This window comes from Streptomyces odonnellii (genome assembly GCF_000981895.1).
Lineage (GTDB): Bacteria > Actinomycetota > Actinomycetes > Streptomycetales > Streptomycetaceae > Streptomyces > Streptomyces odonnellii.
The window spans coordinates 1-43492 of the sequence record NZ_LATD01000188.1 but is presented as its reverse complement, the minus strand read 5'-3'; the positions used below and the strand labels follow the sequence as shown (position 1 = coordinate 43492).

At 70.8% G+C, this 43492-nt stretch carries 31 protein-coding genes, 3 pseudogenes and 2 riboswitches; of the genes and pseudogenes, 15 read left to right on the top strand and 19 right to left on the bottom strand.

Going from position 1 to position 43492, the window contains the following annotated elements:
- From WH07_RS38920 to WH07_RS18480, 8 genes and pseudogenes are all read right to left on the bottom strand, one after another.
- Positions 1-113: pseudogene (locus WH07_RS38920) on the bottom strand (oxidoreductase); the annotation flags it as partial.
- Positions 114-313: 200 nt separating this feature from the next.
- Entirely contained in the window at positions 314-508 is a 195-nt protein-coding gene (locus WH07_RS18510; protein WP_046501181.1) for a ferredoxin, read from the bottom strand.
- Positions 509-599: 91 nt separating this feature from the next.
- A complete protein-coding gene (locus WH07_RS18505) occupies positions 600-1835 on the bottom strand; it encodes a cytochrome P450 (protein ID WP_046501179.1) in 1236 nt (411 codons plus the stop codon).
- A gap of 180 nt (positions 1836-2015) precedes the next feature.
- Positions 2016-3212, bottom strand: coding sequence for an NAD(P)/FAD-dependent oxidoreductase (locus WH07_RS18500; protein WP_046501177.1), 1197 nt, complete (start codon positions 3210-3212; stop codon positions 2016-2018).
- Entirely contained in the window at positions 3209-3409 is a 201-nt protein-coding gene (locus WH07_RS18495; RefSeq protein WP_046501173.1) for a ferredoxin, read from the bottom strand. Before WH07_RS18495 ends, WH07_RS18500 begins: the two co-directional genes overlap by 4 nt.
- 50 nt (positions 3410-3459) lie before the next feature.
- Positions 3460-4107, bottom strand: coding sequence for a TetR/AcrR family transcriptional regulator (locus WH07_RS18490; RefSeq protein WP_046501172.1), 648 nt, complete (start codon positions 4105-4107; stop codon positions 3460-3462).
- A 2-nt stretch (positions 4108-4109) separates the two neighbouring features.
- Positions 4110-5330, bottom strand: coding sequence for a cytochrome P450 (locus WH07_RS18485; protein WP_046501171.1), 1221 nt, complete (start codon positions 5328-5330; stop codon positions 4110-4112).
- A gap of 149 nt (positions 5331-5479) precedes the next feature.
- Positions 5480-6958, bottom strand: a complete 1479-nt coding sequence (locus WH07_RS18480; protein WP_408645866.1) for an MFS transporter — start codon at positions 6956-6958, stop codon at positions 5480-5482.
- Positions 6959-7137: 179 nt separating this feature from the next.
- Between WH07_RS18480 and WH07_RS18475 the strand changes: the two genes are divergently transcribed.
- The 3 genes from WH07_RS18475 (at position 7138) to WH07_RS18465 (ending at position 9680) form a co-directional block, all read left to right on the top strand.
- Positions 7138-7599, top strand: a complete 462-nt coding sequence (locus WH07_RS18475; RefSeq protein WP_046501191.1) for a MarR family winged helix-turn-helix transcriptional regulator — start codon at positions 7138-7140, stop codon at positions 7597-7599.
- 265 nt (positions 7600-7864) lie between these two features.
- Positions 7865-8902, top strand: coding sequence for a sporulation protein (locus WH07_RS18470; protein ID WP_046501169.1), 1038 nt, complete (start codon positions 7865-7867; stop codon positions 8900-8902).
- Positions 8903-9104: 202 nt separating this feature from the next.
- A complete protein-coding gene (locus tag WH07_RS18465; RefSeq protein ID WP_046501168.1) occupies positions 9105-9680 on the top strand; it encodes a TerD family protein in 576 nt (191 codons plus the stop codon).
- A gap of 79 nt (positions 9681-9759) precedes the next feature.
- Here the strand turns inward: WH07_RS18465 and WH07_RS18460 are convergent, their stop codons facing one another.
- The 3 genes from WH07_RS18460 to WH07_RS18450 form a co-directional block, all read right to left on the bottom strand.
- Positions 9760-10521: an SDR family NAD(P)-dependent oxidoreductase gene (locus WH07_RS18460; RefSeq protein WP_046501167.1), complete on the bottom strand. Its 762-nt coding sequence runs from the start codon at positions 10519-10521 to the stop codon at positions 9760-9762.
- Positions 10522-10603: 82 nt separating this feature from the next.
- A complete protein-coding gene (locus WH07_RS18455; protein WP_046501166.1) occupies positions 10604-11572 on the bottom strand; it encodes an alpha/beta hydrolase in 969 nt (322 codons plus the stop codon).
- Positions 11573-11659: 87 nt separating this feature from the next.
- A complete protein-coding gene (locus tag WH07_RS18450) occupies positions 11660-11977 on the bottom strand; it encodes a putative quinol monooxygenase (protein ID WP_046501165.1) in 318 nt (105 codons plus the stop codon).
- Positions 11978-12145: 168 nt separating this feature from the next.
- On the opposite strand from WH07_RS18450, the gene WH07_RS18445 reads away from it, so the two are divergent.
- Positions 12146-13051 (top strand): AraC family transcriptional regulator, encoded by a 906-nt coding sequence (locus WH07_RS18445; RefSeq protein ID WP_046501164.1) that lies wholly within the window; start codon positions 12146-12148, stop codon positions 13049-13051.
- A 22-nt stretch (positions 13052-13073) separates the two neighbouring features.
- Here WH07_RS18445 and WH07_RS18440 read toward each other — a convergent pair whose 3' ends face one another.
- Positions 13074-13673, bottom strand: coding sequence for a TetR/AcrR family transcriptional regulator (locus WH07_RS18440; protein WP_046501162.1), 600 nt, complete (start codon positions 13671-13673; stop codon positions 13074-13076).
- A 201-nt stretch (positions 13674-13874) separates the two neighbouring features.
- Here WH07_RS18440 and WH07_RS18435 point away from each other — a divergent pair, with 201 nt between their 5' ends.
- The 3 genes and pseudogenes from WH07_RS18435 to WH07_RS37720 all read left to right on the top strand — a co-directional run.
- Entirely contained in the window at positions 13875-15311 is a 1437-nt protein-coding gene (locus WH07_RS18435; RefSeq protein WP_046501161.1) for an aldehyde dehydrogenase, read from the top strand.
- Positions 15312-15399: 88 nt separating this feature from the next.
- Entirely contained in the window at positions 15400-15723 is a 324-nt protein-coding gene (locus WH07_RS41240; protein ID WP_052744465.1) for an NAD(P)-binding protein, read from the top strand.
- Positions 15720-16706, top strand: a pseudogene (locus WH07_RS37720) (GMC family oxidoreductase); the annotation flags it as partial. The gene WH07_RS41240 and the pseudogene WH07_RS37720, both read left to right, overlap by 4 nt.
- Positions 16707-16750: 44 nt before the next feature.
- On the opposite strand, the gene WH07_RS18425 reads toward WH07_RS37720, so the two are convergent.
- Complete coding sequence (locus WH07_RS18425; RefSeq protein ID WP_198533836.1) at positions 16751-17974, bottom strand: glycosyltransferase; 1224 nt, start codon at positions 17972-17974, stop codon at positions 16751-16753.
- Between the two features lie 261 nt (positions 17975-18235).
- Between WH07_RS18425 and WH07_RS18420 the strand changes: the two genes are divergently transcribed.
- Positions 18236-19774, top strand: coding sequence for a GMC family oxidoreductase (locus WH07_RS18420; protein ID WP_046501157.1), 1539 nt, complete (start codon positions 18236-18238; stop codon positions 19772-19774).
- A gap of 163 nt (positions 19775-19937) precedes the next feature.
- On the opposite strand, the gene WH07_RS18415 is transcribed toward WH07_RS18420, so the two are convergent.
- Positions 19938-22481 (bottom strand): ATP-binding protein, encoded by a 2544-nt coding sequence (locus tag WH07_RS18415; protein WP_046501154.1) that lies wholly within the window; start codon positions 22479-22481, stop codon positions 19938-19940.
- Between the two features lie 348 nt (positions 22482-22829).
- On the opposite strand from WH07_RS18415, the gene WH07_RS18410 reads away from it, so the two are divergent.
- On the top strand, positions 22830-23411 hold the full coding sequence (locus WH07_RS18410) for a hypothetical protein (protein WP_046501153.1): 582 nt from the start codon (positions 22830-22832) through the stop codon (positions 23409-23411).
- Between the two features lie 42 nt (positions 23412-23453).
- On the opposite strand, the gene WH07_RS18405 is transcribed toward WH07_RS18410, so the two are convergent.
- Both WH07_RS18405 and WH07_RS42185 read right to left on the bottom strand, forming a co-directional pair.
- Positions 23454-24485, bottom strand: coding sequence for a potassium-transporting ATPase subunit KdpA (locus tag WH07_RS18405; protein ID WP_079023337.1), 1032 nt, complete (start codon positions 24483-24485; stop codon positions 23454-23456).
- 302 nt (positions 24486-24787) lie between these two features.
- Positions 24788-24991: pseudogene (locus WH07_RS42185) on the bottom strand (hypothetical protein); the annotation flags it as partial.
- Between the two features lie 494 nt (positions 24992-25485).
- Between WH07_RS42185 and WH07_RS18400 the strand changes: the two are divergent.
- Positions 25486-32853 carry a hypothetical protein gene (locus WH07_RS18400; RefSeq protein ID WP_232788956.1) on the top strand — a complete coding sequence of 2456 codons (7368 nt, stop codon included), beginning with the start codon at positions 25486-25488 and terminating at the stop codon, positions 32851-32853.
- Between the two features lie 90 nt (positions 32854-32943).
- Positions 32944-33333 (top strand): hypothetical protein, encoded by a 390-nt coding sequence (locus WH07_RS18395; protein ID WP_046501152.1) that lies wholly within the window; start codon positions 32944-32946, stop codon positions 33331-33333.
- A gap of 66 nt (positions 33334-33399) precedes the next feature.
- Here WH07_RS18395 and WH07_RS18390 read toward each other — a convergent pair whose 3' ends face one another.
- The gene (locus WH07_RS18390; RefSeq protein ID WP_046501151.1) at positions 33400-34131 is read right to left on the bottom strand and encodes a hypothetical protein; all 732 of its coding nucleotides are present in this window, start codon (positions 34129-34131) and stop codon (positions 33400-33402) included.
- Positions 34132-34493: 362 nt separating this feature from the next.
- Here WH07_RS18390 and WH07_RS36305 point away from each other — a divergent pair, with 362 nt between their 5' ends.
- Complete coding sequence (locus WH07_RS36305) at positions 34494-35267, top strand: hypothetical protein (protein ID WP_052744460.1); 774 nt, start codon at positions 34494-34496, stop codon at positions 35265-35267.
- Positions 35268-35410: 143 nt separating this feature from the next.
- On the opposite strand, the gene WH07_RS18380 is transcribed toward WH07_RS36305, so the two are convergent.
- Both WH07_RS18380 and WH07_RS18375 read right to left on the bottom strand, forming a co-directional pair.
- Positions 35411-36349, bottom strand: coding sequence for a cobalamin-binding protein (locus WH07_RS18380; protein ID WP_046501149.1), 939 nt, complete (start codon positions 36347-36349; stop codon positions 35411-35413).
- Between the two features lie 191 nt (positions 36350-36540).
- Positions 36541-37950 (bottom strand): prenyltransferase/squalene oxidase repeat-containing protein, encoded by a 1410-nt coding sequence (locus WH07_RS18375; RefSeq protein ID WP_046501148.1) that lies wholly within the window; start codon positions 37948-37950, stop codon positions 36541-36543.
- Between the two features lie 125 nt (positions 37951-38075).
- Positions 38076-38148: riboswitch (cobalamin riboswitch) on the bottom strand.
- A gap of 96 nt (positions 38149-38244) precedes the next feature.
- Positions 38245-38383, top strand: a riboswitch (cobalamin riboswitch).
- 126 nt (positions 38384-38509) lie between these two features.
- Here WH07_RS18375 and WH07_RS18370 point away from each other — a divergent pair.
- From WH07_RS18370 to WH07_RS18360, 3 genes are read left to right on the top strand one after another with little or no spacing between them, the layout of a single operon-like run.
- A complete protein-coding gene (locus tag WH07_RS18370; RefSeq protein WP_079023335.1) occupies positions 38510-41269 on the top strand; it encodes a prenyltransferase/squalene oxidase repeat-containing protein in 2760 nt (919 codons plus the stop codon).
- Complete coding sequence (locus WH07_RS18365) at positions 41266-42231, top strand: hypothetical protein (protein WP_106409612.1); 966 nt, start codon at positions 41266-41268, stop codon at positions 42229-42231. The genes WH07_RS18370 and WH07_RS18365 overlap by 4 nt, the downstream gene beginning before the upstream one ends.
- Positions 42228-43403, top strand: coding sequence for an energy-coupling factor transporter transmembrane component T (locus tag WH07_RS18360; RefSeq protein ID WP_046501147.1), 1176 nt, complete (start codon positions 42228-42230; stop codon positions 43401-43403). Before WH07_RS18365 ends, WH07_RS18360 begins: the two co-directional genes overlap by 4 nt.
- Positions 43404-43492: the final 89 nt, after the last annotated feature.

Genomic DNA, 43492 nt, shown 5'->3' with positions numbered 1-43492 from the left:
CCGTTGACACCGACACGCGCGCCCGCCCGGGCGAGCCCCGCCGCGATCGCGGCGCCGATGCCCTGTGTCGATCCGGTGACAAGGGCGGTACGGCCCTCGAGGTTCAGCTCCATCAGCGTGCTCCCAGTCCGGCCGGCCGTCTCCCCCTCCAGTCCGATCATGAATGAGCCGCGCCGCGACCGCAGCGGGTGAGGGGCCGACCGGACCCGGCGGAAACCGCGAGCCGTGCGCGACGACCGCTCCGGCGGAGTCCCGCGGCGGGCGTGATCCGCCGCGGGACTCCGGCCGGTACGGGCATGGCGCCGGAGCGGGGTTATTCCTGGATCTGGATGGCCAGGGCCGGGCAGACCGCCGCCGCGTGGCGGGTGTCGTCGGCCTGGTCCGGGGTCGGGTCGGAGGTGAGGAGGACCGCGATGCCGTCCTCGTCACGCTGGTCGAACACATCCGCGGCGGCGACCACGCACTGTCCGGATGCCACGCACTTGTCCTGGTCGAGAATGACCTTCACGATATCTCCTTTGAGGGCGCTGTTCGTCGGGCTGAGAAGTTGTGGGGCTGGGGGTTACGGGCCCGGAGCCGGGCCCGGCCAGTCACCGGGATCACCAGGTGACGGGCAGCTCGTAGACCCCGTACACGACGCCGTCGTGCTTGAACGGGATCTGTTCGAGGCCGGCCGCCAGTCGCAGGCCGGGGATGCGCTTGTACAGGGTGCTGTAGACGACCTGGAGTTCCAGCCGGGCCAGCGGCTGGCCCAGGCACTGGTGCACTCCGAATCCGAAGGCCACGTGGTGGCGGGCGTCGCGCCGGATGTCGAGGCGGTCGGGGTCCGGGAATGCCTCGGGGTCGCGGTTGGCGATGTCGGTGGCGAAGACCAGCCCGTCGCCGGCGTGGATGCGCCGGCCCGCGATGTCGATGTCTTCGAGGGCGACCCGGCGCCGGCCGTTGTGCACGATGTTGAGGTAGCGCAGCAGTTCTTCCACGGCCGAGGCGACCAGCTTGGGATCGTCCGTGTCACGCAGGATCGCGAGCTGGTCCGGGTGTTCGAGCAGGGCGAGCGTACCGAGCGCGATCATGTTCGCGGTGGTCTCGTGCCCGGCGATCAGCAGCAGCACGCCCATCTGGGCCGCTTCCTGGCGGGTCAGCTCTCCGGCCTTCACCCGCCCGGCCAGCCCGGACAGCAGGTCGTCGGCGGGCGCGGCGAGTTTCTCGCCCATGAGGTCGTCCAGATAGCCGCTCAGCGCGGCCATGGCGGCGTTCCGCTCCTCGGGTTCGGCGTCGCGCTTGATGACGACCTTGCTGTTGTCCTGGAAGAAGTCGTGGTCGCTGTAGGGGACTCCGAGCAGTTCGCAGATCACCAGCGAGGGCACCGGCAGGGCGAACGCGTCGACCAGGTCGACCGGTTTCGGGCCGGCCAGCATGCCGTCGATCAGGTCGTCGACGATCTTCTGGATGGCCGGCCGCAGTGCCGCCACCCGTTTGATGGCGAAGGGCGCCGTCACCATGCGCCGCATCCGGGCGTGTTCGGGGTCATCCATCAGGATGAAACTGCCGGTCCCGGAGCGACTGCCGGGGGCGACCGCCGTCTGGAGCGGGTAGCCGGGCCGGGTGATGTCCGCACTGACCCGCGGGTCGGCGAGCAGAGCCCGCTGCTCGGCGTACCGCGTCACCATCCACGGTGTGCTGCCGTCCCACAGACGGATTTTGGCGAGCGGGGCCTCCTGCTGCTTGGCCATCGCGGTCGGAGGCGGGTCGAAGGGGCAGCCCGCCGCCCTGGTCATGGGGAAATCGGGGATGTCGGCCGGGAGTTCGCCGGCCGTGGGGACCGTGCTGGTCATCCTGTACTCCAAGGGGGGTGTGTTGTGTCGCGTTGTTGTGTCGCGTGTTGCGTTGTTGTCGCGGTCGGAAAGTGGTGTGGGGGTACGCCCGGCCGGGCCCGGGTCAGTGGGCCCGGGTCACCGGACCCGAGCGGGCAGCCGCGCCGCGGGGAGGGCCTGCGCGGCGCGGACGGCAGGGAGTCAGTGCGCCGCGGACGCGGAGTCGGACGCGGCGAGCGCGTCCGCGACCTCTTGGCGGCGCATGCGCGCCTGCTTGGGCATGTTCCAGCCGAGTACGCCGGTGACCTCGCCGTCGCGTCTGTAGCGCGCGACGAATCGCCCGGTCTCCGGGTCGCCGTCGACCACGGTCACTTCGGCGTCGGCGGGGAGCACGCCGTACACCTGGATCCTGGTGCCGAACTGGTCGGTCCAGAAGTACGGCACGGGGGTGTACGGCCGGTCGCCGCCGAGGATGTCGGCCGCGACGGCGACAGCCTGTTCGGTGGCGTTGGTACGGTTCTCAAGCCGCAGCAGCGTGCCGAGCTGGTCGTGGTGCCACCGTGCGACGTCCCCGACGGCGTAGATCCCGTCGGCAGCCCGGCAGCGTGAGTCGCACACCAGGCCGTTGTCCACCGGCAGACCGCTGTCGTGGAGCCATCCGGTGACCGGGTCGCCTCCGATCGCCACTACGACCAGGTCGGCCGGCAGCACCTCGCCGGTGTCCAGGCTCACCCCGGTGACCGTGCCCCGGGCGCCGGTCAGTCCGCGTACGCCCGTTCCCATACGGAGGCGTACCCCGCGCTCGGTGTGGAGTTCGGCGAGCCGGTGGGCGACCGGCCGGCCGAGCTGGCTCGCCATGGGGGCCCGCTGAGGACCAGCGAGGGTGACGTCCAGGCCCATGGTCCGGGCGGTGGCGGCGACTTCGGCGCCGAGCACTCCGTCCCCGACGACCACCAGCCGCGCGCACCGCAGCAGACCGGCGCGCAGCGCCAGCGCGTCGTCGAGGGTGCGCAGGACATGGACCCCGGCCAGACCTGCCTGCCCGGGAAGGGTTCTGGGGCTCGTGCCGGTGGCTACGACAATGGTGTCGGCGCGCAGTGTCCGTCCGGACGCGGTGCGCACGGAACGTGCCGGTGCGTCCATGCCGACGGCCGGGTCGCCGAGGACGAACTCGGCGTCCAGTGCCGCCAGTACGTCTCGCGGTCGCAGCAGAGCCCGGTCCGGCTGCCAGGCGCCGGAGAGCACCTGCTTGGACAACGGCGGCCGGTCGTACGGCAGATGGGGCTCCGCGCCCAGTACGGTCACCGCGCCCGGGTAGCCGCCCCGCCGCAGGGCTTCCACCGTGGCGAGGCCGGCGGCGGACGCGCCGACCACAAGGACGCCGGCGGGGGCGGTCACGCCCCCTCGCCCAGCGAGATCGCGGCGGCCGGACACACACTGGCGGCCTCCCGGACGACGGCGTGCAGCGGCTCGGGCGGGGCCGCGTCGAGCAGCACCACCACGCCGTCCTCGTCACGCTGGTCGAACACGTCCGGGGCGAGCAGCACACACTGGCCCGCGCCGCAGCACATGGCCTCGTCCACCGTTACCTTCATCGTCGGCACTCCTGCGGTTCGCGTAATTGCATGGGGGGGTCGTTCCTTCCTCAGGCGTGTGAGACGGGTGCCAGCAGCAACGCGACGATCGCGTCGACCAGGCCCGTACCGGCGTCGCGCCAACTGGATCGTGGGGTGGGGGTGCCCTGGGCGAGCGCGCGCTCCCGCTCGGCGCACATGTGCACCATGAGCTGTCGGGCCATGTCATTGCGCTCGGCCCGCACATCGGCGGGCAGGCCGGCGAGGCACCGGTCGAGTCCGTCCGCGATCCGGTGCAGCGACGGCGAGCTGAGCGATTCCTGGACCATGATGTCGCGCAGGGCCGGGTCGGTCATGACCTGCGCGCCGAACCTGGCGTACCAGGTGGGGCTGCCCAGCGCGTCGAGATATTCGGTGACCGGGCGCACCAGACAGGCGACCCAGTCCCGGGTGTCGGTGGAGCCGTCGGCCTCGGTGACCATCCGCAGGCGCAGCCGCTCTATCCCCTCGTTGTGTCTGTGCGCGATCGCCCGTACGAGATCCGCCTTGGTACCGAAGTGGTAGCCGACCGCCGCATTGTTGCCCTGCCCCGCGGCTTCGCTCACTTGGCGATTGGAAATTGCGAATACGCCGTGTTCCGCGAACAGCCGCTCCGCCGCGGTGAGGATCAGCTCCCGTGTCGCGTCGGCCCGGGCCGTACGGACGGCCTTGCCCGTCATGGTCACCACCGCACCGGCAGTTCGCGGAGTCCGCCGACGACAAGGCCCTCCACCCGGCGCAGCTCCCGCGCCGGTACGGCCAGTTCCAGCGAGGGAAGCCGGCGCAGCAGCACCGAGAGGACCGCCTGGAGTTCGGTACGGGCCAGAGCCTGTCCGAGGCAGGAGTGCGGGCCGACGCCGAAGGCGAGATGCGGATTCGGGCTCCGGCCCAGATCCATCTCCCCGGCGCCGTCGAACGCGTACTCGTCGCGGTTGGCCGCGGCCATGCTGCACACCACGGTCGTGCCCGGCGGCAGCACGGCTCCGCCGACCTCGACCTCCTGGTCGAGATACCGCGGCATGCCGAACCCGGGGTTCGCGTCGTACCGCAGCGCCTCCTCCACCGCGGAGCGCACCAGCGAGCGGTCCGCGACCAGCCGTTCCCAGAGCCGCCGGTCGGCCAGCAGCATGCCGGCCATCTTCCCGATCATGTTCGCCGTCGTCTCGTGCCCGGCGACCAGCAGCCCCTGGCCGGTGCCCACCAGCTCCGCGTCGGTCAGACCGCCGCCGTCGGCATCCGTACCGGCGATCAGCTCGCTGAGCAGGTCTTCGCCCGGCTCGGCCCGCCTGGCCGCGACCTGGCCGGCCATGTACGAGGCGAATTCCCGCTGTGCCGCGTCGATCTCGGCCTGGGTGTAGCGGGTCAGATTGAGCAGGGTGTCGGACCAGTGGGCGAACTTGTCGCGGTCCGAGTCGGGGACACCGAGCAGATCGCAGATCACCCACACCGGCAGCGGGAAGCCGAGGCTCGCCTTCAGGTCCGCCGGATGGCCGCGCTCCACCATCTCGTCGACGAGCCGGTCGGCCATCTCCTCGATGCCGGGCCGCAGCGCCGCCATCCGCTTGGCGGTGAACCACCGGCCGACCATCCGGCGCCACCGCTGATGTCCCTCGCCGCCCTGGGGAAGCGTGTTCGCCATGGAGCCGTTGAACACCCCGCCCGACCCGTCGGCCGAAACGCGTGCGGCGCCGACGGCGCTGAGCCGCCGGGTGAACCGCGGGTCGGACAGCACCTGTTTCACATCGTCGTAGCGGGTCAGCAGCGAGGCCTCGTCACCACTGGGCAGCTTCACCCGGGCGACCGGGCACTGGTCCCGCAGCCGCTCCCACTCCGCCGGGGGCTCCAGCGCGGCCGCGCTGGAGATCGGATAGCTCAGCACCTGATCGCTCTCACTGTGGCTCATCGCATGTCTCCTCGAAGCCGGCTCTGCGTCGAAGCTGGATTTGCGCTTGTGATCAGTTAACTGTGGCCCTGGGGGTAATGCAAGCGACTGACTTAATTTCGCCCCCCAGGCATCCGCGCCCCGGACGAAGGCGGTCCCGCCGGAGGAACTCAGCTCCGGGCGAGGTCCGAGGCCTCCTGCGGGACAGCGGATACGGCCGTACGCTCCCCCAGGGCCGCCTTGCGGCCGGGGATGGCGAGGGTGATGGCGGCCGCGACCAGCGCGACGCCTCCGCCGATGAGCATGCCCGTACGGAACCCGTTCTCCGAGGCGATCTCGTACCCGCCCATCCGGACGGTCATCTGCGCCAGGACGACACCGACGACGGCGGCCGAGACAGAGGTGCCCACGGAGCGCATGAGCGCGTTGAAGCCGTTGGCGGCCGCCGTCTCGGACTGGGGTACGGCGGACATGATGAGCGCGGGCATGGCACCGTACGCCAGGGCGACGCCCGTACTGCCGATGCAGACGACGATCATCAGGCCCCAGGCCTCGCCCATCAGGAACAGGGACGAGATGTAGCCGGCGGCGATGACCAGGGACCCGACGAACAGGGTGACCTTGGGGCCGCGGGCCGCGGAGAGCTTCGCGCCCACCGGGGAGAGGGCCATCATGAACAGGCCTCCGGGCATCATCCACAGACCCGCGGCGAGCATCGACTGTCCGAGACCGTAGCCGGTGGCCTCGGGGAGCTGGAGCAACTGCGGCACGATGAGCGACTGCGCGTACATCGAGAAGCCGACGACGACCGAGGCGAGGTTCGTCAGCAGGACCTGGCGCCTGGCCGTGACCCGCAGGTCGACGAGCGGGTCGGTGACGCGCAGCTCCCAGCGGCCCCAGAGCAGCAGCAGCACGACGCCCGTGGCGGACAGGCCGAGTGTGGTGCCGCTCGTCCAGCCCCAGTCGGCGCCCTTGGAGACCGTCAGCAGCAGGCACAGCAGTCCGGAGCCCAGCCCGGCGGCGCCCACGTAGTCGAAGCCGCCGCGCCCGGTGGGCTCGATGCGCGGTACGACCCGCCAGATCAGCACACCGATCACGGCGCCGAGGCCGGCCGAGCCCCAGAACAGGACGCGCCAGCTCATGTTCTCGGCCACGGCGGCGGCGATCGGCAGGCCGAGTGCCCCGCCGATCCCCAGGGAGGCGCTGATGAGGGCGATGGAGGAGCCCACCCGCTCGGCCGGTACGACATCGCGTACGGCGCTGATGCCCAGCGGGACGATGCCCATGCCCATGCCCTGGAGGGCCCGTCCGATCACCATGGGAGCGAGCGAGTCGGCCAGGGCGCAGGTCACCGAGCCCGCCACCAGCGGCAGTATCGAGACGAGCAGCATGCGCCGCTTGCCGAACATGTCGCCGAGCCGGCCCATGACCGGAGTGCAGATCGCCCCCGCCAGCAGGGTGGCGATCACCGCCCAGGACGCGTTGGAGGCGGTGGTGTGCAGGATCTGCGGCAGCTCGCCGACGAGCGGCACCACCAGGGTCTGCATCAGGGCGGCGACGATTCCGGCGCACGCCAGCACGATCACGGTCCCCCCGGAATGCGGACCGGGGCCGGCGTGCACGCTGGGGCCGGACTGTTGGGCGTTCACGTTGTTTCCTCCATGGCGGAACCGCGGACGGGGATGTGCATCATGCAAACGATGAGCATCGTACACGCGATATGCATCATGCACATCCGGTGGTATACAAGAGGAAAGACCCGGCAAAGAAACGATGAAGGAGGATCACCGTGACGACGGAAAGCCGACGACGGCTGGAGCGCGAGCTGATGCTCCTGGGACGCCACTCCGTCACAACACCCCGGGGCAAGCGCGGCGGTGGCCTGATGGACCGCAGCGCGTACCTGCTGCTCAGCAGGATCGAGCTGGAGGGCCCGATGTCGGTCGCGGAGCTGTCGGACGCCTTCGGCCTCGGCGTGTCGACGCTCAACCGGCAGACCTCGGCGATGCTACGGGCCGGCCTGGTCGACCGGGTGCCGGATCCCGACGGCGGCATAGCCCGCAAATTCCGTATCACGTCCGTCGGCCGGGACCGGCTGCACAAGGAGCGTGACGTCGTGGTCAACGGGCTCGGGCGCGTACTGGAAAACTGGAGCCCCGAGGAGGTCACGGCCTTCTCGGACGCGCTGGAGCGGTTCAACTCCGACGTGGAGCGTTATGTGGGCCGCCCCTGGCCACGCCCTTGCGAGGACGCGTCGCCGGAGGCGGTGGCGTCCGCGAGTACGGAGTAGCCGGAGCGGCCGAAGCCATAGCCGTAGCAGCCCGAGCAGCCGGAGCCGTCGACGGCCCGCCCGCCGACGCGGACGTACCGCTCACAACGCGCGCTTCGTTCCCGGCCGGACGGTTTTCGGACTCATTTCCCCCGGACCGCCGGAATGCCGCCGGAGGACGACGTCCCGAGCCTATGCTTCTACAGCAGTGTAGATAATGCGCGGGGCGGTACGGCTCTCCCGGCCGCTCCGGGCGACACGTAACAGAGAAGGAGTGAACGCCACGATGGTGTTCAAGCGGCTGCTCGGCTCACTCGGCGTCGGCGGTCCGGAGGTGGACACGGTCCTCGACGCGGACGCGGTGCTGCCCGGCGGCGCACTGACCGGACAGGTCCATATGAAGGGCGGCGGCGCCGACTTCACGGTCGAGCACATCACCCTGGAGCTTGTGGCCCGGGTCGAGGCCGAGCACGACGGCGGGGAGTCGGACGGGACGGTCGTCTTCGACCGCTTCACCGTCGGCGGCAACTTCCGTCTCGCCGAGAACGAACGGCTCAGTATCCCGTTCAGCGTGGTGCTGCCCTGGGAGACCCCGGTCACCGAACTGTACGGCCAGCCCCTGGGGATCGCCCTCGGCGTCCGCACCGAGCTGTCGGTGGCCGGCGCCAGGGACAAGGGCGACCTCGACCAGCTCTCCGTACGGCCGCTGCCGGTCCAGGAGGCGATCCTCGAAGCCCTCGGACAGCTCGGCTTCGGGTTCAAGTCCGCGGACCTGGAGTACGGGCACATCCGCGGCACGGGTCAGCAACTGCCCTTCTACCAGGAGATCGAGCTCACCCCTCCCGCGCAGTACGCGCACCAGGTGAACGAGATCGAGGTGACCTTCCTCGCCAATCCCGGCGGGATGGAGGTGGTCCTGGAGGCCGACAAGCGCGGCGGCCTCTTCTCCGGCGGCCATGACGCGGTGACCCGTTTCACCGTCAGCCACTACGACGTCGGACAGGTCAACTGGTATGCCGAAGTCGACGGCTGGATGCGTCAGTTGATCGAACACCGAGCGGCGTACGGCGCCCATGGCTCGCACGGCTCACACGCTTCGTACGGGCACGGCGACGCCCATCATGGCGGCGGGCACTACGGCCACGGCGGACATCATCATGACGAGGGGCACGGCCAGCGCTCCGGGCCCGGTATGGGCACCGTGATCGCCGCCGGGGCCGCAGGGCTGGCCGTCGGCGTGGTCGGCGGGATGGTCGCGGCCGAAGTGGTGGACGAGGTCGGCGACTTCTTCGAAGGTGACGACGAGGAGGGCGACGAGGGCTGACGCGCCCTCGCCGCCACAGCGTGTCCGGGCCGCCCCTTCCCGGCGGCCCGGACTCGCTTGCCCCGCACCCGTTTCATGGCGCTGCCGGACGCAGGGCGCCGACCGGCCGCAGCGAGCAACCAATTTCTACAGTGCTGTAGATTTCGGTTACGGTCACCGGGGCGCCGAGCGGACGCCCCCGGACACGGGAAAGGGAAACGACATGGGTGTGAGCCTCGGCAAGGGCGGCAATGTCTCGCTGAGCAAGGAAGCCCCGGGACTGACCGCGGTACTGGTCGGACTGGGCTGGGACGTGCGTACGACCACGGGCGCCGACTACGACCTCGACGCCAGCGCCCTGCTGCTGAACGACTCCGGCAAAGTCGCCTCCGACCGGCACTTCGTCTTCTACAACAACCTGACCAGCCCGGACGGTTCGGTGGAGCACACCGGCGACAACCTCACGGGTGAGGGCGAGGGCGACGACGAGTCCATCAGGGTCGACCTGGCCTCCGTACCGGCGGACATCACGAGGATCGTTTTCCCGGTGTCGATCCACGACGCCGACAACCGCGGCCAGAGCTTCGGCCAGGTCCGGGGTGCCTTCATCCGGGTGGTGAACCAGGCGGGCGGCGCCGAGATCGCCCGCTACGACCTGAGCGAGGACGCGGCGACCGAGACCGCGATGGTCTTCGGCGAGCTCTACAGGAACGGGGCGGAGTGGAAGTTCCGCGCGGTCGGCCAGGGGTACGCCTCCGGCCTGGCCGGTATCGCCGCCGACTTCGGCGTGGCCGTCTGACAGCCGTACGTCCGCACGAGCCGGGTCCGGTCGGTCACCTGACCGGCCGGGCAGGGCCCAGTGCTCTGCCGGTCCGGTCCTAGAGGTTGTAGCCGCCCGATACCTCGATGTTCTGGGCGGTGACCCAGCGGCTCTCGTCGGAGACCAGTGTCGCGATCATCGCTCCGATGTCGTCGGGTTCACCGACCCGGCCGAGCGCGGTCTTCGCGGCGAGGGCCGGGACGACCTCGGGGAACCGGGTGAAGGCGTCGTCGCCGATCCGGGTGCGGGTCGATCCCGGCGAGACGGCGTTGACACGGATGCCCCGTGTGCTGAATTCCTTGGCCATGTACCGGGTCAGCACGTCCAGGCCGCCCTTCATCGACGCGTAAACCGAGTAGCCGGGCTCCACGCCGGTGGCCGTCGTCGCCGAGCTGCTGCTCGTGTTGACGATGGCCCCGCCGTCCGCCATCAGGGGCAGCAGCTTCTGCGTCAGGAAGTACGGTCCCTTGAGCAGCACCCGCATGAGGCCGTCGAACATCTCCTCGGTCATGTCCTCGATCAACGACGTCTGTGCGAAACCCGCGTTGTTCACCAGGTAGTCGAAGGTGTCGCGCCGCCAGGTGTCGCGCAGCGCGTCGGCCACCGAGTCACGGAAGGCCGCGAAGGTACCGGACTCACCGACGTTCAGCGGCAGTGCGACGGCGGTGCCGCCCTCCTTCTCGATGGCGGCGGCCGTCTCCAGCCCTCCTCGCGGGTTGTTGGCGTAGGTCAGGATGACTCCGGTTCCGCGCCTGGCGATCTCGATCGCGGCGCTCTGTCCGATGCCGGAGCTGGCGCCCGTGACGATGGCGACCTTCATGGTGTTCCTCCTGGGGATGCGGTCGTGCTTGCGTGTACGTGCGTATGGGTGCGTGCGTGTGTGAGTGAGTGAGCCGGCAGCGCTATGCGGCGGAGGCTGCGGGCAGCACTCTGGCGAGCCAGTCGGTACGGGTCCGCCGGGCCGTGGCCGAGATCTGCGCCTGCGGGTAGAGCGCGTCGAACCCGTGGAAGCCGCCCGCCCAGACATGGAGTTCGGCCTGACCGCCGGCCGCCCAGATGCGGGTGGCGTATTCGGCGTCCTCGTCACGGAAGACCTCGGCGGAACCGGTGTCGATGTACGTGGTCGGCAGACCCGAAAGGTCGTCGGCCAGCGAGGGCGAGACGTATACGGGTATCTCGTCGTCCGTGAGGTCCCCGAGGACACAGCGCCATCCGAACTCGTTCATCTCGCGTGTCCAGACGCCGGGCCCGCCCGCGTACTGGCGGCTGGAGGTGCTGCCGCCGCGGTGGTCGAGCATGGGGCAGATCAGCATCTGCGCGGCGATCGCCGGAGTGCCGAGGTCGCGGGCCAGCAGGCTGACACCGGCGGCGAGGCCACCGCCCGCGCTGGCCCCCGCGACAACGATCCGGGCGGGATCGACGCCCAGTTCGGCGGAGTGCTCGGCGACCCAGAGCAGTCCCTGGTAGCAGTCGTCGACCAGGGCGGTGCCGGTGGCCTCCGGCGCGAGCCGGTAGTCCACGGAGACCACGACCGCGCCGAACGCGTCGAGCCACTCCAGCGGGATGTCGATCTGCGAGAAGCGGTCGCCCATGACCATTCCGCCGCCGTGCATCCAGTAGACGCAGGGTGCGGCGGCGGTGCGATCGGTGTTCGCGGGACTGAAGACCGACAGGGGAATCGGGGCGCCGTCCTTGGCGGGCAGGGTGAACTCGCGCCGCTCGACCTGCCGGTGGGCGAGGAGGGACTCGACGGGGGCCGACGGGAGCCGGCGCAGTTGTGCGAGCAGTTCAGGGCTGAGCTGGGACATGAGGGGCATGTCGGCGAGCAGCTCGTTCAGTTCGGGGTCCAGGCCGGGTCGTGCCGTGGTCATGGTGCCGCCTTTCGTGGGGTGGTCTCGACGGGGTGGTGTCGTACGGAGTGGTGTCGACGGGTGGTTTCGTACGGTGCGACCCGCGGGTCAGAAGGCGGCCCTGCCACGAACCGGCACGTAGTCGGTGTACTCGGACTCCTTGGCCAGCAGTCCGTCGATCCGCGCCACGATGGCCTGGGCGGCCTCACCCGCGAAGATCCGGTGGTGGTCCTCCTCGCTGGTCCAGCCCTCGGTGACATGGACGACGTCGGGGTCGGACGCGGAACGGGACACGAGGTAGACGACGCAGTACTCGCTCGCGCCGGGGCTTCCCTCGTCCAGGCCGGTCAGCAGCAGGTCGACCAGCCGGTCGCCCATTCCGGGCTTGGCGGTCAGGGTGGCGTTGAAGCCGTAATCGGCGATCATGGATGCCTTCTTCCACAGCGATGGGGTTCGCGTTGATGTGCGCGATGGAGTGCGGTGATTCCATTGAACCCGCGTGACCTGCGGAAACGTTAGAACGATGCTCGCTTGTGCTTGCATGATCCTCGCGATGACGGGAGCCGTGGCACGCGATGGTGCTGCAATGGACACATGCATCTCGAAGAGCTACGCACCCTGCTGGACCGGCATGCCCGGCCCGACTGGACCACCCCCGTCGACGGCGTCCTCATCTCGAAGGTCGACCAGCCGGATCCGCCGGCGCCCTCGATGACCGGCACGGTGCTGGCGGTCATCGCCCAGGGCTCCAAACGGCTCGCTCTGGGCGACCGGGTGTACGAGTACGGCGCCGGGCAGTACCTGATCGCGTCGGTCGACCTGCCCGTGACCGGACAGTTCACCCAGGCCGAGCCCGAGCGGCCGGCGCTGGGGTTCGGTCTCGTACTGGAACCGTCCGTCGTCGCCGAGTTGCTGCTGCGGGCCGGGGCCGAGGAGACTCCCCGCGCCGGCGGAGGCGCGCCGTCGGGGATCGCCGTCAGCGATGCCCCGGCCGCGCTGCTCGACGCGGTGGTCCGGCTGCTGCGCCTGCTCGACGAGCCCAGGGACCGGGCCGTACTGGCCCCGCTGATCAAGCGCGAGATCCTGTGGCGGCTGATCACCGGCGCGCAGGGCGCGACGGTCCGTCAACTGGGACTGGCCGACAGCAGTCTCAGCCATGTCTCCCAGGCCGTGCGCTGGATCCGCGAGCACTACGCGCAGCCGTTCCGGGTCGAGGATGTCGCGCGGCTGTCCGGCATGAGCGTCTCCGCCTTCTACCGCAACTTCCAGGCGGTGACGGCGATGAGCCCCATCCAGTTCCAGAAGCAGATCCGGCTTCAGGAGGCCCGGCTGCTGCTCGCCACGCACCCGGGGGACGTCACGGGCGTCGGTCAGCGTGTCGGCTATGACAACGCGTCACAGTTCAGCCGTGAGTACCGCCGCCAGTTCGGCGCGCCTCCCAGCCAGGACGCCGTCCGCCTGCGCCGCAGTGTGCGCTCCCCGGCGGGGGTCCTTCCCTGAGCGGCCAATTCGGGCGAGTTGATCACGTCCCGCCCGCAGCACCGCCGAATTCCGCCACCGCCTCGAACAGATGGAGTGACTGTTCGACGACGCCCTCGCAGGAGAACGGGAAGCTGCCGTCCGCCCAGTTCAGGAGAATCTGGTTCACGCCGCCGACCACGGCCATGGACATCGCGGTGATGTCGATTCCCGGGTCGGGCCAGTCCTCACGGAGCAGCGACTCCACCAGGTCGGCCATGTGCCGCATCCCGCGCCGCCGTTCCTTCGCCGCGAGCGGGCCGGCCGCGAGAGATTCGATGAGCTTGACGTGCCCCTTGCGCGGATCGTCGGTGACTCCGCGCGCCAGCACGACGAGTATGCCCCGCGCCCTGTCACGACGGGTTCCAGCCGTGTCAAGGGCGTCCTGGCACCTCGCGAGTTCTTCCTGGTTGATCTCTTTGAGGATTTCCGCCATCAACTCGTCGAGAGATGAGAAATTCTCTGCGAAATATCTGTCCTGCAGCCTGCTGCGGCGCAGCACCGCGCGGATCGAAGTCCGGGGATAGCCCTGGGTGTGGAACAAATCGAGCCCGGCCTCCATGATGCGGCGCCGCCGCGCCGAGACCCGTTCCTCGGCGGTCATACCGTCATAAGTTCTCATGCCACCAGACCCCTCGTGCCCCATGCGCCCCGCACAGCATCTGATGGCACGCGCCACCAGATAGGTGTACGGTCGATGATATCAGGACTAAATCAGACAAATTTTGACCCGGTGGACAACTACCGCCGATGGCCGTCAGAACGAGGCACGCCAGGGACAGCGCAACCGAGAGAAGCACCTGCCATGAATGTGAATCACCTGTTCATCGGGGGGAAGTGGACGGCACCCGCCGGCGACGACACCATCGCCGTCACCTCCGCCAGTACCGGTGAACATCTGGGCTCGGCTCCGGCCGGAGTGGAGATGGACGTGGACCGCGCCGTCCAGGCGGCCCGCTCCGCGTTCGACGGACCGGGCGGGTGGCCCACCTGGGAGCCGGAGCGCCGCGCCGCGGTCATGATGAGGCTCGCGGAAGCGCTGGACGCCGGAAGCGAGACGATGGCACGCACCGTCAGCGCACAGAACGGCATGCCGATCTCCACCGCCGAGCTCTACGAGGGCCAGGTCCCGGCCATGCTGTTGCGTTATTACGCAGGCCTGGCCGTCGACTCGTCCGGTGAGGAACACCGCGTCGGCCTGCCCCAGGGCACCACGATGGTCCGCCGGGAACCCGTGGGCGTGGTGGCGGCCGTCATGACCTGGAACTTTCCCCAGACCATGGCCTTCTTCAAGGTCGCTCCCGCCCTGGCCGCGGGCTGCACACTCGTACTCAAGCCGGCGCCGCAGACGGTGCTGGACCCGGCGCTGCTGGCGGGCGCGATCGAGTCGGCGGGCTTCCCCGAGGGCGTGATCAACATCGTGCCCGGCGGGCCGGAGGTAGGCGCGTACCTGGTCTCCCACCCCGGTGTCGACAAGGTGTCGTTCACCGGATCGACCGCGGCGGGCCGTCGGATCGCCGCGGCGTGCGCGGAGCTGCTACGGCCGGTCACCCTGGAGTTGGGAGGCAAGTCGGCCGCGGTCATCCTCGACGACGCGGACCTGGACTCGCACACCGAACAGCTCTTCATGGCCAGCCTGATCAACAACGGCCAGACCTGCTACGCCAGCACCAGGATCCTCGCCCCCCGCAGCCGCTATCCCGAGATCGTGGAGCTCTACACCGCGATGGCGGGAGGCGCGGTGGTGGGCGACGCGCTCGACCACACCACGCAGATCGGCCCGCTCGTCAGCGATCGGCAGCGGGACCGTGTGGAGGGCTATGTCCGCAAGGGCCTCAGCGAGGGTGCCCGGCTGACCACGGGAGGGGGCCGGCCGGCCGGATTCGACCGGGGCTGGTTCGTCGAACCGACCGTATTCGCCGACGTGGACAACTCGTCCACCATCGCGCAGGAAGAGATCTTCGGCCCTGTCCTGACCATCACGCCGTACGACGGTGAGGACGACGCCGTACGCCTCGCCAACGACTCGGCGTACGGACTGGCAGGCACGGTATGGACCTCCGACCTCGACCGGGGCGCCCGCGTCGCGCGGCGTATCCGTACCGGCACCGTGGGGCTCAACGGCTATCTCCCCGACGTCACCTCCCCCTACGGCGGTATGAAGGCCAGTGGCCTCGGCAGGGAACTGGGCCCCGAAGGACTCCACGCGTACCAGGAACTCCAGTCGATCTTCCACCCATGACCGGTCGGTCCACCGCCGGTGACCGGCTTGTCCGCCGTCCATGACCGGACGTCCACCGCGGTGACCGGAGCAGAACCGGAGAACACCGATGAACGCCACGGAAAGCTACGACTACATCATCGTCGGCGCCGGGAGCGCCGGGTGCGTACTCGCCAACCGCCTCAGCCGCGACAGCTCCGCCCGCGTACTCCTGATCGAAGCCGGAAGCCCCGACACCGACGAGAACCTGCACATACCAGCCGCGCTCGGAACGCTGTTCAAGTCGGACATGGACTGGAACTACTGGACGGTGGAGCAGTCCCCGCCGGGCCGTACGTTCTACTGGCCCCGGGGCAAGCCCTGGACTGGGGTCTCGACTACAACGACGACTTCGCCGGGCCGTCACCTCTCGGCGCCGGCCTGTACCAGGTGACATGCCACAACGGGCGCCGTTGTTCCACCGCGGACGCCTATCTGCGCCCGGTCCTGACCCGTCCCAATCTCACCGTACGCTCCGACACGCTGGTGACGCGGATCGTTCTCACGGGTTCCAGGGCGACCGGCGTGTGCTGCCTCGTGGACGGAGCGAAGGAGACCGTGTACGCCGATGAGGAAGTTGTCGTCTGCGCGGGAGCCGTCAACTCACCCCAGCTACTGCTGCTGTCCGGGATGGGTCCCCCGGACGAGCTCGGTGATCTGGACATCGACGTACGCGTACCACTGCCGGGAGTGGGGCGGAACCTTCAGGATCAACTGCTGCCCCCCGTCGTCTGGGAGACCAGGAACTCCAGCGACATCATCCGGGACCTGCTCACACCTGAGCATCTGGAACTGTGGCGTACCACCGGCGGCGGGCCGTTCGCCTCCAATTACGGAGAGGTCGGCGCGTTCCTCAGCGCCACCGAAGGCGGGGACAGACCCCGCATCCAACTGACCGGCGGTGCCACCGCGTTGATCCTCAGCGGAGAGGAGGTACCGCAGCGGCCGGTGTTCACGATGAACTCGACCGTCCTGAATCCGGTGGCGCGTGGGATCGTCCGCCTGGCGTCCGCCGATCCACAGGCACACCCGCTCATCGATCCCCGGTACTTCGACGATCCCATGGATCTGAACCTCTTGACCGAGGGACTACGGGCGATGACCGGCATCGCCCACTGCCCGCCCTTCGCCGACCACCTCGCCCGGCCCTACCTTCCGGACACCGCAGACCTCGACTCGCTCGATGACGCGGCATGGCAGGACCACATCCGCACATGGAGCGCCACGTGCTACCACCCGGTGGGTACCTGCGCCATGGATGACGGCTCAGAGTCCGTGGTGAACTCCCAGCTCAAGGTGCACGGTGTGGACGGCCTGCGCGTCGTGGATGCCTCGGTCATGCCAACGGTGACCAGCGGAAACACCAACGCGCCCACCATCATGATCGCGGAGAAGGCCGCCGCACTCATCCGAGCGCACACTCAGGGCCTGTCCTGGACCGCGTCGAGCAGCAGTTTCGCAGCCACCGTCGTCCCGTCGGGGCTGATCATGGCGGCCACGGCCGCCGCCCGGGCGCGAGTATCGGAAGTCAGGGCCGTCTTGAGCGCGGCGGACAGGGACTCGAAGGTCGGAGTCGGGCCGTCGTGTGCCGTGCCGATGCCCAGTTCGGCCACGCGGCCTGCCCAGTACGGCTGGTCCACCGCCTGCGGCACCACCACCTGGGGCGCGCCGGTCCGGGCGGCCGTCGTCGTCGTACCCGCGCCGCCGTGGTGCACCACGGCTGCCACCTGGCCGAACAGTGCCTGATGGTTGACCTCGCCGACGACGTAGCAGTCGTCCCGGTCGTCGATCAGGGCCAGATCCGCCCAGCCACGGGCCACGACCGCGCGGCGGCCCTGCGCGCGGATCGCCTCGACGGCCACCTGGGCCGCGTCCGTCGAGCGGTGCATGGGCATGCTGCCGAAGCCCACGTACACCGGCGGTTCACCGGCCTCCAGGAACGCCACCAGCCCGGCCGGGAGCGGGCGTTCGTCCGGCGGGAACCAGGCACCGGTCTGCACCACGCCGAGGTCCGCCGGTTCCTGCCACGGATCCAGGACCGGGTCCGTCGCCAGCCACGGCTGTTCGCCGATGACATAGTCGCGGACGTTGTCCACCGGGGGCAGGCCGGCCGACTCCCGGTTCGTGTTGAGCGCCTCACCGAAGAGCGCGTCGATGCTCTGGGCGTCCAGGTCCCACAGCACCCGGTTGTCGGTCACCCCCGCCGGGAACGGCCGGCCCGGATACGCCAACGGCGGGTGGTGCGGCGACGGCAGGGTGAGCTTCTGGAAGGCCACGTACACGGAGCGGATGCCCAGTCTCTCGGCCACCGACCGCGCGCCGGCCGCAGCGGGCATCACACCGGTCGCCACCAGCGCGTCACATCCCTCGGCCGCCGCGGTGACCGCGTCGAACTGGCCGGCGATCATCTCGGCGGCGCGCCGGGGCAGATCGGCCACCGTGGACGACGACGGCGCCGCGGTCGTCAACGCGCGCGCCGACCGGCCGAAGGGCATCAGTGGTACGCCGACTCCGGCCAGCCGCTGCGCGAAGTCGTCGTCCGGCGGCGCGCACACCCGTACCTCCGCGCCGAGTTCCCGCAACCGCACCGCGAGTCCCACCAACGGTTCGACATCCCCGCGCGACCCGTAGGTCGACAACAACACACGCACTTCGTGACTCCCGTTTCCGCAGGTTCTGGCCTCGGCCGGTGATTCTGCGGTACAACCGGGGCCTTGCCGCAAGCCCCCCGGTGCGCTATACGTTGAGCACGGCAAGGAGCGGGTTACCTCCTTGCCTTTCCTTTTGCCCTCCGCGTCCTCCCCTCCGTCCGCTCCCTTCGTTCCCTTCGCCCTCGGCGTGCGGACCGCTGCTCCGAATGGCCTGATGGATGGAGTGATGCATGGAGTGAGGAAAGGAGCGGACCGATGGGTTCGACCACGGGTTATGACTATGTCGTCGTGGGCGCGGGGACGGCCGGATGCGTGCTCGCCGCCCGGCTGACGGAGGACGAGAACGTCCGGGTGCTTCTGCTGGAGGCCGGTGCCCGGGATCCGCTGGAGCTGATGGCTGTGCCGGGTGCCTGGCCGGCCCTGATGGGGAGTACGGCCGACTGGGGCGGTACGACCGTCGTACAGGCGGCGACGGGAACGGCGATTCCCGCGCCCCGGGGACGAGGGCTGGGCGGTTCCTCCAGCATCAACGGACTGAACTTCATCCGTGGCCATCGCTCCAGCTACGACATATGGCCCGAGCAGGGCGCCACGGGATGGGGATTCGACGATCTCCTGCCGTACATGCGGCGGAGTGAAACGGCCGAGGGACACGATCCCGCGCTGCGCGGCCAGGACGGTCCGCTGACGGTGGGGCCTCCGGCCGAGCCCAATCCCCTGGTGGCCGCGTGTGTCGACGCGGCGGTGGAGACGGGGTACGCGCGCGCGGACGACATCAGTGGCGGCCTGGAGACAGGTTTAGGCTGGTGCGACAACAACATCGCGGACGGCGTACGCCAGAGCTCGGCCGACGCGTACCTCCGGCCGGTCATGGCCCGGGCGAACCTCGATGTGGTGACCGATGCCCTTGTACTGCGCCTGGTGGTGACCGACGGCCGGTGCCGTGGGGTCGAGTACACGAAGGACGGTGTGATCAGCTCCGCGGAGTGCGCCGAGGAGGTCGTGTTGACGGCGGGCACGATCGGCTCCGCCCAGCTACTGCTGCTGTCCGGGATCGGACCGGCGGACCATCTGCGCGCGGTGGGAGTGGACGTGGTGCTCGACCTGCCGGGCGTGGGGGCCAATCTGCACGACCACCCCATGTCGACCCTCACGTACACCACCCGGCGACCCGTCCCGCAGAACATGAGCAACCCTCCGGGTGAGGCGATGGGGATGGTACGGACCGGCCCCGACGTGGCCGTACCGGATCTGCAGATCCTCTTCGCCAGCCTGCCCTACCGCGCCCCGTCCCTGCCGGGACCCGAGAGCGGTTACACGATCGCCTTCTCGGCGGTGAATCCCCGCAGCCGCGGATCGGTACGTCTCGCGAACGCGGAACCCGGAGCGACACCCCTCGTGGACCCCGGCTACCTCGGCGACAGCCGCGACATCGAGACGATGGCAACCGGTCTGCGGGTGGCCCGTCGGATCGGCGAGGCGGACGCGCTGAGTGCCTGGCGGGACGAGGAGGCGCTGCCGGGCCCAGGTACGACCGACGGCGACGCCTTCCACGACTACCTCGGCAGGAGCCTGCTGGTCTACTTCCACTACGCGGGCACCTGCCGCATCGGCCAGGACGGAACCACCAGCGTCGTCGACCCCGCGCTCCGGGTACGGGGTGTCACCGGGCTCCGTGTGGCGGACGCGTCCGTCATGCCGTCCATCGTGAACTCCAACACGAACGCGGCTGTCTACGCGATCGCCGAACGCGCCGCGTCCCTCATCAACGAGCAGGCGACTGCCGGTCGTTGACGGATGGCGCGCGGGAGGCGGCCTGCACCGCTCGGGGCATCCGCGGGCAGGCAGCCACGCCAGGCCTCGCCGGGCGTCGGCGATGCCGCGGCGCCCACTGCGGCGAAGTCCGTTCTCCCGAAGATGTCAGGACCACCGTTGCCGACGGCACGCCCGGAGTTGGTCACTGACGGGTCGATGTCGAGTGGTCGGGACACATCGACTGCCGGCCGGGCGCCGGTCTCAGTGTGAGGACCATCGTCATGCCGCCGCCCGGGGTGTCCTCGGCCGTGAGGGTCCCGCCCATGGCCTCGGTGAATCCGCGGGCCACCGCGAGGCCGAGGCCGACCCCGGCGCCGCGCGGGGCGTCCCCGTACTGCTGGAAGGGCGCGAAGATCCGGTCCTTGGCCTCGTCCGGGACGCCTGGTCCCTGATCCGCCACCCTCATCTCCACCCGGTCCGCGAGGGCACTGGCCGACACCAGTACCCGCTCCCCGGCCGGGCTGTACTTGACCGCGTTCTCGACGATGTTGGCCACCACGCGCTCCAGCAGCCCCGGGTCCACGGCGACCATCGGCAGGTCCTCCGGGATGTCGAGTACGACGCTGTGCTCGGGTAGGCCGCCGAGCGCCGTCGGAATCACCTCGTCCAGGTCCAGCTCGCGGATGACGGGCGTGACCGTGCCGGTCTGGAGCCGGGAGATGTCGAGCAGGTTGCCCACCAGGTGGTCGAGGCGGTCGGCGCCGTGCTCGATTCCCGCCAGCAGCTCCGCCTCGTCCCCCTCGGACCAGTCCACGTCGTCGGAGCGAAGGGACGTCACGGACGCCTTGATGCTCGCGAGCGGTGTCCGCAGGTCATGGCTGACGGCGGCCAGTAACGCCGTGCGGATACGGTCCCCTTCGGTGTACCGGCGTGCCTGTTCGGCCTCGCCGAGCAGGCGTTGACGGTCCAGTACGACCGCCGCCTGGGCGGCGAAGGCGGCGAGCACCCGGCGGTCCTCGGTCGGCAGCGCCCGCCCGGTGAGCGCGAGCGTCATGTCGTCGCCGACCGGCATGTCGATGTCGGCGTCCTCGGGATGCCCGGCCGGCTCCGGGCCCGCGCTTCCCGTGCGGGTCCAGGGTCCCGTGTCGCCCGTCCGTTCCAGGAGCGCCACGGACCGCATGACGAAGGTCTCGCGGAGCCGTTCGAGAAGGGCGTCCAGGGCCGTCTCACCGCGCAGCACGCTGCCCGCGAGGAAGGAGAGGATCTCGGACTCCGCCCGCAGACGCGCCGCCTGCTGGGTGCGGCGGGCCGCCAGGTCCACCACCGAGGCCACCGCGACCGCCACCAGCACGAAGACCGAGATGGCGACGACATTTCTCGGATCGGCGATCGTGAGGCGGTGGACCGGCGGGGTGAAGAACCAGTTGATGACGACCGAACTCAGGGCCGCCGAGGCAAGCGCCGGGAGGAATCCGCCGAGCAGGGCCGCGGCGACCGTCAGCGACAGATAGAGGAGCATGTCGTTGGCGAGACCGAGGTCCGTGTCGATGTGCGTCAGCAGCAGCGACAGCAGGAGCGGGCCGGCCAGCCCGGTCAGCCAGCCCCACGCCGTCCGGGCCCTGCCGAGCCGTGCTCCGCGTGCCACCGGCAGTCCCCGCCTTTTCACCGCCTCCTCGTGGGTGACCATGTGGACGTCCAGGTCCGGTCCGGAGTCGCGGATGGTGATCGCCCCGACGCCCGGGCCGAAGATGTACCGCCAGGCACGGCGGCGGCTCGAACCGAGCACGATCTGAGTGGCGTTGACGCCACGGGCGAACCCCAGCAGCGACGCCGGGACGTCCTCGCCGACGACATGGTGGAAGGTGCCGCCCAGGTCCTCCACCAGGGTGCGCTGAGTGACCAGTTCCCTGGGCGAGGCGGAGCTCAGGCCGTCACTTCTCGCCACGTACACCGCCAGTACCTCGCCGCCGGCGCCCTTCTCGGCCAGCCGGACTGCGCGGCGAATGAGCGTACGGCCCTCGGGACCGCCGGTCAGGCCGACGACGATGCGCTCGCGCGAGCCCCAGATCGTGGAGACCCGGTGCTCGCTCCGGTACTCCTGAAGGTACTCGTCGACCCGGTCGGCGACCCAGAGCAGCGCCAGCGCGCGCAGGGCGGTCAGATTGCCCGGGCGGAAGTAGTGCGAGAGCGCCGCGTCGACCTTGTCGGGCTTGTGGATGTTGCCATGGGCCATCCGGCGCCGCAGGGCCTGGGGCGACATGTCGATCAGCTCGATCTCGTCGGCGCGCCTGACCACCTCGTCGGGCACGGTCTCGCGCTGCCGTGTCCCGGTGATCGACTCGACGATGTCCCCGAGCGACTCCAGGTGCTGGATGTTGAGGTTCGAGATGACATCTATGCCCGCGTCGAGCAGTTCTTCGACGTCCTGCCAGCGCTTGGTGTTGCGTAAGCCCGGTACGTTGGTATGGGCGAGGTCGTCGACGAGGGCGACGGCCGGGCGGCGCTCCAGGACCGCGTCCACGTCCAGTTCGGTGAAGACCGTGCCCCGGTATTCGGTCTCGCGGCGCCGGATCTGTTCCAGCCCGTGCAGCATCGCTTCCGTACGCGGCCGGCCGTGATGCTCGACGAACGCGGCGACGCAGTCGGTGCCCCGCTCGATACGCCGGTGCGCCTCGGACAGCATCGCGTACGTCTTGCCGACACCCGGCGCGGCGCCGAGATAGACACGGAGTTTGCCTCGGGCCATGATTCCGATCCCTGTGATTTCGGGCTGGGGACATGGAAGAACTGGTGCGGCCGGCCGGCGAGAAGCCGAGTGCGCGGGGCGGCGATCCCCGGACGCTCCGCGACGGATTGCCGGACGGACGTCCTGAGGAAACCTCCTCGTACCGGATTCCCGCCTCTCGTTGACGGCGCTCTTACGCCCGTCGCCGCGTGCTTGACGTTTTCCTTACGCAGTCGGCGCCACGCGGCTCGAAGAGGTGGTGGCGGTCGCGTAAAGGGTCCATATGCGTCCCATCAGGAACGACCGGCACCACATCAGTGGTCCGTCAACGTGCGCTTTGTCGCCTGTCCGCGTCCTTAGCATCCTGGCATGCGACGACGCGTCATCCGCCCCCTGCGTGAACAGCACACCACGCGTGAACAACACACCGTCGGCCGCACCGCAGGCGGGGGACGTGTCGCGTACGACATCGGCTGGGCGGGGAACGCGCGGGCCGCCGTCGGCTGTGCCCTGCTGCTTCTCGCTCTGCTGCTGGCGGTGGACAGCGTTGCGGGCACCATCAACGGGCCGCGCGGCACCCTGTGGACAGCACTTGCCGTTCTGCTGTTCGTTGTGTTGTGGCCGGCGAAGGCGACCGCGGGACCGGGCTGGCTGTCCTCGCGCGGCCTGCTCGCCGAGCGACGGGTGCGGACAGACCGTCTCGCCTCGGTCCACTGGTCCGACGGTGTCTCACAGCGGCTTGTGCTACGGGACGAGGACGGCGGGCGGGTCGAGATCGACCCGCGGATCCTCGTCGCCAACCCCGCGCTGTGGCGCGTGCTGGACACGGACGCGCGCGCCTCGACGGCGGCAGGCACACTCTCGTACGGGGTGACGGCGCTGCGGCAACTGTCCGACCGCGTCGATCGCGAGACGGCCCGTACGGTCTTCAAGGTCTCCGGCGTCGAGTAGTCCCCGCCTCCGCCGGAAACAGTGTGTCTGCCCCGCACCGGCTCAGTTCGTGGACGTTCCTTCCGCGAGTGCGCTGAGGGACAGTGCGGGAAGGAAGTTGAGGAGCGCCAGGATGACGGCCGCCGCGGTGGTCAGGACGATGAAGTTGGCACCTTGCGGGCGCAGTGTGCCGACGGTCACAACACCCGGCCGCTGTCCGGCCAGTCGGCCCGCCAGCGCCAGGACACACGCCATCGGCAGATAGCGGCCGAGCAGCATCGCCACCACCATCAGCAGATTGTGGAAGTCGGTGGCGCCGTTGAAGCCGGCCATCGCGCTGCCGTTGCTGTTGGTGTTGCTGGTGTACGCGTAGATCAGTTCGGTCAGGCCGTGGGCTCCCGGGTTGCCCATGGACGTCTTTCCGTGCCCCAGTGAGAGCGCGAGGCCCGTGCACGCCAGGATCACGGTGGGCGGGACGAGGGCGTACATCACGACGTACCGCATTTCGCCGAAACCGAGGCGCTTGCGCAGGTATTCGGGGGTGCGGCCGACCATGAGCCCGCCGATGAAGACGGCCACCAGGACCACGACGATCAGTCCGTACAGACCGCTGCCGGTGCCGCCGGGGGCGATCTCGCCGAGCATCATCGCGGCGAGGAGCACACCGCCGCCGAGGCTGGAGAAGCTGTCGTACGAGGCGTTGGCCGCGCCGTCCGCGGAACCCGTGGCCGCGACACCGAAGAGGGTGGAGCCGGGGATTCCGAACCGGGTCTCGGTGCCTTCGTACGGCCCCCCGACCGCCTCGGTCACCGTGCCGGTGTGGGCGCCCTGCGCGAGAGTGCCCGCGGCGAGCAGCAGGCCGAAGAGCATGGCGACCACGGAGAGCAGTGTCCAGCTCTGCTTCAGGCTGCCGGTCATCCTGCCGTACATACGGACGCAGGCCGTCGGGATCAGCAGCATCAGCACGATCTCCACCGCGTTGGTCCATGCGGACGGGTTCTCGAAGGGGTGCGCGCTGTTGGCGTTGAAGACACCGCCGCCGTCCCCGGACATGAGCTTCAGTGCCTCCCAGGAGGCAGCGGGCCCGCCGGGCAGGGTCTGCTGTCCGGCTACGGCCTACGCGCCGCCCGCGCCCTGGGGTGGCTGCTGGCCGCCGTCACTCTGACCGTGCTGGCGATGATGTTGTGGGGACGGCCCCGGCAGGACACACCCTCCCGTAGTACCGGCACACTCACCCGCGGGCACAACACCCTCACCACCGACAGCCCTGACCCCGCCAACCCCACCGACAGCCTGACCGAACGGCTGACCAGTCAACGGTTCGTGAAAGCAGTCGGCCGATGACGGTGGGCAGCTCCGGTGCGATGTCCATCAGCAACGCGTGGCGCGCGAATCGAGGCGGGACACCGATCGCCTTCAGGCGCCGGCCGAGGGGTGCGGGTGGTGTCGGCCTGCTCGACCCGCAAGTCCAACGCGCCGGCGCGACGGGCGAGGGTCGCGTCGGGGTCGCGGCCGGGGTCGGGCGCGAAGCCGCCCCAACTCCCCACGAGGTGGGGGTCGGTGTGCTCGTCGCGCTTTCCGGGCCCGTAAACCCCTTGAATCCGTTCGGCCGAACAGGGGCCTGGCTGGAGGTTGAATCCCGTATAGATCCCTCGGCATCAACAGCGCACCGGCCGAGAGCCCCGAGCCGTCGCCAGGGCGGGGTTTCGGAGCAGGCAGACCGCGATGCTTGTGACGCCGCTCCGCCGCAGGGCTGAGGACAAAGTGACAGGCGTCAACCTCTGCTTCGTGCCCGTCAGTCCGGAGTTCGCGGAGAACCTCGGCAGACGAGACGGGTGCCCCTGGGTGTGGTTCCGTACGCCGAGTAACAACATGATCAAGAGGTGGTTCGCTTTGTCCGCCGCTGGGACTCCGTGCACCCTTAGTGAAGTTTATTTGATCTTCACTTCCCAAGCGGCGCGTGGCATCGTCGCGGAGTAAGCGGCAGTGCCGACTCGTGGGGGGCGAGCGTGCCGACACGTGCCGTGTCGGGGAGCCCTGCTGTCATGCCCATGATTTGGCGTTGTCGAACAATCGAGAGATTGCAAGGCAGACCATGTCATTGTTCAGAGGCGTCGGCAGACGCCAGCGTCGCCTCCGGTCCACACTGACCGGGGCCATCGGCGCCACGGCGCTCGCGACCGCCTCCGCCGTCCTGCTGGGACTGATCCAGGCCCCTTCGGCCGCAGCCGACCCGGTGCCCGAGGAAGATACCGGTTACGTCCGCAACAGCATCGGCGAGAAGCGGCGTCTCGACCGCTGTCTGACAGGGGTCGCGCTGCACGTCGGCGGGCCTCAGATGAAGGCCAAGGCCATCGAGGGCCTGACGGGCACCGACCAGCAGCTCCGCGAGGTCGTCGGGAATATCGGCTGGATCGGCTTCGGCCCCCTCGGCCTGGCCGGCGACGCCGATGAGGAGGCAGGTGGCGTCTACGCCGACGCGGCCAGGGCCCGCACGAACGCCCTCGACGCCGCCAACAAGCCCTACCGCGACTCGGCCTGGCAAAGCGACGACATGGAGTGGCACGCGCCGGTGTTCGGCGAGGATGTCACCCACTTCACTCTCGTCACCCAGAAGGAACTCGCCTGGCACCTCGGCTGGGACGGACACAGCAACGCCAGCCCCGAAGCCGTCGCCCGCGCCAAGGCGATCACCGAGGAGAAGCGCGGTGGCGACGACTGGCACGACGTGGCCGCGGCAAGCATGCTGGCGGACGGCGAGGTGGGCAACACCCGGTACTCGCGCGGTACGACCTCCAGTGACATCGCGTCCTACCTGCGGCGCGGCGGCTTCGCGGCCGAAACGCCCGCCAAGGACTCCGCCGAGTACCGCGTCGAGGTCGAGGACCTGAAGCAGGCCTGGGCCGCGTGTGACTCCCAGAACCCGGTCGACCCGCGGCGCAAGCTCAACGAGCCGGTCATGGCGGCGATGGTCGAATGGGAGCTGGAGTACGCAGGACAGGCGGCCCAGCGGGCCACGATCATCCAGGCGGAGGCCGACGCCTACGCCGGGACACGGGCCGCCGCCGACAACATGGTCGAGGCCATCGGCCAGGCCTGGCTCGCCGAACAGATCCTGACCTGGCAGAAGTTCTGGCGGGACGAGCTCGCGCAGAACCCGGACACCATCTTCGACAAGCCCGACCAGGCGATGTACGACCGGGCCGCGGCCGACCTCGCCCGCTACCGCTCCCGCGTGGCGGCCTTGGTCACCTCGGCCAAGGGGTACGCTGCCTCAGCCGCCGCCGCGGCCCAGAAGGCCGCGACTGCCCAGCAGGAAGCTTGGGCCGTCGCCGACACCACCCATGTGCCGCGCGGCCGCGGTCTGATGTACGCCCAGCAGTCGGTCCAGGTCGCCCGCGCCTCCAGCGCCGCCGCGGCGGCCGCCGCGAAGGCGACCGAGACCGCGCTCTCCGCCGCCAACGCGACGATCGCCGACGCGGACACGCTGCTCGCCAAGGCGCAGACCGATTCGCACGCGATCAACACCGAGTTCCGTCGCGTCGCCGCCGAGGAGGCAGCCTCCCAGGCGAAGGCCGCCGCCGACAGCGCCGAGGCCAACGCCACGGCCGCCGCGTCGAGCGCCAACGCCGCCAAAACGGCCCGTACTACGGCCGAGCAGAAGCGCGACAAGGCCGAGACCGCCGCCGCCACCGCCGCCACCGAGCGCGTCAAGGCACAGACAGAACAGGCCACCGCCGTCGCCTCCCGCGCCAAGGCTGCCGCCGAGCGCACCAAGGCACAGGAAGCCGAGCAGCGGGCTGGCATCCAGAAGACCGCCGCCCAGAGCGCCGACACGGCCGCCGGTACGGCGACCAGCGACGCCACGGCGAAGCGCACCCTCGCGGACGCGAAAGCGAAGGCCGCCCAGACAGCGCGCGAACAGGCCACAGCCGCGCTCCGGTCGAAGCAGGCCACCGCCGCCCGCGCCGCCGCCCTCGAAGCCGCGGTCGCCGCCGCCGAGGGCACGGCCGCCGCCGCCGAGGCCAAGGCCGCCGCGACGGCAGCCCGTACGGCCGCGACTCAGGCCGCCACGGCCGCCACCGCGGCGCAGACCGCGGCGGACCAGGCCACAGCCGCCGCCGTCACCGCTCGCACCGCCGCCACCATCGCGGAGGGCGCCGCCGAGCGCGCCCAGGCCAACGCGAGCAACGCGTGGTCGGCGTACTACAGCTCCGTCGGCGCGGCCTCCGCCGCGCGCGCCGCCGCGGCCACCGCCCTGGACGCGTCGCAGGACGCCGCGACCCGTGCGGACAACGCCGCCACGGCGTCGGAGAACGCCACCGGCCTCGCCAAAAAGGCGGAGCAGGAGGCCGCCGCCGCCGAGACCGGCGCTGCCGAGGCGGTGACGTCGGCCGCGACCGCGGTCGGCCGCGCCTACGCCGCCGGTCAGGCCGCACTCGCCGCACGCGACAGCGCCAAGGAGGCGGTCGCCGCCGCAGGCGAGGCCATCGTCGTCGGCACTCCGTACCAGGAGAAAGACAGCGCCGCCGCTTTCGCCGTGCTGGTCGGCCAGTCGTCGAAGACGATCGCCGAACAGCAGGCCGCCGCCGCCGAGGCCAAGGCCGTCGAGGCGGCAGCCGCCGCCGAGTCCGCGCAGCAGGCCGCCGCCCAGGCCCAGGGCGACGCGAAGCTCGCTGCCGAGGCAGCCGCCCGCGCCGCTGCGGATTCGGTCCGCGCCGTCGAGGCGGTGACCCGGGCCCAGGCGTCCGCGGCCGAGGCCTCCAACGCCCGGAAGGCCGCCAAGACGGCCTCCGACACCGCTGCGGGCTATGCAACGCAGGCCGGCAACGACGCCGTCAGCGCCCGCCTCACCGCGGACGAGGCGAGCAACGCCGCCACCGAGGCCGACCGCGAGGCCACCGACGCCGAGCGGCACGCCGCCGAGGCGAACGAGAAGAGCGGACGGGCCGCCGAGGCCGCCCAGGGCGCGCAGGACAAGGCGTCCCAGGCGGAGCAAGACGCCAAGGATGCCGAGACAAAGGCGTCCGACGCGGCGGGGGACAGCACCGCCGCCGAAGAGGCTGCGGAGAAGGCCGAACAGGAGCAGCGCGACGAGAACGAGGCCGCGCGCAAGGACGCGCTCGCCGAGGGCACCACGCCCATCAAGGGCGGCGCCTCCAACTGGCCCGTGCTCGGGCAGCGCGAGGAGCAGATCCTGCTCGACGCGTGCGGCCAGACCTGCGTCGACGACTACAGGGAGGGCCTCGCGGCTGTTTCCGTGAACATCGTCGAGTGGGCCGGCGCCAACGGCGGACAGATCCTCTTCGAGCAGCTCGACACCGCCAAGCTCAAGGAGTGCCTGGCCGGGAGCGACATCGAGGACTGCCTGTGGGCGCTCGTCGACATCCCCTCGTCCGCCGTGATCGTAGGCCGGATCCCCGCGCTCGCCCAGGCGATCGAGCAGGTCTCCACCGGCATCCGCAAGATCTTCGACGACGCCGACAACGCCGTGCGGCGCCTCAACGACCTGACAGCCGTCATCCAAGACGTCCGCAGCACCCCGCGCCGCGACCGGTGCCTCGCGGGAGTCGCCGTGCACGCGGGCGGCGCCAAGACGAAGGCCGTCGCCATCCAGGGCCTGTCCGGCAGCGACGACGATCTGCGCGCCGTTGTCGGCGACATCGGCTGGATCGGCTTCATGCCCCTCGGGCAGGCCAGCGACCAGGACCGGCAGGCCGGTTACGCGTACCTCGACACGTTCGCGGCCCGCAAGGCCCTCCTGGAGGACGCCAACCGGCCGTACGCGATGAGCTCGTTCGACGACGGGATCACGCTGCACGCACCGGAGTTCGGCTCCGACATCAACGCCTACACGTTCGCCACGCAGGCCAGGATGGCCGACCGCATCGGCTGGGACGCGCACACCAACGCGAGCCCCGAGGCGATCGCCAAGGCCCGCCAGATCACCGAGCAGAACCGCGGCGAGGACAGCTGGCACGACTTCGCGGCCGACATCATGCTGCGGGACTCCAACGTAGCCAACACACGCTACGCCGGCGGCACTACGTCCGCCGACATCGCCAGGTACCTGCGCTACGGCGGTTTCCCCGCGCAGAAGCTCGTCGAGGGCACGCCCGAGTTCCGCGTCGAGGTCGAGAACCTCAAGCAGCAGTGGGCCTCGTGCAACCACACGGACCCGGTCGACCCGCGCAATGCTCTCAGCGAGGCCGTCTCCCAGGCCTCGGCCGAGTGGGAGGCGGAGTACGCCGGCCAGGCCGCCCCGCGCACGCTCATCCTGCAAGCGGAGGCGGACGCTGCCGCAGCGACCCGCAAGGCCACCGACAACATGGTCGAGGCCATCGGCCAGGCCTGGCTCGCCGACCAGATCCTGCGCTGGCAGAAGTACTGGCACGACGAACTGGAGCAGGACCCGGACCACATCTTCAAGCCCAAGCAGGCCCTCTTCGACAAGGCGAAGACAGACCTCGCGAAGGCCCGGGGCAAGGTCCAGGCACTGGTCGCCGCCGCCGATGAGCAGTCCGGCCTGGCCAACGCCGCCGCCCAGCGCGCGGTTGCGGCCCAGCAGCAGGCCTGGACCATCGCGGACGCCGCCGAGGTGCCGCGTGGCCGGGGCCTGATGTACGCCCAGCAGTCGGTGCAGGTCGCCCGTGCCTCCGCCGCGGCGGCCACGGCGGCCGCGAAGGCGACGGGGACATCCCTGAACGCGGCAAACGCCACGGTCTCGACGTCCGAGGCGCTGCTCGCGCTGGCGCAGACCGAGGCGCACGCGGTGAACACCGAATTCCGCCGCATCGCCGCACAGGAGGCCGCCGCCCAGGCGAAGGCCGCCGCCGACAGCGCCGACGCCTACGCGGCCTCGGCCGCGGCGAACGCCGCGACGGCCAAGACGGCCAAGGAGACGGCCGCCGCCGAGGAGGAGCAGGCTCGCCAGGCCGCCGCAGCCGCACAGCGGACGCGGGCCGTGGCCGAGCTGGAGCGCGCCAACGCGGCGGCCTACCGGGCCACAGCGGAGAGCGAGCGGGACAAGGCCGCCTCCCACGAGGCGGACGCGGTCGCACAGGGCCGTATCGCCAGTGACGCCCGTGCCTCGGCAGAGGCGTCGGGAGCCACGGCATCGGCCCGCAGGGCCGACGCCGAGCAGGCAGAACGCGATGCTGTCGCCGCCCGCGACAAGGCCCTTGAGGCCGAGCAGCGGCGGGACTCGCTGGAGGCCAAGGCGGACGCGGCAGAGGCGCACGCCGCCGCCGTGGACGGCACGGACGCCGCCGAGGCGGCCCGGTCCGCCGCGACGGACGCCCGGAGCACCGCCGACACGGCGACGACGGCGGCCACCAACGCCCGCGCGGCGGCGAACGCGGCCACGGCCGCGGCCACCAACGCGCGTGAGGCGGCCACCAAGGCGCAGGGTGCGGCGTCCCGCGCGAAGGCGGCGGCCGACGCCACCTGGGCGTCCTACCTGGTGGCGGCCGGTTCCGCGGCGGCGGCGCACGCCGCGGCGGCCGAGGCCATCGACGCCGCCCAGGCGGCGGCGGCCGACGCCAACGGTGCCAAGGAGCAGTCTGAGAAGGCGTCCGCCGCGGCCAAGACGGCCAAGGAGGAGGCGGCCAGCGCCCGCAGTGAGGCGCTGCAGACCGCGGCCTGGGCGGCGACCACCGCCGGCAAGGCACTCGCGGCCGTACAGTCGTCGCTCGCGGCGCGTGACTCCGCGAACGCGGTGATCGGGTCGGCAAACGAAGCGATCTCGCTCGGCGGTCCGTTCCAGGAGGCCGACAGCTCGGCGGCGTTCGCGGTGCTGACGGGGCAGCAGTCCCTGACGATCTCGCAGCAGCAGGCAGCGGCGGCGGCCGCCACGGCCAGCCAGGCGGAGGGCTTCTCCGCCGAGGCGAAGGCCCTGGCCGAACAGGCCGCGGCGGACATGAAGCACGCGGCGCAGGCGTCCGCGGCAGCGGCGTCCGACGCGGCCCGTGCCGCCAAGGCGTACCAGCGGGCCCAGGCCTCGGCCACCCAGGCCGCGGGGGACGCTCAGGCCGCCCGGGCCTCGGCGACGCGAGCCGACGGCTATGCCAAGTCGGCGGGCGACGACGCGATGTCGGCCTGGTGGGCGGCGAACGACGCCCAGCAGGACGCGTCCGCGGCGGACAACGCAGCCACGGAGGCAGAGAGGGACGCCGCTTCGGCCCGTGCCACGGCCGCCAAGGCCGAGGAGGACGCAGCCTCCGCTCGTGCCACCGCCACCCAGGCGGAGGCCGACGCGACGGCGGCGGAGACCGCCGCCGCCGGAGCGCGGGAAGCGGCGGAGGAGGCCCAGGCCGCCGCGGACCGTACGGAGACGGCGGGCAACAACCAGCAGATCTCGGAGGGTGTCACCACCGGACTCGGCGGGGTGTGGGCGGTCCTCGACCACATCGAGTACATCGGTGAGCCGAAGAACGTCGTCAAGGACAACTGCAACCCGATCATCCATGTCGGCGACTGCACGATCACGGCGGACATCACGTACAGGTCCCACGCCGACCTCTTCATGTGTCTGTCGCCGGAGCTCGTCGCCACCGGCGGGTGCCCGAAGGCGGACACGGTCTACCTCGGTCCGGACGTGACGGACGCGAAGACCGAGCGCATCTCGTACACGCTGACGATGGTCGAGTTCAACTCGGGCATCGATCCGATCGACGTCCTGCTCGGCGACTTCATCGGGTGCGCCAAACTGATCACGCCGGGCGTCTCGGGCGGCAGCTGGGGCGACTGCGCCTGGGCCGCTTCCTGGTTCGTCGCCGGCGCGCTCTTCAAGTCGGCGAAGGCCGCGGTGACGGCGATGGACGCCGCCGTCAAGACCGGCATCGGCTTCACCGACGCGTGGCTGGCGCTGCGGTCCCTCGGTCTGACCGAGACCGCCGTGCAGGGCATGGTCAGCCGTATCGTCCGGAAGCTCAACGACGGCTGCAAGGCAGTCGACACGGCGACCTTCAAAACCGCGTCGTTCGGCGTCGCGGCCGCCGGTACCAACACCGGCCCCGGCTGCTGGGTGGGTGGCATCAACGGACCGGGATTCTGGTCCGCGGAGAACGAGGGCATGGACGCCGCGGCCGCTGCCTACCAGCAGCGGGTCACAGGAGGCGTGCCGGAAGGCTTCGTCTACAAACTGAAGATGAAGTACCCGGTGGCCGGACGGAAGGGCGAATATGTCAAGGTCGACGGCTACCAGAACGGTAAGCTGATCGACGCGAAGTTCTGGAGCGACAGCGGAGTCATCGATCCCGCCACCGGCAAGTTCAAGTTCTTCGTCACGGCCCCGGTGACCGAGGCCAAGGCCCAGGTCGCGGGAGCCAAGGCCGCGAACGGAGACACGTTCACGCCCATCGTGTACTACGTGAGCTCTCCCGAGGCGGCAACCGCATTCCGGCACATGGTCGCGGACACTCCTGAACTCGTGGGAAAGATCGACGTCATATACATGCCGTAGCATCGTCGGAGGGGCCTTCCTCGGGAAATCCGCTTTCTCGGGAAGGCCTCACCCCGATCGTTTCAGAAAGGCTTCGGTGAGGATCCAACAATGAGTCGCATGCTGTTCGTGCTCCGCTATCGGAACGGTGAACCCGAGCCCCTCGGCATGGAGCTCGTACGGGAAGTCCTGGGGCCCTACATCGTCGAAGCCGACGAGGACCTCATGAACGGCGTGCTGATGCGGACCGCCGACGGCTACGAGGTCAACGTGGACGTCAACGAGGTCTCCGTCGGCGTCAACCGCTTCCCGCCCGGCCAGTTCTTCGACGTCCTGGCCGAGTTGGTGGACCGGCTCGGGGCGAGCGTGCTCCCGATGGACCGGCCGGTGATCCTCCGTGAGGAGGGGGACCGGGCCCACCTGCCCGAGACGGCACAGGAAAGCGCCGTCGTCGTCCAGATGACGGGGCCGGCCCTGGAGGGCTTCATCAGCGGCTCCTGACCGGGTCGCGACGAGAAGGGGGCCTCCCCGTGCCGGAGGCCCCCTTCTCATGCGTGCTGGGCGGCGTCAGTCCGCCGTGCCCGCGATCCGCTCCAGCTGGGCCTTGATGACCGGCTCCGGGATCGTGGCCTTCTTCGCGTCCAGCATGTTCACGCCGTAGAAGGCGGCGATGACCCCGCCTTCACGGACCACCGTGTACGTCATGGGCACCTTCTGCTCGCCGATGTCGCCGGTGATCCGGTAGCCCACCGCCTCGTCGCCCAGCTTCGGCGCGGGAAGGCTCTCGACCTTGCCGTACGTCAGGCCCAGGGTCTTGAAACCCTTGGGACATTCGGCGACGGCCGTGCGGAGCTCCTTCATCACCCGGAGGGCGTTCTCCTCCGAGTGCGAGGCGAGCCACATGGACCCGACGGTCGCGTTGGTCGCCTCGCCCGGCTGCAGGGAGCGGTGCACAGTGCTCACTGCCGGGATGTGCGTGAAGCCGCCGATCAGGCTGGCGAGGGGCTGACACGCCTTCTTGTCGGCCTCCATGCCGCGGCCGGCCTCGACCTCCGCCTTGGCGATCCTCTTGGCGTCGAATCCCGCGGCCCTTCCGGTGAGGGCGACCTTTTCAAGACTCTTTCCGTCGAGCGCCCCCAAGCGTTTCGCCTTGGCGGCCTCTTCCTCCTCGGCGCTCTTCGCGCTCGTGCTCGCCTTCGGCTTCCTACCGTCGGATTCCGTCGATTCGCCGCTGCATGCGGATATCGCGAGGAGGGCCGGCAATACGGCGACAATCGGGAGGGCCCTGCGCAGTTTCATGGTCTTTCCTGGCATCTCTCGCTGGCGAAGAACAAGCAGAATGATCTTACCGGCGGTAGAGAGAAATTCTCATTACGTTTTGACGTCGACTCAGCCCGTGCCGGACATTTCCGCCAGTTTCACGAGCTCCCTCCGCACGCCGCCCCGCGCCCTCTCCTCCCAGGCCGTCCCGGCTCCGGCTCGGAAACAGCGTCGCTGTGAGGTTCACTTTCGGTGAACTCTCGTGTCCCGCCGGGCAGTTCGGCCTGCGGTGGGATCACCCGGTGCCGGGTCCGCGCGCGTGCACAACCTTCCGGGCGTCCCTCTTGTCTGACGCGGATGAAGTGATCAATCGGTTTCATCGAGCGTGAGGAAACAACAGCATGCGCAGACGCGCCACCGCCGCCATCAGCGCCGTCCTTGCCGTAACCGCTCTCGCCGCACCGGCCGTCGGGGCCGCCCAGGACGACTCGGGCACGAAGTTCTGGAACATCGATGTCAACCACAACCGCGACTACACCGTCGGCGTCGAGGCGGCACTGAAGAGGACCTTCACGGTCGGCGCGACGGTCACCGACCCGTCCGGCGTCCGGAGCGTGTCGTACGAGCTGCGGAACGTGGACGCCGGGGCGAAGGTCCAGGGTCTCATGGCCGGGTCCGGCCACTGCGTACGGCTCAACGACACCACCTCCTTCTGCAAGGCGCTCGTGACCGCCGATCCGAGCGTCAACCTCCGCAGCAACGCCCTCGCCGGTGTCTGGGTCATCACCCCCGTGGCCGTCGACGGCGACGGCAACGTCACCCGTGGGAACGGCGCCTACCTGGCGCGTATCAAGCGCAACACCTACATGTCCCAGACCATCGCCACACCGCAACAGGTCCAGAAGGGCAAGAACCTGACGGTCAAGGCCCAGATGACCGTCGCAAGCTGGGAGAACCGCAAGAACGTGCCCCTCATCGGGCACCAGGTCGTGCTCCAGTACCGCAAGGGCACGAGCGGCCCCTTCGTCACACTGAAGAAGATCAACACCGACCGCAACGGCTGGGTCTCGGCCACCGTGAAGGCGACGGCGGACGGCACGTACCGCTACAACTTCGCGGGCACGAGCCTCACCGTGGCCACGGTCGGCTCGGCCGACTTCGTCGATGTCAAGTGAGCCCGGACCGGTGAAGTGACTGTCCGCCGCGACCGTCACCGCGGCGGACGGTCATCGGGCCGCCGGGCCCCCGGCCCGGCCGTCGTTGAGACACCACGGACCACGCCACCACCCGGACGGCGTTCCGACCAGTGCCGTGGCTCCTACCGGCCGGGGACGCCGGGCATGCCGGGAAAGGCACGCGCTTCGGCTTCCGTCACCGGCTCTCCGGTCCGTACGCCGTGCAGCACATGGGCCAGGACCTCCGCCCCGCGCACCACGCGGGGGCCGGGACGGTTGAAGTAGGCCGGGCCGTCCAGGACATGGACGCGCCCGGCCCGCACCGCGGGAAGCTCCGCCCAGCCGGGCAGGCGGGTGAGCGACTCCGTCTCGCGAAGGGTCCGCTCGGGCGGGAAGCCACAGGGCAGGACCAGCATCACGTCCGGCCGGGCCGCGCGGACCGTTTCCCAGGTCATCGGCTTGGTGTGCTCACCGGGCGAGGCGAGGAGCGGTTCGCCGCCGGCAGTGGCGATCTGTTCGGGCACCCAGTGTCCGGCGGGCCACAACGGGTCGAGCCATTCGACGGCCACGACCCGCGGCCGGACCCGGCCCGCCACCGAATCGCGGACCTGGCCGAGACGGGCCCGCAGTTCGGCGCATCGCCGCTCGGCACGCTCCCGTACGCCGAGCAGCTCGCCGACCGTGACCAGGCAGTCCAGTACGTCGTCGAGCGTGCGCGGCTCCAGGCTCAGGACGCGCGTGTCCGCGTCGAGCAACCGTACGGCTCCGCTGACCTTCTCGTACGAGACCGCGCACACATCGCACAGGTCCTGGGTGAGCACCACGTCGGGCCGCAAGGCCGCCAGAGCATCCGTGTCGAGGGTGTACAGCGACGACCCCGAGTGTGCCGATCCGCCGACCGCATCCGAGATCTCCCGGCTGCTGAGGATGTCCTGGTCGAGATCGGCACCGGTCACCACAGGCACGGACGCCACCTCCCGCGGTGGCCAGTCGCATTCGTGCGTGCGGCCGACCAGGTCTGCGGACAGTCCGAGTTCGGCGACGATATCCGTCGCGGCGGGGAGCAGGGAGACGATGCGCATGCGGCGACTCTAGGGTGTGTCTGCCCCATACCGTCCGGCTCGCGACGTGGCACATACGCTCGCCGCGTCGTCGGAATCGGCCGAAGACGCCCATGGAAAGCGTCTGGTCCTCCGCCTCGGAGGCGGACGATGCCATGTGCCGGGCGGTCCTGGGGCCCGCGGCGGAGCGGGCCCCAGGACCGGCACCGGCGTCAGGCGCCCCAGCGCAGGGCGATCGTGTCGCCGACGCCTATGGTCTGGGCGCGGGCGGCGGTCGCGAAGGCGGAGCCGTCGACGCTGGCCTTCCAGGTGTTGGAGCCGCTGTTGGCCTTGCCGTTGAGGGCGGTGACGGTCCCCGTTCCGGAGGACGGCGTCACGCTCGTGACGCAGCCCGAGGGGGTGGCGGCGCTGGTGGCCGCGTCGAGCACCGCGCCGAGCGTGGTCGTGGAGCCGGTCGGGGTGAGGGCGACGGCGCACACCTTGAGGTTGCCGGCCCCGTCGTCCACGGTCAGCGCCAGTTTCGTCGCCGTACCGGAGGTGAGGGACGACTGGCTCACCCACTGCGGGGCGCCCGGGGTGACGGGGACGGGCGGGGCCGCGGTGAAGCCTCCGCCGGCGACCGCGCGCAGGCCGTCGATCGAGGCGTACGCCGAGGGGACGGTGTCGCTGGGCAGGTACTTGAAGCCGCCGCCCGGGCTGAACTGCTGCGCGATCAGGAAGTCGACGGGCGTCTTGCCCATGGAGGTCAGGAAGTCGCCGGTCTGCGGGTTGATGCCGCACGCGTTCAGACCGGACACGGCCCAGCCGTTGGAGTCGGTGTTGACGCCGAACATGGCGTTGAACGCGCCGCTGTTCGCGACAAGTTTGCTCTTGAGGAACGCCTTGGCCTGGACGATGTCGGTGTCCGTGTTCGGTACGCCGGAGACGCACAGCGCCGCCATCGCCGCGCCGGTCATGTCGATGTCACTGGTCGCCCCGAGCTGGCCCGGGTTGCCCTCGGCCTTGCTGAAGTTCCAGCCGCCGTCGTTGTGCTGGTTGGCCCGGATACGGGTGACCATCGCGTCCCGCAGCGACTGGGGGATACGGACCTGGCCGGACTGGGTCCTGGCGCCGTTCAGGGCGAGCGCGGCGAAGACGGTGCCGTTGAAGTTAGCCGACGGGCCGAAGTAACCGGGCTCGGTCGTCTGCCAGTAGCCGTAGATGTCCGCGATCAGATTGCGGGAGGCGGAGACGCGCGCGGGGTCGATGCCCGCCGCGTAGGCGTTGAGCGTGGCGCGTTCGTAGTCCGTGACGACGGGCGAGGTGGACGGCCAGCCGCTGGTGGCGAGCAGGGCGCGGTAGACCGTTCTCGCGTTCTTGCTGGCGTCGCCGCCGGGTGTGACGTCCACGGCGGCGGTGCCGGCCGACGCAAACGCGCTGAACGCCCACTCGTTGGACAGCCCCGTCCCGGCGTACGAACCGTCCGCCGCCTGGAGGGTCTTGAGATAGCCGACGCCGTTCGTCTTCGACGTGGCGATCTGTGCCGGGGTGGAGGTCGCCGCCGCGGGCAGCGTGGTCATCGTGAAGGCGCCGAGGGCGGCGGCCACGGTGAGGGCGGGACGGAGGGACAGCTTACGGTGCATGGCCTGCTCCTGAGGTGAGGGACGCCGGCCCGGCCCCTGCGCGGCCCTCGCGGTGAGCGGTGGGAGCGGCGGGCGGCCGCCGTCCGAGACGCGTGGACCGGCTTCCAAGGGTGTTGCACCGCTTGGGCATTCGGGCTCGGGGCGGCTTCCGCCGTCCCACACCGCTGCGCGTCAGCCCCGGACTCCCACCGGGTTCCCCCACTCGGCAGTCCGGGACGGTACCCGAGGGTGCGGCCGGCCCGCCAGGGTCCGCGTCGGACGCCGGCGGAGCCCGCCCCGTGCCCCTTCTTGACGCTCTCCGAGGGGCCGTGTTCCAATCCGGCTGATACGCAAGAGTTCCAGGGGAAGCCGGTCCGACTCCGGCGCTGACCCGCAACCGTAGGCCCGGCACCGCCGGGCGAGCCGGAATGCCTGGAGCGTGTTCACCAGCAACAGACGCCGTCGCGGACTACGGCGTGGTGCGACCGGCTTCCGTACGCAGGGCCCTTCCGCTCGCGACGGGGGCCCGCTGCCACGTGCCCGTCCGCGCCGGTCAGGCGACGAGGGAGCCGCTGTGGGGATGCATGGGCTGATGGAAGGGCGAACGGGGGCGAGACCCGGGCGCCTGGTGGCGCTCGCGTCGGTACTGCTCGCCCTGTTCCTGGCATGCGTGACGTTCCTCACGACAACTTCCGCCGCCGCGGACCCGATCGGTGACTGCACCGCGACCGAGGGGGCCGTCGTCGCGGTCGACTTCGGACCGTTCGGCGGCGAGGTCGTACGGGGCTGCGACGCCACCCCGACGACGGGTTACGACCTGCTCCACGACGCCGGCTTCAGCACCGCGGGCACCGAGCACGACGGCCCCGCCTTCATCTGCCGCATCGGCCACGGCTCCGTCAACTCCGGTACGCAGTACCCGACGCCCGACCGGGACGCCTGCGTCCTCACCCCGCCCGCCACCGCCTACTGGTCCTACTGGGTCGCGTCACCCGGCCAGGACGACTGGACGTACAGCCAGTACGGCGCCATGGACCGCAGGCTTGAGGACGGCGACGTGGACGCCTGGGTCTACGGCGGCACGGACGTCGGCGGCACCACCGGCAAGCCCGGCTTCAGCCCCGACGACGTACGCGCGGGCGGCGGTGGCGGCACCCCCGACCCGGGCGGTACGCCCACCGGCGCGCCGGGTGATGTCGACGTGGCCGCCGCCGCGGCCTGGCTCAAGGGCCGTCTCACCGACGGCGAACGGATCGTCGACGACGGCAGCGACACCCCCGACTACCTCCTGACCACCGAGGCGGCCTACGCCCTCGCCGCCGCTGACGGCAAGAGCGCCGCCCTCGACAAGGTCACCGCCTTCCTGACCGCCCATACCGACGGCTACGCCTACCCGAACGGCACCGACCAGGCCCCCGACGCCACCGACGCCGCCCGCCTCGCCCTCCTCGCCGAGATCACCGGCGCCGATCCGCACGCCGTCGGCGGCCACGACCTCGTCGGCGACCTGGCGGGGAACGTGTGCGCGGCCGGCCCCGAGTCGGGCGAGCCCACCCCCGGCTGCACCGCCAAGGGCGACTTCCGCAACGCGACGTACACCGACGGCCAGGCCCTGTCCGTACTGGCCCTGCTCCGCGCCGGGACCACGCCCCCGGCCGCCGCGGTGGACCGGCTCACCCAGGTCCAGTGCGCGAACGGCGGGATCACCAGCATCCTGATCCGGCCCGGCGAGTACTGCGACGGCGACCCGGCCACCACCGGACTCGCCGCCCTGGTGCTGCACAAGGCGGGCGGCCATGACGACGCGGTGGCCAAGGCCCGTACGTACCTCGGCGAGACACAGCGCGCGGACGGCGCCTTCCCCGGCTACACCGGCGCCCCCAGCGGAAGCGTGTACGCCACCGCGTATGCCGCGCAGGCGCTGCGCGCCCTCGGCGACACCGGCCGCGCCGACGCGGCCGTCGCCTGGCTGTCGCGGCAGCAACTCGACGGCGGCGGCTTCGGCTTCGAGGAAGGCGCCACCGACCCGGCCGTCCACCCGACACCGGCCGCCGTCCTCGCGGGCGTCGGCACCAGCCTGGTCACGCTGACGACCGACACGACCGGACCCACCGAGCCGCCGGCCACGCCCACCGGCGGACCGAGCACCCCGGCCCCGGGCGACGGCCCCGATCTGCGGAAGGGCGTCGCGTATCTGACCAGCGCCGCCAACCTCAAGCAGGGTCAGTACTACACCGCCGGCCCCGGCACGTCCCGCGCCGACTTCGGTCTCACCATCGACGGCGCCTACGCGCTCGCCGCCACCGGCCTGGACAACGCCAGACTGCGCGGCATCGTCGACTTCCTCGACCACAGCGGCAAGGACGGCGAGGGCCGTACGGTCAACGACTGGACGGGTATCGGCACCGAGTACGCGGCAGGCGGCTCCCTCGGCAAGACGGCGCTGCTGGCCGAGGCGGTCGGCCGCGACCCGCGCGACTTCGCCGGTCACGATCTCGTCGAGGCGCTCGGCAAGGCCGTATGCACGGAACCGAGCACCGCACCGGACCGCTCGTGTGCCGCCAAGGGCGCCTACACCTATGCCCCGTCCGTGTTCGCCCAGTCCCTGGCGGTCATGGCGCAGTTGCGCGCGGACGAGAAGGCCGCGGCCGAGCAGCCGATCGCGTACCTGGAGAGCCTCCAGGGCGACAACGGCGCCTGGCCGAGCCTGATCCCGTCCACCGGCGACTCCGACGTGGACTCCACCGCCATCGCCGCGATGGCTCTCGACCTGGCGGGCGGTGAGAAGGCGGACGCGGCCGTGGACAAGGCCCTGAAGTGGATCGCCTCGAAGCAACTGCCCGACGGCGGCTTCCCGGGAGCGGCCGGAAACTCCGTCAACTCGGCGGCCCTGGCCGTGCAGGGCCTGTCGCTGGACGCGGAGACGTACGGTGACGAGCTGGGCAAGGCCCGGAAGTTCCTCGCCTCGCAGCAGAACGCGGACGGCGGGTTCAATGTGGCCAAGGAGGGACAGCGGGGCTCCGACCTGCGCGCCTCCACCCAAGCCGTGGGCGGCGCGACCGGCGTCTCCTTCGGAGAGCTGGAGCGCGACCTCGCCAGCACCTCGCCGCAGCCCACGCCGAGCCCCAGCAGCAGCGCCCCGGACATCGTCACGCCGGGCGACACCGGCGGCAGCGACGGTGGATCCGCCACCGGTGCCCAAGGCGGTGGCGGTGGCGCCCTGGCCTCCACCGGCGTACAGATCGGGGCCCTCGCGGCATTCGCCCTGGTGCTGGCTCTCGCGGGCTGGCGCACGGTGGTCGTCGCCCGCAGGCGCACGGAGAACGGAGGTGTCCGGTGATTGCCTCGCGTGTCGGGCGCCCGGTGGCGAGCGCGGCGGCAGCGCTCGGACTCACCGCCGTCGCCCTCGGCGCGACAGCCGCCCCCGCCGCGGCCGACCCCCAGCCGATGGGCCGCTGCACCACGACCTCCGGGGCGGTGCTGGCCGTCGACCTCAGCGACTGGGGCGGGCCGATCCTCCGCTCCTGCGGCACCACGCCCACCACCGGGTACGAGCTGCTCAACCAGGGCGGCTGGCGTACCACCGGCACCGGGCACGACGGGCCGGCATTCATCTGCCGCATCGGCTACAGCGGCTACAAGAACGGCAAGCAGTACCCCACTCCGGCGGAGGACGACTGCGTCCTCACACCACCCGCCTCCGCGTACTGGTCCTACTGGCACGCCGACCCGGGCGAGAGCGACTGGAGCTACAGCCAGCTCGGCGCCATGCTCTACAAGCCGAAGCCCGGCAGCGTGGACCTGTGGATCTTCGGTGGCACGAACATCGAGGGCACCGAGGGACGGCCTCAGGTCACGCCCGACCAGTTGCGCGCCCACAACACCCGTCCCACGGGCGACTCGGGCAAACCCGCCTCCACCGCCAAGGCCCCGGCACCGCCCCCGGACGTCGGCACCGGCCCGGCACCGGAGCGGCCGGTCACCGAGGAGCCCCGGACTTCGGCCCCACGTACGTCCACCCCTCCCCCGCCGAAGAAACCGGCGCCAGGGAAGCCGCCGGGGCCCGCCAAGAGCGCGAGCCCGTCGCCCTCGCCCACGCCAAGCCCGTCCGCGAGTACCTCCGAAAGCCCGTCGGCCGTCGCCGCGCCGAGCCCCGGCACCCGGGTGGTCGACGCCGCCCCCGCCGCCGAGGCCGGGCACGACCCCGGCTCGACGGTGCCCGTCATCACCGGTGCCTCGCTCGTCGTACTGATCGGCGGCGCGGCCGTGTTCGTGGCGCGCCGACGCCGCCGTATCGGATGACCGTGGCCGGTACGACCACGGAGGCGGCGTCCTCCGCCCCCTCCGGCCCGTCGCCGGACCGGGGCGGCCGTCGGCTGTCGCGCATGCTGCACCCGGTGGCCTGGTGGGTGTGGGCGCTCTCCCTGGCCACCGCCGTGAGCCGCACCAACAACCCGCTGCTGCTGTTCCTGGTCCTGGCCGTCCTCGGCTATGTCGTCACGGCGCGGCGCACCGAGGCTCCCTGGGCGCGCGGCTTCAAGTACTACCTCTACCTGGCCCTCACGGTCGTCGCGATCCGTGTCGTCTTCCGTGCCGTGTTCGCCACCGGCATCACCCCGCACGACCACTTCCTGTTCTCGCTCCCGCGCATCCCCACACCCGACTGGTACGCGGGCATCAAGATCGGCGGGCCGGTGTCGCTGGAGGCGCTGCTGTCGGCGGCGACCGACGGGCTGCGCCTGGCCTGCATGCTCTGCTGCATCGGCGCCGCCAACACCCTCGCCAACCCCAAGCGTGCGCTGCGCGTGCTGCCCGGAGCCCTGTACGAACTCGGCGTCGCGGTCACCGTGGCGATCAGCGTGGCGCCGCAGCTCGTGCAGAGCGTCCAACGCGTCGCCCGCGCACGGAAGTTGCGGGCGGGCCGCACCCAGGGGATGAAGGCGCTGCGCGGTATCGCCGTCCCCGTGCTGGAGGACGCTCTCGAACGCTCGCTGCGTCTGGCCGCCGCCATGGACTCCCGCGGCTACGGCCGGGCGGGCACCGCCACCCGCCGCTCCCGCCGGGCCACCGGTGCGCTGATGCTGCTCGGAATGTGCGGGCTGTGCGCCGGCGCCTACGGGCTGCTCGACGCCACGGCGCCCGCCTTCCTGGGACTGCCCGCGATGGCGGCGGGAGCCGTGCTGTGTGTGGCGGGTCTGCGGCTGGGCGGGCGGCGTGTCACCCGTACCACCTACCGGCCGGACCCCTGGCGGCCGGCGGAGTGGGCGGTCGTCGGCAGCGGGGTGGTGTCCGCCGTCCTGCTCTTCACCAACCTCGGGTACGACCCGGCCCAGCTCAACCCCACTTTCTACCCGCTGACCTGGCCCGAGCTTCCGCTCGTACCGACCGCCGCGATCCTCCTCGCCGGAGCGGCCGGGCTCATCGCCCCTCCGCCCGCCCCGCACCGGCCCGTCCGGAAGGCCGAGTCAGCGTGATCACCTTCGACCAGGTCACCGTCCACTACGACGACGCGGCAGGACCCGCCCTGCGCGATGTCGACCTCACGGTGGAGGAAGGTGAACTC

Coding starts and splice junctions, on each gene's coding strand:
- WH07_RS18505 (WP_046501179.1), bottom strand. CDS start 1,835: ATGACCAGCACGGTCCCCACGGCCGGCGAACTCCCGGCCGACATCCCC.
- WH07_RS18495 (WP_046501173.1), bottom strand. CDS start 3,409: ATGAAGGTAACGGTGGACGAGGCCATGTGCTGCGGCGCGGGCCAGTGT.
- WH07_RS18490 (WP_046501172.1), bottom strand. CDS start 4,107: ATGACGGGCAAGGCCGTCCGTACGGCCCGGGCCGACGCGACACGGGAG.
- WH07_RS18485 (WP_046501171.1), bottom strand. CDS start 5,330: ATGAGCCACAGTGAGAGCGATCAGGTGCTGAGCTATCCGATCTCCAGC.
- WH07_RS18475 (WP_046501191.1), top strand. CDS start 7,138: ATGCTCCTGGGACGCCACTCCGTCACAACACCCCGGGGCAAGCGCGGC.
- WH07_RS18470 (WP_046501169.1), top strand. CDS start 7,865: ATGGTGTTCAAGCGGCTGCTCGGCTCACTCGGCGTCGGCGGTCCGGAG.
- WH07_RS18465 (WP_046501168.1), top strand. CDS start 9,105: ATGGGTGTGAGCCTCGGCAAGGGCGGCAATGTCTCGCTGAGCAAGGAA.
- WH07_RS18460 (WP_046501167.1), bottom strand. CDS start 10,521: ATGAAGGTCGCCATCGTCACGGGCGCCAGCTCCGGCATCGGACAGAGC.
- WH07_RS18455 (WP_046501166.1), bottom strand. CDS start 11,572: ATGACCACGGCACGACCCGGCCTGGACCCCGAACTGAACGAGCTGCTC.
- WH07_RS18450 (WP_046501165.1), bottom strand. CDS start 11,977: ATGATCGCCGATTACGGCTTCAACGCCACCCTGACCGCCAAGCCCGGA.
- WH07_RS18445 (WP_046501164.1), top strand. CDS start 12,146: ATGCATCTCGAAGAGCTACGCACCCTGCTGGACCGGCATGCCCGGCCC.
- WH07_RS18440 (WP_046501162.1), bottom strand. CDS start 13,673: ATGACCGCCGAGGAACGGGTCTCGGCGCGGCGGCGCCGCATCATGGAG.
- WH07_RS18435 (WP_046501161.1), top strand. CDS start 13,875: ATGAATGTGAATCACCTGTTCATCGGGGGGAAGTGGACGGCACCCGCC.
- WH07_RS41240 (WP_052744465.1), top strand. CDS start 15,400: ATGAACGCCACGGAAAGCTACGACTACATCATCGTCGGCGCCGGGAGC.
- WH07_RS18420 (WP_046501157.1), top strand. CDS start 18,236: ATGGGTTCGACCACGGGTTATGACTATGTCGTCGTGGGCGCGGGGACG.
- WH07_RS18415 (WP_046501154.1), bottom strand. CDS start 22,481: ATGGCCCGAGGCAAACTCCGTGTCTATCTCGGCGCCGCGCCGGGTGTC.
- WH07_RS18410 (WP_046501153.1), top strand. CDS start 22,830: ATGCGACGACGCGTCATCCGCCCCCTGCGTGAACAGCACACCACGCGT.
- WH07_RS18400 (WP_232788956.1), top strand. CDS start 25,486: ATGTCATTGTTCAGAGGCGTCGGCAGACGCCAGCGTCGCCTCCGGTCC.
- WH07_RS18395 (WP_046501152.1), top strand. CDS start 32,944: ATGAGTCGCATGCTGTTCGTGCTCCGCTATCGGAACGGTGAACCCGAG.
- WH07_RS18390 (WP_046501151.1), bottom strand. CDS start 34,131: ATGAAACTGCGCAGGGCCCTCCCGATTGTCGCCGTATTGCCGGCCCTC.
- WH07_RS36305 (WP_052744460.1), top strand. CDS start 34,494: ATGCGCAGACGCGCCACCGCCGCCATCAGCGCCGTCCTTGCCGTAACC.
- WH07_RS18380 (WP_046501149.1), bottom strand. CDS start 36,349: ATGCGCATCGTCTCCCTGCTCCCCGCCGCGACGGATATCGTCGCCGAA.
- WH07_RS18375 (WP_046501148.1), bottom strand. CDS start 37,950: ATGCACCGTAAGCTGTCCCTCCGTCCCGCCCTCACCGTGGCCGCCGCC.
- WH07_RS18370 (WP_079023335.1), top strand. CDS start 38,510: ATGCATGGGCTGATGGAAGGGCGAACGGGGGCGAGACCCGGGCGCCTG.
- WH07_RS18360 (WP_046501147.1), top strand. CDS start 42,228: ATGACCGTGGCCGGTACGACCACGGAGGCGGCGTCCTCCGCCCCCTCC.